A 55,597-nucleotide genomic window follows, 5' to 3' on the forward strand; every position below is an offset into this window, starting at 1 on the left:
GGATCATGGCCGTCACCGTGCCGCGCGATGGCGTGATCCACGCCAAGGACCGCAAATGGCGTGGCGTGTCGGCCGATTGGGGACCGATGCGCAGCCCCGCAAAACGCGCCGACATGCAGGGCTGGCTGAAACGTCAAAGCTATTGCAAGCCGCTGTCGGCGACCCGCCCGCAACCGCGCCCTACGGGTCTGGCAATATCCGCGTCACCATTTCAGTGACATCGCGGCTCAGCCCGTCTTTGGCCAATATGCGCCGAAGGGCGGCCTGCATCTTGGCTTGACGGTCTGCATCCCACATCGGCCAAGTCTCAAAGGCGCTGGTCATCCGCGCGGTTGTCTGCGGGTTGATGCCATCCAGCGTGATCAGCCAGTCTGCCAAAAGGTCATAGCCGCTGCCTGACGCGTGATGGAACGCGGCTGTGTTGGCGGCAAACGATCCCAAGGTCGCGCGGAAACGGTTGGGGTTTTTTGCAGTGAAATCAGCGTGCTGCGTCAGATCACTGGTCACCTGTGCGGCCGTATCGGCAGGCGACAGGCTGGCTTGCAGGCCGAACCATTTATCAATCACCAGACGTTCGTGCTGCCATTGTGTGTAAAACGCATCCAGCGCCGCGTCGCCTTTGCCCGCACGGACCAAGGCGCCCAGTGCGGCAAGCTGCTGCGTCATATTCGTGGCCCCGTCGAACTGTGCTTGGGCTTGCGCGCCGCTGTCCAGCCGCGTGATCAATCCAAGCACGCGGTTGGCCAATGCGCGGTGGCCTGCTTGGGTCGCATCGGGCTGATAGGCGGCTGATACCTGGTGGTCGGCATAAAGGCGCGGCAGGCTGTCCTGGCAGTGTTCGGCCAGCATTTGCGCAAATGTCTCGCAGGCGTCATCAATGGCCGATGGGTCAGGTGTCTGGCCTTGGGTTTTGATGTGGCCGGCAAGCTCCATCACGCTTGGCACCCCCGCACACAGTGCACGGAACGCAGGGTCTGTGTCCTCGTTGCGGATCATCTGACGCCACGCATCAAGGTAGGCGGTGGCGGGCGGTGTGCCGTCCAACGCCATCGCAGATAGGGTCTCCAACGCCAGCTCGCGCGCTGCCTCCCACGCATTGAACGGGTCGCTGTCGTGGGCCATTTGCACAAGGCGCGTGTCGTCCAGCGCGCTGCGGTCCAAGACAACAGGGGCGGAAAAGCCACGCAGGACCGATGGGATTGGCTTGGCGGCTACGCCTTCAAACCGCAGGCTGTCTTGGGTTTTTGTCAGCTCGAATATCTGTTCGGGCGCGATTGTTTTGCCGTGTCTGTCTAGCAGCGCCACTGCGATGGGGATGACCCTTGGGGCTTTGTCCACCTCGCCCGGTGTGGCGGGGGTCTGTTGGTCAAAATGCAAGGTGTAGCTGCCATCTTCATAGCTGTCGTGCACAGTGACATGCGGCGTGCCAGCAGATTGATACCACAGCTTGAATTGCGCCAGATCGCGGCCCGTGCTGTCCTCAAATACCGTTAACCAGTCTTCGATGGTGCAGGCCTGACCGTCGTGGCGCGCGAAATAAAGATCAAGCGACTTTGCATAGGCGTCATCGCCCACCATAAGCTTGAGCATACGGATGACCTCGGCGCCTTTTTCATAGACGGTTGCGGTGTAGAAATTGTTGATCTCGACAAAGCTTTCGGGTCGAACGGGGTGCGCCAAGGGGCCCGCGTCCTCGCGGAACTGCCGCGCGCGCAGGGCCTGCACATCATTGATCCGCGCCACTGCCGCGCTGCGCATATCGGCGGTGAATTGTTGGTCGCGAAACACCGTAAGCCCTTCTTTCAGACACAGCTGGAACCAATCGCGACAGGTGATGCGGTTGCCGGTCCAGTTGTGGAAATACTCATGCGCGATAATGGCCTCGATCCGCTCAAAGTTGGCATCGGTCGCGGTTTCAGGGCTGGCCAGAACCGCCGAAGAGTTGAAAATGTTCAAGCCCTTGTTTTCCATTGCGCCCATATTGAAGTCATCGACAGCCACAATGTTGAAAATATCCAAGTCATAGGCGCGGCCGTAAACCTGCTCGTCCCACGTCATTGACGCCTTAAGCGCTTCCATCCCGAAGGCGCATTTGTCGATGTCGGCGGCGCGCACATAGATATTGAGCGCCACATCGCGGCCGTCCATTGTAGTGAAGCTGTCAGAATGCGCGACCAGATCGCCCGCAACCAAGGCAAACAGATACGCAGGTTTGGGCCAGGGGTCATGCCATTCCGCCCAACCGTCCCCTTGCGCCACGGGGTTGCCGTTGGACAAAAGCACGGGCAGATCGCTTTCAACGCGCACGGTGAACACGCCCATCACATCGGGGCGGTCGGGGTAATAGGTGATGCGGCGAAAGCCTTCGGCCTCGCATTGTGTGCAGAACATGCCGTTCGACAGATAAAGCCCTTCCAGCGCGGTGTTGGCCGCGGGATCAATCTCGACCTCGGCTTCAAAGACAAAAGGCGCGTCTGGCACCTCAAGCGTTAGGCCTTTGTCGGTCACAACTGGCGTTACGGGGGCGCCGTCCAGCTTGGCCCATTTCAAATCAGGCCCTTCGCCATGCAGAAAAAACCGTTTGTCTGTGGCCTCTGGATTGGGCCGAAACGCGATTTTGCTGATGACCCGCGTGGCAGAGGGCGACAGTTTGAATGTCAGATGAACCGTCTCCAACAGATATGCAGGGGGCTGGTAGTCCGCCAGATAGATGGTTTCAGGGGCGGTCGCGGCGCTTGCGTCTTTCATGGGAACTCCGATTTGGTTGGCCAAAGGGTAGGGCGGTGCTTGGCGGGCGTCCAGCACGGTTTATATGCTTTGGCATGGAAGTGATCTGGTTCAAACGCGATCTTCGGGTTGAAGACAACGCAGCCCTTGCAACGGCAGGGGCAGGTGCTGTGCCGCTTTATATTATCGAGCCTGAATACTGGCGCTTGCCTGACACATCCGCACGGCAATACGCATTTTTGGCTGAGGCGTTGAACGGCTTGCGCGATGATCTGGGCCAACTTGGGGCGCCGCTGATTGTGCGGGTGGGTGATGCGGTTGATGTACTTGATGCGCTGCATGCCACCCACGGGCTGACACGACTGATCAGTCATGAAGAAACGGGCAACCGTTGGACATTCGCCCGTGACAGGGCGGTGGCTGCATGGGCAAAAGGCAAGGGTATTCAATGGCTTGAGCTGCCAAACTCTGGTGTTGTGCGGCGGTTGGACAACCGCGATGGATGGGCCAGGCACCGCGACGCGGTGATGCGCCAGCCGCAGATTGCGCCGCCCAACCTGCGCCCGCATGATCTGGATCTTGGTGGTGTGCCGATGCTGCGTGATCTGGGGCTGACGGATGATTGTGCGCACCGTCAACGCGGTGGCCGGGCCGAGGCGCTGTCGCTGCTTGGCGGATTTCTGACAGAGCGGGGCCACAGCTATCGCAGCGCCATGTCATCGCCGCTGGCGGGGGAATGGGCTTGTTCGCGCCTCAGCCCGCATTTCGCCTTTGGTACGTTGTCTATCCGCGAGGCCGTGCAGGCCGGCCAAGCACGTGCAGCCGAGGTGAAAGGCACCCGCAGCAGCTGGATCGGCAGCCTGCGCAGTTTTCAAAGCCGCCTTGCGTGGCGCGATCACTTTATCCAAAAGCTGGAGGACGAGCCGCGCATCGAAACCCGTGCGCTGCACACCGCTTATGAAAACCTGCGCCCCAAGATGCCTGACGCGGACCGCCTGCATGCTTGGGAAAACGGCGAAACGGGTCTGCCATTCGTCGATGCTTGCATGCGGTTTTTGCACGCAACAGGCTGGCTGAATTTCCGTATGCGCAGCATGGTGATGGCCGTGGCGTCCTATCACCTGTGGCTCGATTGGCGGCATACGGGACCGCATCTGGCGCGGATGTTCACTGATTATGAACCAGGTATTCACTGGTCGCAGGTGCAGATGCAATCGGGCACCACGGGGATGAACACAATCCGCATTTATAACCCCGTCAAACAGGGCCAGGATCAGGACCCAGACGGCATTTTTACGCGGCGCTGGTGCCCCGAATTGGCGGATGTCCCTGACAGGTTTTTGCAAGAACCATGGGCGTGGGAAGGGGCCGCGCGCTTGCGCTATCCTGCGCCGATTGTCGATGTGAAGGCCGCCGCCAAAGCCGCGCGCGAAGCCGTTTGGGCCGTGCGCAGGGGTGATGCGTTTTGGAACGAAGCCCAACAAGTAGTGAAAAAGCACGCCAGCCGAAAAAAGGACCGCGGATTTCAACGCGATCCGATCAAGAAACCTGCTGCTGAACAACTGAAGTTTGATCTCTGACATGCCGAAAATGCGCAAGAAATCCGATCTGCCAAGCAAAGACTGCGCCCAATGCGGGCTGCCGTTCACATGGCGCAAGAAATGGGCCAAGGTTTGGGACGAGGTGCGCTATTGTTCCGACCGCTGCAGGGCGGCTTCCAAGAAAAAAGCGAAAGAGCCTCAAACGTGATTGGTCAAAAATTTTGACCAGCGCTGTTGCCTATCGGAAACTTCTTTCCTAATCATCCACCCAACCTAGAATACCATGGAATACAATGAGGGGGCCGAGATGGCGCAACGGATCGACAAACACGGGCTGAAGGTTGATAGCCAACTGGCGGATTTCATCGACACACAGGCGCTGGTTGGCACGGGACTTGATGGTGATGCCTTTTGGAAGGGGTTCTCGGAGCTGCTGCATGAATTCGGCCCGAAGAATCGCGCGCTTTTGGAAAAACGCAGCACCCTTCAGTCACAGATTGACGACTACCACAAAGCCAAACGCAACCAGCCGCATGACCGTGACGATTATGAACGGTTCCTGACCGAGATTGGCTACATGGTGCCGGAGAGTGGTGATTTCGAGATTGATACCGCCAACGTCGATCCCGAAATCGCAAGCGTTGCAGGCCCGCAGCTTGTGGTACCGATCACCAATGCCCGCTTTGCCCTGAATGCAGCCAATGCGCGGTGGGGCAGCCTTTATGACGGGCTCTACGGCACCGATGCCATGGGCGCGCTGCCGCCCAAGGGCGGCTATGATCGTGGTCACGGTGCGCGTGTTGTTGCGCGGGCGCGGGTCTTTTTGGATGCGACCTTCCCGATTGAAGGCAGCAGCCACGCGGATGTGCGCCGCTACTACGTGGACAAGGGCGTATTGCTGATCGACGATATGCCGCTGAAAAACCCCGCGCAGTTTGTGGGATATCGCGGCAATCCCAAAGCGCCAGATGCGGTTATCCTGCGCAACAACGGGTTGCACGTAGAGTTGATTTTCGACCGCGCCCATCCCATTGGCAGCCGCGATCAGGCTTTGTTGGCCGATGTGCGTCTGGAAAGCGCGCTATCAGCAATTATGGACTGCGAAGATTCGGTGGCCTGTGTGGATGCGGAAGACAAGGTTCTCGCCTACTCTAACTGGCTTGGGTTAATGAAAGGTGAACTGAGCGAAACTTTCGTCAAAAACGGCGCGGAAATGACCCGTAAGCTGAATGGCGACCTTGGATTTACGGCCCCCGACGGCACAGCGCAGACGCTCAAAGGACGCGCGTTGTTGTGGGTGCGCAATGTCGGCCATCTGATGACAAACCCCGCGATCCTTGACCGTGACGGCAACGAGGTGTTCGAGGGGTTGATGGACGGCATGATCACCACGCTGATCGCCATGCATGACCTGCAACGCGAGGGGGGCAACAGCGCCCATGGTTCGGTTTATGTGGTGAAACCCAAGATGCACGGCCCCGAAGAAGTTGCCTTTGCCGTGGCCAGTTTCGATCATATCGAAAAGGTGCTTGGTCTGCCGCAAAACACTGTAAAGATTGGGATTATGGATGAGGAACGCCGCACGACGGTGAACCTCAAGGAATGTATTCGCGCGGCGAAATCGCGGGTGGCGTTTATCAATACGGGCTTTCTTGATCGCACAGGTGACGAGATCCACACCAGCATGGAGGCGGGGCCTTTCAGCCGCAAAGACTTTATCAAGCGCAAGGCGTGGATCGGGGCCTATGAGAACCAGAACGTGGACATCGGGCTTGAATGCGGGTTGAGCGGCAAAGCGCAGATCGGCAAAGGCATGTGGGCCATGCCCGATATGATGGCGGCGATGATCGAACAGAAGATCGAACACCCCAAATCGGGTGCGAATTGTGCATGGGTGCCAAGCCCCACAGCGGCCACGCTTCATGCCCTGCACTATCACCAGATTGATGTCTTTGCGGTTCAGGAAAAGCTGAAAAAACAAGGGCGTAGGGCCTATGTTTCAACTGTTTTGGACATTCCGTTGGCCACCTATCGCCGGTGGAGCGAAGATCAGATCATGCGCGAGGTGGAAAACAACGCACAAGGTATCCTTGGATATGTGGTGCGTTGGATTGATCAGGGTGTGGGGTGCTCGAAAGTCCCTGATATCAATGACGTAGGCCTGATGGAGGACCGCGCGACCTGTCGGATCAGCTCGCAAGCCCTGGCAAACTGGCTGCATCACGAGGTGGTCAGTCATGATCAGGTCATTGGGGCGATGCAGAAAATGGCCGAGGTTGTGGACCGTCAGAACGCGGGCGATGCGGCCTATAAACCGATGGCGCCGTCGTTTGACGGGGTGGCGTTTAAAGCGGCCTGCGAGCTGGTGTTTGAAGGGCGCGACCAGCCGTCGGGTTACACCGAGCCTGTGTTGCACCGCCGTCGTTTGGAACTGAAAGCATCACTTTAAGAAAGCGAGATAAATGGCTGAAATATCTATCAGAAAAGCACGTCAGATCATCAAGGGCACCTTCGCAAAGGGCCGCGAGATGGACCTCAAACCCCTGTCGGTCATTGTGCTGGATGCGGGCGGTCACGTCAAAGCGTTCGAGCGTGAAGATGGCGCGGCACCGGGCCGTTTTGCGATTGCGCACGGCAAGGCGTATGGGGCGGTGATGTTGGGGATGGCGGGGACGGCGCAGATGGCGCGGGCCGAGCAACAAGCCTATTTCATGGCGGCTGTGAACGGTGCCTATAATGGCGCCGTGATCCCCGTGCCCGGTGGCGTGCTGGTCAAAGACAAAAAAGGCAGTGTTATCGGGGCTGTAGGGGTCACGGGTGACACGTCTGACAATGACGCTGAGGCCGCTTTGGCAGGGCTGGCGCTGGCCAATCTGGATGGCGAAATCTAGCCAAAACGGGCTGTCCTGCGCCGTCTGCTGGGCGTATGCGCAGCGTCTGCTCCGCGTCTGACGCGATTTTCGAACGCTTCGCCCATTTTTTGGGCGGAGCGTTTGTTTTTGCACAGGCCTGGTGCTCTTTCCCTTTCCTTTCAAGCTGATACATTCAACATCAACGGGAACACAGGATCCAAAGCGCATGACACGACCGATCGTCGGTATTATCGGCAATTCATATCTGATCAATGATGAATACCCCGCTCATGCCGGTGGGACCATGAACTCTGAAGCGATTGCGCAGGTATCGGGGTGTTTGCCGCTGCTAATCCCGTCTGATCCGCGGCTGGTGAGTGTGGCCGAGTTGATGGATGCCTGTGACGGTTTTCTGTTCACGGGCGGACGGCCCAATGTGCACCCCGAAGAATATGGCGAGGCCGAAACGGAAGCCCATGGGGTCTTTGATCGCGCACGCGACGCCGTTGCCTTGCCGCTGATCCGCGCCTGTGTTGAGGCGGGCCAGCCCGTCTTTGGCGTGTGCCGCGGGTTTCAGGAAGTGAATGTGGCGATGGGCGGCACGCTTTATCCCGAAATCCGCGACCTGCCCGGGCGCGACAATCACCGCATGCCCCCCGATGGCACGCTGGAAGAAAAGTTTGCGCTGCGCCACACGGTTCGCTTTACCAAAGGAGGTGTCTTTGCGCGGCTGATGGGCGCTGAAGAGGTGATGACGAACACGCTGCACGGCCAAGGCATCAAAACGGCAGGTGCGGGTGTGGTCATCGACGGCCATGCGCCCGATGGGACGCCAGAGGCGATTTATGTGGAAGGGGCCAAGGGGTTTACCCTGTCGGTGCAATGGCATCCCGAGTGGAATGCCGCCAATGATCCTGTCTCGCGGCCGCTGTTTACGGCCTTTGGCCAAGCGGTGCGGGCGTTTGCGGATGCGCGGCGGGGGCTTCGGGCCTCGGCCTAGCGGTGCAATTCCATCTGAAAATTGGTGATCCACTGGCCGTGGCGTTCGACCTTTTGGGCCGCAACCTCGTGCCAGCCGTGTTTGAGAAAAAACGGGCGTGACAGGTGACTGGCCTCAGTGGTCAGGTGGGGGGCTGTGTTATCTTGCAAGGCCGCTTGGTAGAGCATTGTGGCGATGCCTTGGCGGGCGTGGCTTGGGGCGGTGTAGAGAAAATCCAGATACCCGTGATCGGCCAGCGTGATAAAGCCACATAGGTTTGGGGCATGTGCGGTCAGGGTCATCTGCTGGCCCAGAGTGTCGGGCCAATCGGTGGGCATATCGGGCGAGGGCGCCCAAGCGTGCAAATGCCGTTTGGGGTAATCGCGGGCGGCGGTCTGGTGCACGGCCTGATAAAAGACCCCGTAGCAGGCCGCTGCATCGCAAGGCTGGTAGGGGCGGATCATGTCACGGCGTTGCGCCTGTGAAATTCGGGGGCGTCCCAGGCGCGTGTCGTCATAATGTCTACGATGATTGCGATGGCCGCATCCACATCGCCTTCGTCGATGTAAAGCGGGGTAAAGCCGAAGCGCATGATGTCGGGGGCGCGGAAATCCCCGATCAGGCCGCGGGCGATACAAGCCTGCATGGCGGCGTAGCCGTTCTCGAAATGGAAGCTGACCTGAGAGCCACGCTGCGTCGCATCGCGCGGCGAGGCGAGGGTGAGCATGGGGCAAGCGGCCTCAACCCCCGCGATGAAGCGGTCGCATAAGGTTACAGATTTTGCGCGCAGGGCTGCCATATCCACCGTGTCCCAGATATCAAGCGCGGCATCGAGCGCGGCCATCTGCAGAACGGGCGGCGTGCCCACGCGCATCCGTTCGATGCCGTGGCCTGCGGCGTAAGCGGGGGCAAAGGCGAAGGGGGCTTCGTGGCCAAGCCAGCCCGAAAGCGCGGGCAGGGCGGTGTCTGCGTGCTGCGGGGCCACATAGATGAAAGCGGGCGCGCCCGGGCCTGCGTTGAGGTATTTATAGGTGCAGCCCACGGCGAAATCGGCCCCGGCGGCACTCAGGTCGACCTCGACGGCGCCCGCGGAATGGGCCAGATCCCAGATGGTGAGGATGCCTTGCGCGTGGGCGGCTTTGGTCATGGCTGCCATGTCGTGCATGCGCCCTGTGCGATAGTCGATCTGGGTGAGCATGAGCACGCCGACGTCTTTGGTAAGGTGCTTGGCCACGTCTTGGGGCGGGACGGTTTTGAGCTGGTAGTCAGGGCCGAGCGTGCGCAGCAGCCCTTCGGCCATGTAAAGGTCGGAGGGAAAGTTGCCTGTGTCGGACAGCACCACTTTGCGCCCCGTTTTGGCAAGGGCGGCGGCGAGCGCCTGATAGACTTTGATCGAGAGCGTGTCGCCTGTGGTCACATGGCCTTTGGGCGCGCCGATCAGACGACCGATGCGGTCGCCAAGGGCGGTGGGTTGGTCCATCCAGCCTGCTTTGTTCCAGCCGGTGATCAGCATCTGCCCCCATTCGTCGGTGACTGTCTGCGCGACCCGCGCGGCGGCGGTTTTGGGCAGGGGGCCAAGGGAGTTGCCATCCAGATAGATGATGTCGTCTGGCAGGTGGAACAGGGCTTTGGTGGCGGCGAAATCCATCACACTTGCCCCCCTGCGATTTGCAGCGCCTGCCCGTTGATCGAGCCCGAGTTGGGGCCACAGAGCATGGCGGCGACGTCTGCCACCTCGTCGGCGTCGATCAGGCGTTTGTGGCGGTTGGCGCGGACCATCGTTTGTTGCGCGTCATCTTCGGTCATCCCGCTGGCGCCTGCGATGGCGCGGCTGTTACGGGTCACGATGTCGGTGTCCACATAGCCCGGACAGATCGCGTTGAAGGTGATGCCACTGGGCTGTGCGGGGCGCATGTATTCCTCGGACAGGCCGCGGATCAGCCCGATCAGCCCGTGTTTTGACGCGGTATAGGCGATGGCCCCTTTGAGGCCGCGCACACCGGCGATGGACGACACGGCAATCACGCGGCCCCAGTTGGCTGGCATGGTCTCCATACTGGCCTGAATGGTGGTGAAGGCCCCGTCGAGGTTGGTGGCCATGATCTTGCGCCAATGTTCCATATCCGCTTTGGCAAAGGCACGCCCTTCGGCGATGCCTGCGTTGGCGACACAGATGTCGATGGGGCCAAAGTGATCGGCGGCCCGCGCGATGGCGCTGCGGGTTGCGGCCTCGTCGGTGACGTCCATGGTCAGGGCGTTCATGCCTTGGCCAACGTCCTGAAGCACGTGCAGACGGCGGCCTGTGATGGTGACGGTGGCGCCATCGGCTTGCAGCCGTTTGGCAATGGCCAGTCCGATGCCAGTGCCGCCGCCTGTGACCAATGCGTGTTTGCCTGTCAGATGCATTCGATGTCCTCCCCCAGAAGTCATACCTTGTGCCAAGGGCTGCGGCAGGGCAAGACTGAACCCCATGAAGCTGACCCTACGACAAATGTTTGACATGCCGCCACTTTGGTTGCTGCTGGCCTGCGTCATCGCGTGGTGGCAAGCGCGCAATTTTACCTATGGCACCAGCTTTGGCGGCATGTGGGCCGATTTCGCAGGTGGCTTGCTGGTGGGCGGGGGTATTTTACTGATGTTGCTGGCCTTCATGGAATTTCGCACCCACAAAACCAGCGTTGTTCCGCATCAGGACGCGAACGCGCTGATCACCAGCGGGATTTACAACCGATCACGCAATCCGATTTATCTGGCCGATATGCTGATCCTGACGGGGCTGATCTTGCGGTGGGATGCGGTGCTGTCGCTGCCGCTGATTCCGATCCTGTTTTGGGTCTTGGAAACGCGATTTATCGTGCCGGAAGAGCGCCGTCTTTTGGTATCCTTTGGTATGCAATACCAGCAATATATGGACAAAACGCGACGTTGGGTGTGATTTTGGCGACGGATTGACCTGTTAGCGCCCCAACTATTGGCGCAGGTCTTGCGCAGGGGCCGTTGCCTCGCTAGTGGCGCTGGTATCTGGGCGCGCTATATGCGTGACGACGGACAAAAAAGGGGACAGGACCACCATGATCATTGGGGCACCTAAAGAGACATTCGAAGGCGAACGCCGTGTGGCGATGACGCCAGACAGTGCGCTGCAACTGCAAAAACTTGGTCATACATGCATGATCGAAACGGGCGCTGGCGCTGAGGCCGGTTTTTCCGATGCTGCCTATAAAGACGCAGGCGTTGAGGTTGTCAAAACCGCCGCGGCCCTTTGGAAAGGCGCGGATGTTGTCGCCAAAGTGCGCCCGCCATCGGACGCGGAAAGCAAAAAGCTGCGCGATGGTCAGACGCTGATTTCCTTCTTCTATCCTGCTGCCAATGAAAAGCTGATGGAGGCTGCCGCCAAGAAGGGCAGCACCGTTATCGCCATGGATATGGTGCCGCGCATCAGTCGCGCCCAGAAAATGGACGCGCTGTCGTCGATGGCCAATATCGCGGGCTACCGCGCGGTTATTGAGGCGGGCAACAACTTTGGCCGTTTCTTTACCGGTCAGGTGACAGCTGCGGGTAAGGTTCCGCCTGCGAAGGTTTTGGTTGTGGGGGCTGGCGTTGCGGGTCTGGCCGCGATCGGCACATCCACATCACTTGGCGCGATCACTTACGCCTTTGACGTGCGCCCCGAAGTGGCAGAACAGATTGAATCGATGGGCGCAGAATTTGTGTTCCTTGAGTTCGATGACAGCGAATTGCCAGATGGTGCCGAAACAGGCGGCTACGCGCCGCCCTCCAGCCCTGAATTTCAGGCCAAGCAGCTTGAGAAGTTCCGCGAGATCGCGCCTGATATGGATATCGTGATCACCACGGCGCTGATCCCCAACCGCGCGGCCCCCATCCTTTGGACCAAAGACATGGTCGAGATGATGAAGCCGGGTTCGGTTATCGTAGACCTTGCGGCCGAAAAGGGCGGCAACTGCGAGCTGACCAAGATGGACGAGAAAGTGGTCACCGACAACGGCGTGACCATCATCGGTTATACGGATTTCCCGAGCCAGATGGCCTCGCAATCCTCGACGCTTTATTCGACAAACATCCGTCACATGCTGACCGATCTGACCCCTGAAAAGGACGGTGTGATCGTGCATGACATGGAAGATGATGTGATCCGCGGTGCGACGATCACCCATGAGAAGGCCGTGACCTTCCCGCCGCCGCCCCCCAAGGTGGCTGCGATTGCGGTGCAAAAGAAAGAGCCGATCAAAGAGAAAACACCAGAAGAGATCCGCGCCGAAGAGGTTGCGGCCTTCAAAAAGCAAACCCAGACCCAAGTGGGTCTGATTGCGATTGGCGCGGCTGTGCTGTTGGGCATCGGGTCGATCCCCGGCATGCCTGCCAGCTTTATGCAGCACTTCATCGTGTTTGTGTTGTCGGTGTTCATCGGTTTCCAGGTGATCTGGAATGTGGCCCATTCGCTGCACACACCGCTGATGGCTGTCACCAACGCGATTTCGTCGATCATCATTCTGGGTGCGCTGATCCAGATCGGGTCGACATCGCTGCTGATCACGCTGCTTGCAGCGCTTGGTATTTTCATGGCCTCCGTCAATATTTTCGGTGGTTTCCTCGTGACACGGCGCATGCTCGCCATGTTCCAAAAATCGTAAGGGGCAGGGGATATGGAAAACGCATTCACCATCGCGGCCTATGTGGTCGCCGCTATTCTTTTCATTCTGTCGCTTGGCGGCTTGTCGGGTCAGGAAAGCGCAAAACGCGCGGTCTGGTATGGCATCGCGGGCATGGCGATTGCCGTGCTGGCAACACTCTTTGGTCCGGGATCGGGGATGTGGCTGCTGAGCCTGATCCTGATCGGCGGCGGTGCGGCTGTTGGATACCAACTGGCCACCAAAGTGCAGATGACGCAGATGCCCGAACTGGTGGCCATCATGCACAGTCTGGTCGGTTTGGCCGCCGTCTTTGTGGGCTTTAACGCCGACATTATGATCAACTACATCGGCAACATCTTTGTTGAAAACGGTGGCGTGTTGGGCGCGGGCAGCTTGCCTGCCGCGGCCTATGCCGAGCTGTCCACCTTCGGGCAGTTGATCGCCAAAAAATCGAGCGTCGAGATCGGTATTCTGCGCGTTGAGCTGGTGCTTGGCATCTGGATCGGTGCTGTGACCTTCACGGGCTCGGTCATCGCTTATGCCAAACTGGCAGGTGGGTCGTCGATGTTGCCGTTCAAAGTGGACACGGGCGCAAACAAGCTGCCGGGTGGTCACTATCTGAACGCGGCAGCGGCGGCTTTGTCGGTGCTGTTGTTGGTGCTTTATCTGGGCGGGTCTGGGTCGTGGGCGCTTGTCCTGTTGACCATTGCGGGTCTGTTCATCGGCTATCACCTGATCATGGGGATCGGCGGCGCGGACATGCCTGTGGTTGTGTCGATGCTGAACTCCTATTCGGGGTGGGCTGCGGCGGCAATCGGCTTCTCGCTTGGCAATGATCTGTTGATTGTTGTGGGTGCACTGGTCGGCTCGTCGGGGGCGATCTTGTCCTACATCATGTGTAAAGCGATGAACCGTTCGTTCGTGTCTGTCATCTTGGGCGGCTTTGGTGGCCCTGCAGGTGAGCAGATGGCCGTTGAGGGCGAGCAAGTCGCCATCGAGGCAGACGGTGTGGCCGCGGCGCTGAACGACGCGGACAGCGTTGTCATCATCCCGGGCTACGGCATGGCGGTGGCGCAGGCGCAAACGGGCGTGGCCGAACTGGTGCGCAAACTGCGCGCCAAGGGCAAGACCGTGCGCTTTGCGATCCACCCTGTTGCGGGCCGTTTGCCCGGTCACATGAACGTGCTGCTGGCGGAGGCCAAGGTGCCCTATGACATCGTTCTGGAGATGGATGAGATCAACGATGATTTCCCTGATACAGATGTGGCCATCGTGATCGGGTCGAACGACATCGTGAACCCTGCGGCGCAGGACGATCCCAACAGCCCCATTGCTGGTATGCCCGTTCTGGAATGCTGGAAAGCCAAGCAGGTGTTTGTGTCCAAACGTGGTCAAGGCACAGGCTATTCAGGCATCGAAAACCCGCTGTTCTTTAAAGAGAACACACGGATGTTTTATGGCGATGCAAAAGCCAGCTTGGACAAGTTGTTGCCGATGATTGATTAACGAAGGTGGATTCAAATCCACCTTACCTTTAAGGCCGCGCCACTCTGGCGCGGCCTTTTTTGGTTTTGTCCGTTGAAGATCTGTTTATTTCCGACTATATTTGTCAGGAAATGAAAAATGAAGCAAAAACCCTTTTTGTCATCCGCACCTTAGGACGCCAGCTCTGTCTGCATCCCGTACGGCATGACGAGTCCCCGCTGGCCGTTTTCATGGCGCGTTTGCCCCAAGCCATCGGGCGCCGCATGGTCTTTTTCCGGCTCTGTGACGGAGAGCGGTCGTTTGACGAAACGTGGCTTTTGAACCTGTTTGACGCAATTATGTCAGCGGATGCAGAGCGTTACACCTTTGCTATGCGCAGTCGTATGAGCCGCGCGCAAGCGGGCGCATTGCATGTTCTGGCCTGTCAGGCGGCTTCTCGACTGGACAGTCCACTGCGAGAGCTTAGTTTAAGCCCTAAGCAAGCCATCGCCAGCTGATAATTTTTGATTTGAAGGACCTACGATATGACACAACCTGCAACCGACCTCAGTCCGTCAGCCCGAGAAGCGATTGTAGAAGCGCTGAACCAATCCGTCGCAGAAACAGCCGTGACAACAATGCTGGCCCAGAATTTCCATTGGAACGTGACGGGCATGGCGTTTGGTCCGCTGCACGCGCTGTTCCAAGAGATTTACGAGGATCACTTTGTGGCGCAGGATGATTTGGCCGAGCGGATTAAGGCCTTGGACGGTCACGCTGACGGAATGCTGTCGGGGATGCTGAAGCGCTCGAAAGTGAGTGAGCATGACGGCCATGCGGATGACAAAACCATGGTCGCAGCGATGCAGGCGGCGCAGGAAACGCTTGCCGCCACTTTGGCGGCTGCGGGTGCATTAGCGGCTGAACATGGTGACACGCTGACCGAAGATCTGGCCATTGCGCGGGGGCAGACCCATGAAAAGTTTGCATGGATGCTGCGCGCTCACCTGCGCTGATTATTTGAACGGGTAAGACACGCCTTTTTTGGCGCATTTTTTGGCGTAGGCTGGAGGCCACGCTTTGAATTTGCCCATACTCTCTTGTTGAAGCACCAGCATGTCGACAAAGGCTTGCTGGTGTTTTGCTTTTTTGAGCGATTTGAACAGGGACTTTTGCGCCTTAGTCATGGCGCAGCCGATACAGTGGCCTTGGCGTTTGTATTTGCACACATCAATACAGGGGGACGGGACTTTGGCCATGGCTACTTTGTCAGGATCAGTTTGCCGTTGCGGGTCAGGCGCAGCATATACAACATACCGTCCAACATCAGCCCAACACGGGTCGCGTCTCCAAGCAGCTCGCGCGCGTCGATCAGTTTGATCTGCGGGTCAGGGTCAGGGTGTAACGTAGGTTCGTCCATACCTATAATCTGACAAAAACTGTCAGGATATGCAAGCGTGTTTCCTTATCTTGGTGCAAATGGTTGCCGATAGGTGGAAGCGCATACATTGGCACACTGTAAACCCCTTGAAACATTGCATTTTGTGGATTTACCCAGAGAACGGATGCCCTATGTTACAAATACGCAGGCAAGGAGGGCACCCACGTCATGAGCCCGATTGAAGACCATCCGTTACGCTATCCGCTGGCAAATGAGTTGCACGCGCGTCCGTTTCCATCGCTCGAAGCGCCATGTATGGCGGCTTATCTGGCAGTCAAGCAGCCCAAAGATGCCGTGGCCCGTGACCGTGATGCCGACCGCGCCCATCTGATTGCCCTTTTGGACCGTTACGGCGCACCGCACCCGCAGCCAGATGCGACACATTATTTTGGCAAGTTGGGACGCTACACGCTGAAATGGGAGCAGCATACAGAATTTGTGACCTATACCGCTTTCGAGGACGGGTTGAGCGATAAACCCTTTGATCCCAGTGGGTTCGACGTCTTTCCGAATGATTGGCTGGCGTCCAGCCCCGGAGCGCGGATCACCTCGGCCCTCATCAGGGTGGATCTGCGCAAGCCTGAGAACGGGATCAGTGAGAAGATCAAAGACTGGTTTGTCGCAGAAAGCCTTGCGGTGAGTTCGGTGCTGGACGACACGGCGGTGATTGCGGGGGATTTTCGGATTGATCCTGCGGGTCACATGCGCTTTGCGGCTTTCGTGAACCCCGACACCGGGGCGCGTCGCATTGGACGGATTGTCCAACGGCTGTGCGAAATCGAGACCTACAAAAGCATGTCGATGCTTGGCCTGGCGCGTGTCCGTGACATGAGCGGACGCATGGGCGCCTTGGAGGCGGATTTGTCCAAATTGGTGGGTGAGATGACGTCGCAAGGGATCCGGCCCGATCATACGCTGAATTCATTGCTCGCAATCTCGGCCGAATTGGAAAACCTTATTGCGAAATCGACCTTCCGCTTTGGCGCGACAGGGGCTTATGAGGCGATTGTGAATCAACGAATTGATGTGCTGCGCGAGGATCGCTTTGAGGGGCGCCAGACCTTTGCTGAATTCATGATGCGCCGGTTTGATCCTGCCATGCGGACGGTCAAATCCACAGAAAACCGGTTACAGGCGATGGCGGGGCGCGCGGTACGTGCAGCCGAACTGCTGCGCACTCGCGTCGATGTGGACCGATCCGCACAGAACCAGTCCTTGCTTGAAAGCATGGACGAACGGGCCGATCTGCAGCTGCGCTTGCAAAAAACCGTTGAGGGTTTGTCGGTTGTTGCGATCAGCTATTACGCCGTAAACCTTGTGCTTTATGTGCTTGGGCCGGTGGGCGCGACGGTGGGAGTTTCGAAAATTCTGCTGGCGGCCCTTGCCACGCCTGTTGTGATCCTCGGGGTTTGGTGGATGGTGCGATCTATTCGCAAGCGGATGGAGTGAAGAAAAGTCTTCTGGGAAGACTTTTCGGGTGGCAGATTTTTCTGGAAAAATCTGGCCTGCGGCGCGGATATTTTTGAACAAAAGAAATATGGGGCTTGTGCGTGAAATAACGGGGCTTCATCTTGAGAGGGAGGAGGCGCGTTCTGATGCCGATAAAAAACCGTTTTTCCGAGATGTTGCCAGAGATCACCGCTTGGCGCCGTGATTTGCATGAAAACCCGGAATTGATGTTTGATACCCACCGCACCGCAGGGATTGTGGCTGAAAAGCTGCGGGCCTTTGACTGTGACGAGGTGGTTGAAGGCATCGGACGCACAGGCGTTGTGGGAGTGATCAAGGGGCGTGCGGACACGAAGGGTCGGGTCGTCGGGTTGCGCGCGGATATGGATGCGCTGCCGATTTTGGAAGCGACGGGGTTGGCCTATGCCAGCAAAACAGAGGGCAAGATGCACGCGTGCGGCCATGACGGGCATACGGCCATGCTGCTTGGGGCGGCGAAATATCTGGCCGAGACCCGCAATTTTGATGGCACCGTTGTGGTGATCTTTCAGCCGGCCGAAGAAGGCGGCGGCGGCGGGCGCGAGATGGTCAACGATGGCATGATGGAGCGGTGGAACATTCAAGAAGTGTACGGCATGCACAATTGGCCCGGTGTTGAGGCTGGTACATTTTCGATCCGGTCGGGGCCGTTTTTTGCAGCCGCTGACAACTGGACAATTGAGGTCAAGGGCGCGGGGGGGCATGCCGCCAAACCGCATGAGACGGTCGATACCACTGTGATGGCCAGCCATATTGTGATCGCGTTGCAAACCATCGCGAGCCGCAATGTGGATCCAACCAAGCAGGTGGTTGTCTCAGTGACCAGTTTCGAGACCGAAAGCAAGGCGCATAATGTGATCCCGTCGGCTGTGACGCTGAAAGGCACGGTGCGCACGCTGGATGAGGGCGTGCGCGATCTGGCCGAGGCGCGTTTGGGCGACATTGCCCGCGGGGTTGCAGCGACATTTGGGGGCACCGCCGAGGTGGATTACCTGCGCAACTACCCGGTGATGGCCAATCACGACGCCGAAACCGATCACGCAGCGGCGGCGGCGCGCGCGGTATCGGGGCAATGCGCGGATGCGCCGTTGATCATGGGTGGCGAGGACTTTGCGTTTTTGCTCAATGCGCGCCCTGGGGCGTATATTTTGATGGGCAACGGGGACAGCGCGCCCGTGCATCATCCCGAGTACAACTTTAATGACGAGGCCATCCCTGCGGGCTGTTCGTGGTGGGCCGAAGTGGCCGAGCAACGGATGCCACTAGGGTAAAAGGTCTTTATAAACCTTTGTGATTGCAGTGGATTCCGCCTCAATGGATAATTGATCCACGATAGAGCGGCGCGCTGTTTGATCGGCGCCCGCAGGCTTGGATAGGGCCGATGCAAGCGCCGATCCGAGGGCACCTACGTCGCGCGGATTGACCAACTGGCCCTGACCGCTGGCGGCGATCAATTCGGGGGCGTAGCCTGTTTTGGTGGCGATCACGGGCAGGGCGCAGGCCATCGCTTCGGCCACGGTCAGACCGAACCCTTCTTTCCACGATGGCGCGACATAGAGATCAAGCGCACGGTAATAGGCGGCGATTTGCGTGGCGGGGACTTCTGGAATGAGATGAATGCGGGCCAGCAGCCCGCGTGTTTTGAGGGTTTCAAGTTTGGCTTGGACAAACGCGTCGTGTTTGCCCAAGGCTGCCCCGATCAGCACCACATGGGCCTGCGGGTGATCTGGCAAAACAGCCGCCAGTGCATCGATCAGATCGCCGGTGCCCTTGTCTTCGCGCAGCCGTCCAAAGCAGCCCAAAAGGGTGACACCCTGGGGCAACCCCAGATGCCCCCGCAGGTCGTGCTTTTCTGAGACTGACGCAGGCGTGAATGTGGCCACATTAATGCCGTGCGGAATGACAGTGCAAGGCAGGCCCGCCCGTTCGGCTGCCGCAGGCGAGACCGCGATCAAAGCTGCACAGCGGCGCATCAAAAATCGCGTGATCCAACTGGGCGGGCTTTGCTTGGCGTAGGTGAACACAAGGTTCAGCCGCCGCCGCAAAAGCCATTTATAGGCCAGCCCTGCGATCAATTCATTGTTGCGCCGCGCGTGCCAGATACGCGGCGTGTTGGGCAAGGACACAAGGGCACGGCGATCCAGATGCGGAATACCGTCAAACGAGACGGTGCCATAGCTCGCCAGCGCCACCTGCTGCGCCACAAGGGGCACCACCGCCTTGAAACTGGTGGTCACGCCTGTCTGGCGGCGCTTCATATGGGGGGTAATGACGTCGATACGCGGGCTCATGCCAGCGGCTATATCAGGGCAGAGGCGGGCATCAAAGCTGCAAGTGGATGTGATCGTCATGCCGCGCGGCGCGGCATCCTTGAAACCGTAGTTTTGGGTGGCTGGCGCCAAGTTGGTCGGTCAGATGCGGCTCAAGGAACACCTTGCCGACACGCGCGTCTTGGGTCAGCGCGGTCATCACGGTGCGCATGCGCGGCAGATCAAGCGCATAATCCGCCCAGAGCGGTTGCACCACCCCCATATCCCACCTCAGGCTTGGCCAGACTTTGGGGCAATCGGTGGGGCCGTCTTCAAACGCAAAATACCCGATTGGAGAGCGCATCGCCCCGCGCAGATAGCCAGTTTCATCTGCATAAAAGAACGCCAGATCGACCTTGTCGCCGTCATCATGGCTGAGATGCGGCAACAGGGGAAAGCCGTCGAGGAACGGGAAATTCGCATCCAGAACAAGAGTTTGGGTGTTCGGATGGGCGTCCGTCATCGTGGATGCAAGGTCGCTCAGCAGGTCTTTGACGGGCGGGCTGACGTATTGACGGTTCAAGGCGCAATAGAGCGGGCTCGCGACCTTCAGATCACGATCGCCCAGACACGGCAGGGCGGTGCGGCCAAAGTGCGGGGCCACGATCAAAGCGGTGATCGACAGGGCGGTATATAGAAGCCCAAATGCCAGAAGGCGGCGGCGGAAAAACAGCGAGATCACATAAGCCACGCCGCCCAGTTGTGTCAGGATTGTCAGCAAGACGGCGACGCCGATGCGCCACAAAATCCGCAAAAGCCTAGCCACCTGTATGGCTCATGTGGCGGGCGACCTGGCCTTCGACCGTTTGGCGCGAATAGTCGAAATCATGGCCCTTGGGTTTCAGTCCGATGGCGGCGCGAATGGCGTCATCCAACAGCGTGTCATCGTCGCTGGCCCGCAGGGGCGCGCGCAGATCAGACATGCCGTCTTGGCCAAGGCATGTGTAAATCTCGCCTGTGCAGGTCACGCGCACACGGTTGCAGCTTTCGCAGAAATTATGGCTGAGCGGGGTGATGAACCCGATCTTCTGACCCGTTTCTTGCAGCTGCACATAGCGGGCAGGGCCGCCTGTGCGCTCGGCCAGATCAATCAGCGTGTAGTGTTTGGCCAGTTCGGCCCGCAGATCCTTGAGCGACCAGAACTGTCCGATGCGGTTTTCATTGCCGATGTCGCCCATCGGCATGACCTCGATCCACGTCATATCCATGTCGTGTTCGGCGCAGTATTGGGCCAGCGTCAAAAGCTCGCTTTCGTTGAAGCCTTTGAGCGCGACCGCGTTCAGCTTGACCCGCAGCCCCGCTTTTTGCGCAGCCTCCAGACCGCGCAGCACTTGGGGCAGGCGGCCCCAACGGGTGACTTCGGCAAATTTGGCTTCATCCAGCGTATCAAGGCTGACGTTGATGCGCCGCACCCCGCAATCGGCAAGGGCTTGGGCGTATTTTTCCAGCTGGCTGCCGTTGGTGGTCAGCGTCAGTTCGTCCAGATCACCGCTGGCCAGATGGCGCGACATGGCCTCGAAAAACGTCATGATGCCTTTGCGCACCAAAGGCTCGCCGCCGGTGATGCGCAGTTTGCGCACGCCCATGGCGATAAATCGCGTGCACAGGCGGTCCAGTTCTTCCAGCGTCAGCAGGTCTTTTTTGGGAAGGAACGTCATGTTTTCCGACATGCAATAGACGCAGCGAAAATCGCAACGGTCGGTCACGGACAGGCGCAGATAGGTGATTGCGCGAGCGAACGGATCAATCAAAGGGCTTTCCATATATTCAGGTTATGTGTTGCGAGGTTTCGCCACAAGAGACTTTCGCACCAGATCGGGGATTGCAGCGCCGCAGGTGGGCGCGTAGCGTGGCGCAATGAAATACGCAGTGATGATCATGAGTTTGGGTTTGGCAGGGTGCGCACAACTGGCCCCGCAAACCGCAGTCGACAGCGCACCCAATGTAGAGGACGCAGCCCAAAGCGATAGTACCCGCCCGCAGGCGCGACCCGCGGCGCTGAATACATCCGTGCCAAAGCCACCGCCGCCGCCCACATCGGCCCGCACGGTTGAGCAGTTTGATACATCAACAGCACAGGAACGCGCAGAGGTGGTGCAGGCCGCAGCCAAACCACCCGAAGACACGACCGAACGCGCCTTGGGCAGCACAATCGCCACTCTGGGGTCGCCCACGGACCCCGGGTTCTGGCTGGCGACACCTTTGGTCAGCGAAGTCGCAGAAGGGCGCGTGACCTATCAGGGCAAATCGGTGGTGGTTGAGTTGCGCCCCATCGACGGGCCTGCCACGGCAGGGTCACGCCTGTCGCTTCCTGCGATGCGCCTGATCGGTGCCCCACTGACAGGATTGCCAGAGGTTCAGGTATTCCGCCGTTAGGCTCTATTTGCCTCTGAACAAGCGCGCATAATCCTGCGCGGCCAGTTTGCGCGAGGCTTCCTTGCGGGCAAAGGGCTTCATCTGATCGCCATGCTGCGCCAGAAACGCATGCACACGCGCGCTGTCGTGTTTGCTCAGCTCGCGCAGCCACCAAGCCACGGCCTTTTGCATGAACCAGTCAGGATCGCCCACATAACCCGCGGCCCACCCAAGCACACGGTCGCGGACAGCTTCGTCTTGGGGTTTGGGGTTGTTCTGCTTGGTCCATGGCAGGGTCATCACAAGTGTGGCGCGGCGCGACCACATATGATCAGAGCTGGTCCAGCCGTCGACAGTGTCCAGCCGCGACGGATCCCAAACAAGGCGTTTGGCGCCCGCCCCGCACACCGCATCGGCGATGGCCCAACTGTCAAACTGCGGCACCCACGCGCAGATCAAATCCCACGCGCCTGTGTCATCGGGGCGGATACGCGCCTGCGTCAGCAACTTGGCCGCCGCGATACGCGCTTCAAAGATGTTGGTGTCCCAAAGGCCATTGGCGAGGACCAATCGGCCATCCAGATCACAGGCGCTGCGCCAGTCTTTGCAAAGCGCATCAATCGCGGGGGTCGGCACGCCCAGATAGGGGCGGTCGATCTTGTGATAGGTCTCCAGCCCGATCGCCTTGGCGGGATCAGCGTGCCCTTCCAGCGCGGCAATGGCGGCGTCGGGGGTCATCTATTCCACCGTCACGGATTTGGCCAGATTGCGCGGCTGGTCCACATCGGTGCCTTTGGCAATCGCCGTGTGATAGGCCAGAAGTTGGGCCGGGATCGCATAGAGCATCGGGGCAAAAGCGTCGGCCACCTCGGGCATGATGATCGTCTCCCACACGCCGTTGCCTGCTTCTTCGGCCCCTTTTTCGTCGGTCACCAACAGGACCTTGCCGCCCCGTGCCATGACCTCTTGCATGTTGCTGATGGTTTTTTCGAACAAACTGTCGCGCGGCGCAAAAACGATCACAGGCGTCTTTTTGTCGACCAGCGCGATGGGGCCGTGCTTCAGTTCACCTGATGCATAGCCTTCGGCGTGTATATAGCTGATTTCCTTGAGTTTTAATGCACCCTCAAGGGCCAGTGCAAACATCGGGCCGCGCCCCAAAAACAAGATATCGGTGGCTTGGGCCAGCTTGCGGCTCACCTTTTGTGCGGGCGTCGTATCGGCCAGCGCGTGGTTCATCAGCCCCGGAATTTCGCGCAGATGCATCAGGTTTTGCGCCAGATGTTCATCGTCCAGATGCCCGCGTTGATGGGCGGCTTTCAGTGCCATGACCATCAAAACGGTCAACTGGCAGGTGAAGCCCTTGGTCGATGCCACGCTGATTTCGGTGCCTGCCAGAATGGGCAGCGACACATCGGCCTCGCGGCTGATCGAGCTTTCGGGCACGTTCACCACACTGACGATCTGATCGGCGTGATCTTTGGCGTATCGCAGCGCGGCCAGCGTATCGGCGGTTTCACCGGACTGGCTGACAAAAAGCGCCACAGTGCCTTTGGTCATCGGCGGTTCGCGGTAACGGAATTCAGAGGCGACATCCACTTCGACGGGCAGGCGGGCAATCTGTTCGAACCAGTATTTCGCGGTCAGACAGGCCAGATAGGCCGTGCCGCAGGCGACCATCGTGATGCGGTCAATTTTGGTGAAATCCAGATCTTCTGGCAGGTCGATTTTTCCGCCCCGCAAATAGTGGTTCAGCGCGTTGCCAATGACCGAGGGCTGTTCGGCGATTTCCTTGGCCATGAAGTGTTTGTGACCGCCTTTTTCCACCTGTGCGGTGTCAATCTGGATGGTCTTGACGGCGCGGTTGGCCAACGCCCCATTGGCATCGCGAATTTCAAGCGATGTGCGGGTCAAAACGGCCCAATCGCCCTCTTCAAGATAGGTGATCTGGTTGGTCATGGGGGCCAATGCGATGGCGTCCGAGCCCACAAACATTTCGCCGTCCCCATGGCCGATTGCCAGCGGAGAGCCCTTACGCGCGGCGATCATCAAATCCTCTTCCCCGTGGAACAAAAAGCACAAGGCAAACGCGCCGTGCAATCGCCCGATTGTGGCCTCTGCCGCTTGGGTGGGGGACATGCCCTGGGCCATGTGATGTTCTGTCAGCAGCGCAACGGTTTCGGTGTCGGTATCTGTTTCATAGCCCATGCCAGCGGCGGCCAATTCGGCGCGCAGGTCTTTGAAATTCTCGACGATACCGTTGTGAACGACCGCAACACGGCCTGCCAGATGGGGGTGCGCATTCTTGACCGAAGGCTCGCCGTGCGTGGCCCAACGGGTGTGGCCGATCCCTGACTTGCCAGCCAGCGGTTCATGCACCAAAAGATCGGCAAGGTTGACCAGTTTGCCCACAGCACGGCGGCGATCCAGCACGCCGTCTTTGACCGTGGCAATGCCCGCGCTGTCGTAGCCGCGATATTCCAAACGCCGCAGCGCATCGACCAAAATTGGGGCCGCTTCGTGGTTGCCCAACACACCTACAATACCGCACATATCGACTTACCCTTTATTTTTGCTGGCTTTTTTTGCGCGCAGCTTATCCATCAGGCGTTTGCCAAAGCCTGTTTTGTTGTCCTGTTTGGCCCGTGCAATCGCCAGATCACCGCTTGGCACATCGCTTGTGATCACCGATCCGCTGGCTGTCATCGCATGATCGCCCACGGTGACGGGGGCCACCAGCATGGTGTTGGAGCCGATGAACGCATCCGCCCCAATCACCGTTTGATGTTTGAACACACCGTCATAATTGCAGGTGATGGTGCCTGCGCCGATGTTGGCAGCCTTACCTACCTCGGCATCGCCGATGTAGCTGAGGTGATTGACCTTGGCGCCTTCTGCGATCACGGCATTCTTTGTCTCGACGAAATTGCCGATCTTTGTGTCCTCGGCCAGTTCTGTTCCCGGCCGCAAACGCGCGTAGGGGCCGACCACGGCACCGCGGCTGACGTGGCACCCCTCAAGATGGGAAAACGCGCGAATCCGTGCGCCGCTTTCCACGCTCACACCATTGGCAAAGACCACGTTAGGTTCAATCACCGCGTCGCGGCCGACAAAGGTGTCGTGGGCAAAGATCACCGTTTCGGGCGCTTGCATCGTCACGCCGTTTTCGAAGGCTTCCAGCCGTTTGAAGCGTTGGAAAATTGTCTCGGCGCGGGCCAGCTCTTCGCGAGAGTTGACGCCAAGGGTCTCCGCCTCGTCACAAATCACCACACCTGCGCTCAGCCCGCGGCCGCGCGCGATGCCCACAATGTCGGTCAGATAGTATTCGCCGCTGGCGTTGTCGTTGCCAACAGCATCAATCAGGTCGAACAAAACACTGGCCTTGGCCGCCACCACGCCCGAATTGCACAGGGCAATGCGGCGTTCCTGCGGGGTTGCGTCCTTGAACTCGACAATCCGTTCAAGACTGTCACCATCGGTCACAAGGCGCCCGTATTTTGCAGGGTCGTCGGCCTCGAACCCCAAAACGACCACGTCATTTGTGGCGCGGGCCTGGATCATGCCTTGCAGGGTTTGCTCTGAAATAAATGGTGTGTCGCCGTATAAAACAATCGCATCGCCCTCAAACCCTTCCAGAATATCACGCGCCTGTGCCACGGCATGCGCCGTGCCAAGCTGTTCGTTTTGCAGTGCGATTTGCGCCAATGGGTTCCAGTCCAGCGCACCTGCCTCAACCACATCCGCGCCGTGGCCTGCCACCACCACAATGCGCGACGGCTCAAGACTTTCGCCCGCCTTCATGGCATGTACCAGCATAGGCGCGCCTGCGATCTCATGCATGACCTTTGGAAGCTCGGATTGCATGCGTGTGCCTTTGCCCGCGCCCAAAATGATCAATGCAACCGCCATATCTGTCCCAATTCGCTCTCGTAATTCAGTTTCATGCGTTTTATCCGTTAGCGCACAGGGCGCAAGGGCGCGTGTGGACACATGATTTTACAGCCTCGTCACAATCGGGGCGGAAAGGTGCCGAATGGCCAGAACCGTGATTTTCGACCTAGATGGCACGCTGGCCGACACCAGCGGCGATTTGATTGGGGCGGCCAACGCCTGTTTCCGCGATCTGGGCTTGGGCGATTTGCTGGATCCTGCGCGCGATGCAGGGACGGCCCTGCGCGGGGGGCGGGCCATGTTGAAACTGGGCTTCAGCCGGGTTGATGGCTTTGATGAGGGGCATGTCGATGCCCAATACCAGCGGCTGCTGGATCACTACGCCCGCGACATCGACACGCATACCTATCTCTATGATGGCGCAATGGATGCCGTTGAAACGCTCAAGACCAGCGGTTACCGCGTCGGCATTTGCACCAACAAGCCCGAAGGTTTGGCCCGCACGCTGCTGACACGTTTGCAGGTTCTGGATGCGTTCCACAGTCTGATCGGGGCCGACACGCTGCCCACCCGCAAGCCTGATCCCGCGCCCTTTGTTGCTGCTGTCGAACAGGCCGGCGGCAAGGTGGAAACATCTGTGCTGATCGGTGATACGCAGACCGACCGCTCGACATCTGCCAACGCTGGCGTGCCAAGTGTGCTGGTGACGTTCGGTCCAGGGTCCGAGGACGTGGTGGCCATGCAGCCAGAGGCGCTTTTGGCCGATTACCGCGATCTGCCATCGGTCGTTGCGGCACTTATCGGCTAAGGATGGTTGACGGCTCGGCTTGATTGCGGCCACATATTCAAATGACTGAAATCTTTACAGGCTCTTTCACGCAACAAGAACCCATCCCCGCCGAAGGGATTGAGGCGGCAATGGCTGTGCTGCACCACGGGCGTCTGCACCGCTACAACACTGACGGCAATGAGGTGGCCGAGGCCGCCTTGCTGGAAGAAGAATTTGCCGCGCAGATGGGGGCCAAATACTGTTTGGCTTGCGCCTCTGGCGGGTATGCGATGGCCACGGCCCTGCGGGCCTGCGGTGTCAAACCAGGCGACAGGGTTTTGTCCAACGCCTTCACCCTTGCCCCCGTGCCAGGGGCGATTGCCAGCGTGGGGGCCACGCCTGTGTTTGTGGAAGTGACGGCGGATCTGACGCTGGATTTGGATGATCTGGCGGACAAGCTGGATCAGGCCCGCGTTCTGTTGCTGTCTCACATGCGCGGTCATATCTGCGATATGGATCGCCTGATGGCGATGTGTAATGCCGCAGGGGTGACGGTGATTGAGGATTGCGCGCATACCATGGGCGCCAAATGGAACGGCACATGGTCGGGGCGTCATGGTGCTATGGGGTGTTATTCCACCCAGACCTACAAGCACGTCAATTCGGGCGAGGGCGGTTTGCTGGTCAGCGATGATCCCGATCTGATGGCGCGGGCTGTGATGCTGTCAGGCTCTTATATGCTCTACGGTCGCCACCGCGCGGCCCCGCCGCCAGAGGCATTCGCGGATGTGCGTCTTGAAACCCCCAATATATCGGGGCGGATGGATAATTTGCGTGCCGCCATCCTGCGCCCACAGCTGCATAATCTGGACGCGCAAGCGCGCCGTTGGAATGATCGCTACAAGGTGCTTGAGGACGGGTTGGCCGATACGGCTGGCCTGACGCTGATCCCGCGCCCCGATCACGAAAGCTATGTCGCCTCCAGCTTTCAGTTTTTGTTGCTGGACTGGTCTGATGCGGCCATCACAGATGTGCTGTCGCGCTGTGCGGCCCGCGGGGTAGAGCTTAAGTGGTTCGGCGCCGATGACCCGCAGGCCTTTACCAGCAAATATGACAGCTGGCGCTATGCCAATCCGCAGCCGATGCCACGGACCGACCGTATTCTGAAGGGCGTGATCGACATGCGCTTGCCACTTACCTTCAACCTTGAGGATTGCGCCATGATTGCACGCATCATTCGGGCCGAGGTTGCGGCAGTGTGGCAAGCGCAAGCTGCCTAAAACATCAGGTTGCCCTGATCGCCCACATCAGGCTGCGTGCCCGTGATCTGGGATTTCGCAAATTCGAACAGGGCTTTGCCGTTGCCATCGGTGGTCCATGCTTCACCCGATGAAGGGGTAAAGCGCACCAAGCGGATATCATCATCGCTGCGCCCGTCATCAAACCACACGGCGGCCATCGGCGACCAGATTTCATCCAGTTTTTCGGGCTGTGTCTCAAGGCTCAGGGTGCCTTTGACCCAGGCATAAAGCTGGCCCTTGGCGCAGGCGACTTGATAAAGACCTGTATCACCCACCTTTGCGGCATCCGCCACATCGGTGCCATCGGCGGTGATGAACCAAATCGCATTGTCATCCTTCTTGGCGGTATGGGCCATTGGGCGGGGGGCGGCGGTATTGGGGCTAAGCATGCCTGCGCGAATATTGCTCAGGCGGTCCCAAAAGGTCTCGGTCAGGTCGTGGGCCATCGGGCATTCCTTTCATTTTAACGCTTCCGTGCCCAACGACCTGCGGGCGGCGAAGGTTCCGCTCGGGCATTGACGTGCGGGGGTGTGCGGCTTACAACTGAACAAGTGTTCAATAAACGCAGGCGGGGAGGCACGCGCGATGTTCAACGGGTTCATGCAATTTGACTTGGGCGAAGATGTGAATGCCCTGCGCGAGATGGTCCACAGGTGGGCGCAGGAACGCGTCAAACCGATGGCGCAGCAGATTGACCAGACCAATGATTTCCCGTCCGAGCTTTGGACCGAAATGGGCGAACTTGGGTTGCTTGGAATCACTGTTCCCGAAGAACACGGCGGCAGCGGCATGAATTATCTGGCCCACACCATCGCGATCGAAGAGATCGCCCGCGCCTCTGCCTCGGTCTCGCTGTCCTACGGGGCGCATAGCAACCTGTGCGTCAACCAGATCAAGCTGAACGGCACGGCCGCGCAAAAGGCGAAATACCTGCCCAAGCTGATCAGCGGCGAACATGTAGGCGCGCTTGCGATGTCTGAACCCTCGGCGGGGTCAGATGTGGTGTCGATGAAACTGCGCGCCGAAAAGCGCAACGATCATTACCGGCTGAACGGAAACAAATACTGGATCACCAATGGCCCCGATGCGTCGACTTTGGTGGTCTATGCCAAAACCGATCCCGATGCAGGCAGCAAAGGGATCACCGCCTTTCTGATCGAAAAGGAAATGACGGGTTTCAGCACATCGCCCCATTTCGACAAACTGGGGATGCGGGGGTCCAACACCGCTGAATTGATCTTTGAAGACGTGGAAGTCCCTTTCGAGAACGTGCTTGGCGAAGAAGGCCGCGGCGTTGCCGTTCTGATGAGCGGTCTGGACTACGAGCGCGTGGTGCTGGCAGGGATCGGCACGGGCATCATGGCCGCCTGTCTGGACGAGGTGATGCCCTATGTCTCCGAGCGCAAACAATTCGGTGTCCCCGTGGGGTCGTTCCAATTAATGCAGGGCAAACTGGCCGATATGTATACGGCGATGAATTCGGCGCGCGCTTATGTCTATGAGGTCGCCAAGGCCTGCGACCGCGGCGACGTGACCCGCGCGGATGCCGCTGCCTGCTGTCTTTATGCCTCTGAAGAGGCGATGAAACAGGCGCACCAAGCCGTGCAAGCCCTTGGCGGCGCTGGCTTTTTGTCTGATCATCCCGTCAGCCGTATTTTCCGCGACGCCAAGCTGATGGAGATCGGCGCCGGCACCTCGGAGATCCGTCGCATGCTTGTAGGCCGCGAGATGATGGGGGCGATGGCGTGATCAGGGGGCTGCTCATTGCGGCGCTCTTTGCAGGCGCGGCGCAAGCCAACGGTTTTGAGTTTTCGCCCGAGGCCACCGACAGCTGCACCGTCACGGCGGATGATCCGATGAGCTGTGTTATGGCCTCTGCCAATGACTGCATGTCGGGCAACCCGGGCGGTTCCAGCACAGCCGGCATGATGCGCTGCATATCGCTGGAATACGACTATTGGGACGCGCGGCTGAACGCCGCCTATCAACTGGCCTTGCAAGAGGCGGAGGCCGCCGATGAAGAGGCCAAAACCTACGGCTACACCCCGCCCAAGCTGGCCGAGCCCTTGCGCGCCATGCAACGCGCCTGGATCCCCTTTCGTGACGCGACCTGCGCGTTCGAGCGGGCCAAATGGGGCGGCGGCACGGGCGGCGGACCTGCATCGGCGGCCTGTCTGGTGCAGGAAACGGCGCGCCAAACGTTCGAACTGGAACGCGGTGTGAGGCTGACGCGGTGAGCCTTTTGCGCCGCATAGCAGGGCTGCGCTGCCCGTCATGCCGCGCGCTTGTCCCCGTGGGGATATTCCAGACGTTGCGCTGGCGCGGGGTGCACGCACCTGACAGGCTTTTTGTGATCTGTGATCAGTGCCAAACGGCGTTGCGACTGAAACAAAAGACAGCGCCAAGGCTGCTGGCGGCCATCGGCTTTTTCTTTGCGCTGATGGTTGGCGTGTTTGCGGTGGCGTTTGGATTGGCACAGGTGCCTGTTTTCCTGTCAGCCCAGAACGAATTGAACGGTTTGGGCATGATGCTGTTGCTTGTCGCGTTTGTGGTGGGTGCTTTGCAAATTTACCGGATTTACGGTGTAGAGGAGGCGGTTGATGTCGCGTGACGCACATTTGGAGGCCATCGCGTTGGTGCAAAGCGCGGTTGCCCAAGCCGCCGCAGGGGGCGGTGAAAAATCGCGTGCGCGGCATGTCGGGCGCGGCAAGATGCTGCCGCGTGACCGTGTGGCGGGTTTGCTGGATGTGGGCAGCGATTTTCTGGAAGTGGGTGCCACAGCGGCACATGGCATGTATGATGGCGCCTGTCCCGGCGGGGGCGTGGTGGCCGGTGTCGGCACGGTGCATGGACGCCAAGTGATGGTGGTGTGCAACGATGCCACCGTGAAGGGCGGCACGTATTATCCGATCACTGTCAAAAAGCATTTGCGCGCGCAGGAAATCGCCCAAGCGTGCCATTTGCCGTGTGTTTATCTTGTGGACAGCGGCGGGGCGAACCTGCCCAACCAAGACGAGGTCTTTCCCGACCGCGACCACTTTGGCCGCATCTTTTACAATCAGGCGCAGATGTCAGCGGCGGGTATTGCGCAGATCGCGGTTGTGATGGGATCGTGCACGGCGGGGGGCGCTTATGTGCCTGCGATGTCGGATGTGTCGATCATCGTCAAAGAGCAGGGCACCATTTTTCTGGCAGGTCCACCACTGGTCAAGGCCGCAACGGGCGAGGACGTGAGCGCTGAGGATTTGGGCGGCGGTGATGTGCATACGCGGCTGTCAGGCGTGGCCGATTATCTGGCCGAAGATGACGCCCATGCGCTGGCGCTGGCGCGAGAAGCGGTACGCAATTTGGGCGGGGACACGCTTCGTCCCCGCGGGGACAAAGTTAACGAAAAGTTAAACGTTAACAAAGTGTTGCCGCCAAAAGGGGATGCAGAGGACATCTTTGATATCGTTCCCGCAGACTTGCGCCAGCCTTATGATATCCGCAAGCTGATCGCGACTTTGGTTGACGGATCACAGTTTGACGAATTCAAGGCGCGTTTTGGCGAAACGCTGGTGACAGGTTTTGCCGAGATTGAAGGCATCAAGGTGGGCATCATCGCCAACAACGGGGTTCTGTTCCGTGAAAGCGCCGAAAAGGGCGCGCATTTTGTGCAGCTGTGCAGCCAGCGCAAAATTCCTTTGGTATTTTTGCAAAATATCACGGGCTTTATGGTGGGCCGCAAATACGAAAACGAAGGGATCGCACGAGCAGGGGCCAAGATGGTCACGGCTGTCGCGACCACAAGCGTGCCCAAGATCACGATGATTGTGGGCGGCAGTTACGGCGCGGGCAATTACGGCATGGCGGGGCGGGCCTATAGCCCCGCGTTTATGTGGGCGTGGCCGACATCGCGCACGGGCGTCATGGGGGCCGAACAAGCGGCAGGCGTTCTGGCGACCGTCAAACGCGATGCGGTGGAACGCGCCGGCGGCACCATGAGCGATGACGAGGAAGCAGCGATCAAAGCGCCTGTGCTGGCGCAATTCGAGGAACAGGCCCATCCGCTTTATGCCTCGGCGCGGCTTTGGGATGACGGGATTATTGATCCGCGCGACAGCCGCAAGGTGCTGGCCCTGAGCCTGCGCGCGGCCTTGAACGCGCCTATCACAGACACGCGGTTTGGCGTGTTTCGGATGTGAGGATTTAGGTATTTGGACAATAATGAAGGCAGGGTCATGCGTAAACTTCTGATCGCCAATCGGGGTGAGATCGCGGTGCGGATCATGCGCACGGCCCGCATGATGGGCATTGCCACGGTTGCTGTCTATTCGGATGCGGACGCGGATGCGCTGCATGTCAGGCAGGCCGATGAGGCGGTGCGTTTGGGGCTGGCGGCTGCGGACCAAAGCTATCTTGTGATCGATAAGGTGATTGCGGCGGCCAAGGCAACGGGCGCCGATGCTATTCATCCCGGCTACGGATTTTTGTCGGAAAACCCCGAATTTGTGGAAGCCGTTGAAGCGGCGGGGTTGGTGTTTGTGGGCCCATCGGCTGATGCGATCCGCAAAATGGGGCTGAAGGATGCGGCCAAAGCGCTGATGGAGGCGGCTGACGTCCCTGTTGTGCCGGGCTATCATGGGGCCGATCAGGATGATGCGACTTTGGCCCGTGCGGCGGCTGATATCGGCTATCCCGTTTTGATCAAAGCTGTGGCTGGCGGCGGCGGCAAGGGGATGCGGATTGTTGAGGGTGCAGATGCGTTTGCGGCCGCTTTGGACAGCGCACGCAATGAGGCGCGTGCGGCATTTGGCAACGCGGATGTGTTGATTGAAAAATACCTCAGCCAGTCGCGCCACATTGAGGTGCAGGTCTTTGGCGATGGCACAGACGCCGTGCATTTGTTTGAGCGTGATTGTTCCTTGCAAAGGCGCCATCAGAAGGTGATCGAGGAGGCCCCTGCGCCTGATGTGCCGCAAAAGATGCGCGATGCGATGGGGGCGGCGGCGGTGCGCGCGGCGCAAGCGATTGGCTACAAAGGGGCAGGGACGGTTGAGTTTATCGTCGATGCCAGTGGGCCGCTGCGCGACGATGGTTTTTATTTTATGGAGATGAACACGCGATTGCAGGTCGAACACCCTGTGACCGAAGCGGTGTGCGGTGTTGATCTGGTCGCCTGGCAATTGCGTGTCGCTTCTGGCGCGCCCTTGCCCGCCACGCAAAGCGCATTGTCCCTGAACGGCCATGCCATAGAGGTGCGCGTTTATGCCGAAGATGTGCCTGCGGGTTTTTTGCCTGCCACGGGGCGGCTTGAGCATTTGGTGGTGCCACAAGAGACGCGGTGGGACGCAGGCGTTGAACAGGGCGATGCGGTGGGCGCCTATTATGATCCGATGATTGCCAAACTGGTGGTGCATGGCACAGATCGCGCGGATGCTTTGGCGCGGATGGCGCAGGCGCTGGACGGTCTGCAGATTGCAGGGCTCACCACGAATGTAGGGTTTTTGCGGCGTTTGATTGCGGTGGATGGCTTTCAAAGCGGGCAGGTCCATACGGGGTTGATTGAGGCGCATTTGGAGGCTTTGACCCAAAGGCCTGATCCTTGTTCGCGCTCTATCGCCTTGGCGGCGGTGTCTTTGGCAGGACCACATGGGGACGGGTTTGCGCTGTGGCAGCCTTTGACATGGGATGTGACGCTTGCGGTGAATGGCACGCACCATGTGGTGCGATTGACCCCCGACACTGCAGGCTGGCAGGTGGATGTGGCCGGGCGCGTCCATTTGGTGAATGGGCGCGAGATTGACGGGCAAGTTGTGCCCGCAACAGTGGTGCAACTGGAAAATCGCGTCAGTGTATTTTGGGGCAACGATTATGTGTTCGAGCGTGTGGATCCGCTGGACCGCACGGTGCAGGTAGCGGCAGGCGACAGCGTGGCGGCGCCTATGCCAGGTGTGGTGCGGGCGCTGGACGTGGCCGTGGGCGACCCTGTGAGGGCCGGCGCACGCGTCGCAGTGTTGGAAGCGATGAAGATGGAGCAGGCCTTGGTCGCCCCGCGGGACGGCGTGGTGGCGCAGGTCAATGCCGCGGTCGGCGGGCAGGTGGCGGCGGGCGATGTGCTTGTGGCGCTTGATGTGCCAGAGGCTGCGGAATGATCCGCCTGCATCACTGTGCGCAGACGCGGTCGATGCGCACCTTGTGGGTATTGCATGAACTGGCTGTGCCTTTTGAGGTGGTGCGTCATCCCTTTGGCAAGAACCTGCGCGATCCGGATTTTCTGGCGTTGAACCCTGCAGGGCGCGTGCCTGCTTTGGAGTTGGACGGTGCCGCGATGTTTGAAACGGGCGCCATGACAGAGCTGCTTTGCGAACGCTTTGATCCAGACGGGCTTGGGCGCAGGGCAGGGCATGCCGAACGGGCAGAGTGGCTGCAATGGGTGCATTTTGCCGAAACGATCAGCCAGCATGCCGCGGCACTTACGCAGCAACATGTTGTTTTATATGAAGATTCCATGCGGTCTGCCATCGTGATGAAGCTGGAAGCGGCGCGTATCGGCAAATGCTATGAGGCGTTAGAGAGCGTGCTTGGGACGCGTGACTATTTGCTGGAGGGTGGTTTTTCGGCTGCAGATATCAGTGTGGGCCAAGCGGTGTATATGGCACGGCATTTCAAACGGCTTGAGGACACGCCTGCTGTCGCGGCTTGGTACGCACGGTGCACCGCCCGAGAGGGGTTTCAAAAAAGCCTGCCGCAAGAGGATGAGCCGCGTCTTTATGCGCAGGACTTCTATCCCGCGTGGGAGGGGTGAATGGACGACCGCGTCGAAATTGTTGAGGTGGGGCCACGCGACGGGCTTCAAAACGAGGCGCGCCCCATAGATGTTGCGCAAAAGCTGGCCCTTATTGAGGCCTGCGCTGATGCAGGGTTGCGCCATATCGAGGTTGGGGCATTTGTCAGCCCCAAGTGGGTGCCGCAGATGGCCAATAGTGCCGAGGTGGTGGCCCGATTGCCCAAGCGGGATGTTTTATGGTCTGTTCTGGTACCAAATATGCGTGGCATGGCAGGTCTTGATGCGATTGAAGATCATTTGGTTGGCGAAATTGCCGTCTTTGTTTCCGCCAGTGAAGGATTCAGTCGTTCGAACCTGAATTGTTCGATAGATGAAAGTATTGAGCGATTATTACCTGTCATAGACCAAGTAAAAAATCGTAAATTGAATGTGCGCGGGTATGTCAGCTGTATCACAGATTGCCCTTTTGATGGCCCTGTTGCGCCATCGCAGGTGGCGCAGGTCTCTGACAAGTTGATGGGGGCGGGCTGCGATAGCCTGAGCCTTGGAGATACAATCGGCAAAGGCACGCCAGAGCGGGTGGATGCGGCAGTGGCAGCCGTTTTGGATGTTGCAGAACCGTCCAGAGTTGCGGGCCATTTCCACGATACCAACGGGCGTGCGATTGAAAATGTCGCGGTGTGTCTGGAACGTGGGTTGCGAATTTTTGACAGCGCCGTGGGCGGGTTGGGCGGATGCCCTTATGCGCCGGGTGCGGCGGGCAATTTGGCGACAGAAACGCTGGTCGGCTATCTGCACGGCGCGGGGTTTGACACAGGTGTGGATGAAACGGCGCTGATGAAGGCGGCGAAATTGGCAAAGGGACTGCGTGATGGACACCATTGAGATTGAGCAAAACGCGCGCGGTGTGGCAACGCTTTGGCTGTCGCGTCCTGAAAAACGCAATGCGATGTCCGCGCAAATGATCGCGGAGCTCACGCAAGCCGCGCAAGATTTGAATACAGGCGGTGCGCGGGTGGTTGTCTTGCGCGCGCGCGGTGATGTCTTTTGCGCGGGTGGTGATCTTGGTTGGATGCGCGCGCAGATGGAGGCGGACCGCGCCACGCGTGCGCGCGAGGCACGGAACCTTGCGATGATGCTTAAAGCCTTGAACGAATTGCAAAAACCTTTGATCGGGGCAGTTGAGGGCAACAGCTTTGGGGGCGGGGTTGGCCTGATGTCGGTCTGTGATGTGGTGATCGCGCGGCCATCGGCGAAGTTTGCATTGACCGAGACGAAACTGGGCCTGATCCCTGCAACCATTGGGCCGTATGTGGTGGCCCGCCTTGGCGCGGGGGCTGCGCGACAGGTGTTTATGTCGGGGCGGTTGTTTGATGCGCCAGAGGCGGTGCGCCTTGGGTTGGTGGCGCAGGCGACCGATGATGTGGACGGGGCGATTGACGCGGAAATCACGGCTTATTTATCTTGTGCGCCATCGGCCGTGGCGGCGGCGAAATCCTTGGTTCATCGACTGGACGGCATTGCAGATGCAGCCATCGACGACAGTATCCAAGCCCTTGTTACGCAATGGGAATCGCCCGAGGCGCAACAGGGTATTGCCGCGTTTTTTGATAAACAGGCCGCGCCTTGGGTGCAGACACCGTCCTGAGCGCGGCAAATAGCCCGCGAAATCTGCCACGAAAAACATGCCCGCGCCGTTGACCCTTTGGGGGGAGAGGAGTAGGAGAGCGGTAGCCAAAAGTAGACGTGCGCAGGCATGTCCTTCGTCATGGAGACGCAAACCGTGGATACCCTTTCGACGACTGCTCTTGCCGGGCAGTACCTTCCGATCCTTGTTTTTCTGGGCCTCGCCATTGGCCTGGGCCTTGTTTTGATCCTTGCTGCGGTGATTGTCGCTATCCGCAACCCTGACCCCGAAAAGGTGAGTGCTTATGAATGCGGGTTCAACGCATTCGATGACGCGCGGATGAAATTTGATGTGCGCTTTTATCTGGTGTCGATCCTGTTCATCATTTTTGATCTTGAAGTGGCTTTCCTGTTTCCATGGGCGGTCGCCTTCAAGGATATCAGCATGGTGGGTTTCTGGTCGATGATGGTGTTCTTGGGCGTTTTGACCATCGGGTTTGCCTATGAGTGGAAAAAAGGAGCGTTGGAATGGGAGTGATGACCGGAGCCAATACTGCGGGTCTTGACCGCGAGGTTGCCACGCAAGAGTTGAACGCCGAGTTGCAGGACAAGGGTTTCCTTGTGACCTCCACGGCGGACATCATTAATTGGGCGCGCACAGGATCGCTGCACTGGATGACCTTTGGTCTGGCGTGTTGTGCGGTTGAGATGATGCACACCGCCATGCCGCGCTATGATATGGAGCGGTTCGGGACAGCGCCACGGGCCTCTCCGCGTCAGTCCGATCTGATGATTGTTGCAGGCACATTGACCAATAAAATGGCGCCTGCGCTGCGCAAGGTCTATGACCAGATGCCAGAGCCGCGCTATGTGATCTCGATGGGATCCTGCGCGAATGGTGGTGGTTACTACCATTACAGCTATTCGGTTGTGCGTGGTTGTGACCGCATCGTGCCTGTGGATGTCTATGTGCCGGGGTGCCCACCTACGGCAGAGGCATTGCTTTATGGTATCTTGCAGTTGCAACGCAAAATCCGCCGCACGGGCACGATCGTCCGTTAAGACATTTTTTGGATTTGGAGACTGAATAGATGACAGTCGAAACAATGACCGCCAGTGCCATGAACGAATTGGGCGCGCATATCAGTGCCAAACGCCCTGATTGCGTTCTGTCCTATGAGGTGGTGCGCGACGAGCTGACGGTGAATGTGGCGCTTGGTAGCCTGCATGGTCTGATCGAGTGGCTGAAAACCGACAGCACCTGCCAATTCAATACGCTGGTGGACATCACGGCTGTGGATTATCCGGGTCGCGCGCGTCGGTTTGACGTCGTTTACCATTTTCTAAGCATGTATCAGAACCACCGTATCCGCCTAAAGGCGGAGGTGCGTGAAGAAGATATGGTGCCATCCATCCATGACATTCATCCTGCCGCCAACTGGTTTGAGCGTGAGGTGTTTGACATGTTCGGCATTCTGTTCAGCGGCCATCCTGATTTGCGCCGTTTGCTGACGGATTACGGCTTTCGCGGCTATCCGCTGCGCAAGGATTTTCCGACAACAGGCTATACCGAAGTGCGCTATGACGAGGTGCAAAAACGCGTTGTGTATGAGCCCGTCAGCCTTGTGCAGGAATATCGTCAGTTTGACTTCATGAGCCCATGGGAAGGTGCGAAATACGTGCTGCCGGGTGATGAAAAGGGCGATGAAGAGGGCAAAGCCTGAGCGGGATGCGCGATCTGACGATCATATATGGCATTGGCGCCACCAAGGCGGGAACCAGCTGGCTGCATGACGCGCTGGCCGCACACACGCAGGTGCATGCCCGTGCGATCAAAGAACTGCACTATTGGTCCAGTGAGGGCGAAGACCGCCGCGCTGTGATTGAACGGCAAATGACGAAGGCCGATGGCACACGGCTGGATGACCTGCGTGATCTGGCGGATGTGATGGACGAACCGCGGGACGTGGCCCGTTATGTTGAATATCTGGCCAAGGGGCGCGGTGCGCAATCCGTGCTGATCGATAGCACGCCTGTCTATGGCACCTTGCCTGCCGAAACCCTGACACGCATGGCGGCAGCGGCCCCCGTGACGCGCTTTGTCTATCTGATGCGCGACCCGGTTGCGCGGGCCTGGTCGCATATCCGTATGATGGCGAAACGATCGGGGCGTGAACTGGGGCAGGCGGCGGATGCGCTTTTGGCAAAGTTTTCCCGTGGCGCGGCCAAGGGCATCGAGAGCCGTGGTGATTATGTTGGCACGCTAAAGCGGTTGGACGTCTTGCCGCAAAACAGCGTGTTGGTCATGTTTTACGAAGACCTGATGAGCCAGACGGGCTTTGATAGGGTTTTGGCGTTTTTGGGGCTGGCGCCGATGAAAGCCCCTTTGGACGTGCGCGTGTTGCAAGGGGCGTCGCTGCGCCTGCAAGATGATCAACGCAGCATGCTGCAACAGAAACTGGCCCCGCAATATGCGGGTGTAAACGCGCGTATGGGGCGATTGCCCGATGCGTGGCATGACAACTGGATGAGGACCTGAATCATGGACGGCTCCAAGTTTGACGACGCTCTGACGGGCGAACAGAAAATCCGTAATTTCAACATTAACTTCGGCCCGCAACACCCTGCTGCGCATGGTGTTTTGCGGCTTGTGCTTGAGTTGGATGGCGAGATTGTAGAACGCTGCGACCCACACATCGGCCTGCTGCACCGCGGCACCGAGAAGTTGATGGAAAGCCGCACGTATTTGCAGAACCTGCCGTATTTTGACCGGCTGGATTATGTGGCTCCGATGAATCAGGAGCATGCGTGGTGTCTGGCCATTGAGCGGCTGACCGAAACCGAAGTGCCACGCCGCGCGCAACTAATCCGCGTGCTTTATTCCGAGATCGGCCGCATCCTGAGCCATATCCTGAATGTGACCACGCAAGCGATGGACGTTGGTGCGCTGACGCCGCCGCTGTGGGGGTTTGAAGAGCGCGAAAAGCTGATGGTGTTTTATGAACGCGCCTGTGGTGCACGATTGCACGCAGCCTATTTCCGCCCGGGCGGTGTGCATCAGGATTTGCCAGATGCGTTGATTGACGACATCGAAGAATGGGCCATCGAATTTCCACGCGTGATCGATGACATCGACGGGCTGTTGACGGAAAACCGGATCTTCAAACAGCGTAACGCCGATATCGGCGTGGTGACCGAAAAAGATATTCAGGACTGGGGCTATTCTGGTGTGATGGTGCGGGGCAGTGGCCTTGCATGGGATTTGCGCCGTGCACAGCCCTATGAATGTTATGACGAGTTCGATTTCCAGATCCCTGTTGGCAAGAATGGCGACTGCTATGACCGCTATCTTGTGCGCATGGAAGAAATGCGCCAATCGGTCAGCATTATCCGTCAGGCGATTGTGAAATTGCGCGAGGCCACGGGCGATGTGATGGCACGCGGAAAGATGACGCCGCCGACAAGAGGCGACATGAAAACCAGCATGGAAAGTCTGATCCATCACTTCAAACTGTATACCGAAGGCTTCCACGTGCCCGCCGGCGAGGTTTATGCCGCTGTTGAGGCACCCAAAGGTGAGTTCGGTGTCTATCTTGTGGCGGACGGGACGAATAAACCCTACCGCGCCAAGTTGCGTGCGCCAGGTTTTGCGCATTTGCAATCGATGGATTATGTCGCCAAGGGCCACCAGTTAGCTGATGTTGCCGCGATCATCGGGACGATGGATGTCGTCTTTGGTGAGATCGACCGCTAGGGCAAAAAAGAAAAGAAAGACAGCACGATGCAACGCCGCCTACACGCAGACCAACCCGATCATTTTGCTTTTACTGCCGCCAATCGGGCATGGGCCGAAGCACAGATCAAGAAGTACCCCGACGGGCGTCAGGCCAGCGCGGTCATCCCGCTTTTGTGGCGCGCCCAAGAGCAAGAAGGCTGGCTGACACGCCCCGCGATCGAGGCCGTGGCCGAGATGCTGGATATGGCCTATATGCGGGTGCTGGAGGTTGCGTCTTTCTACTTTATGTTCCAGCTGCAACCTGTTGGAAAGATTGCACATATCCAGATTTGCGGCACCACATCATGCATGATTTGCGGTGCCGAGGATTTGGTGGCTGTGTGCCAAGAGGTCATTGCGCCCAAAGCACATCAGATCAGCGCGGATGGCAACTTCTCGTGGGAAGAGGTCGAATGCCTGGGGGCCTGCGCCAATGCGCCAATGGCACAAATTGGCAAAGACTACTTTGAAGATTTGACCGCCGATAAATTGCGCGGTTTGCTGAGTGATCTGGCCGCTGGCAAGGTTCCGCAAGCCGGACCACAAAATGGGCGGTTCGCGGCAGAGCCTGCAGGCGGTATCACCAGCCTGACAGAGTTTGTGAATGCCAAGATCAAGTTGAACGCCAGCGTGCAACTGGCTGAAGATATCGGCGATAGCGTAAAGCGGATCGACGGCACCGAGGTGCCTTTGTTGACCCCTTGGATCGATAAAGCGGCCAATGGTGCTGCCAACTCGGGCAAGACACCGCCCAAAGCGGCTGTGCGCGGAAAGCCTGCGAATGCCCAAAAGCCCTCCGCCAAAGCGACGGCTGACAAAACGGGCGTGACCAAGGCACAGGCGCAAGCCAGCAGCAAAGCCAAGCCGCCATCCAAACGCAATCCTGTGGGAGAGGCGACTGTGGCACCCGGCAAAAAGCCCCGCACCATGAAAGCACCGCGCAAAGCGGGCGCGGATGATCTGAAGCTGATCAAAGGTGTCGGCCCAAAGCTGGAAACGATTTTGAACACACTGGGCTTTTGGCACTTCGACCAGATCGCCAAATGGGGCGATGACGAAGTGGCATGGGTTGATCAAAATCTTGAGGGGTTCAAAGGCCGTGTCAGCCGCGATAACTGGGTTGATCAGGCCAAACTCCTTGCATCTGGCGGCGAGACAGAGTTTTCTGCCCGTGCAAAGAAGGGGGAGTCCTGAACTGACACTCCCTGAGTAACAATAATACGACGGGAGTTAGAGGGATGGACAATAATTCAGGTGGATTGACCTGTGCAGTCGGGAGTTGGCTGGTTGGCGCTTTGGTAGGGTTTTTGGCCTTTGCGCTTTTGCTGGTCCTAGCGGACTGGATGTTCATGCAAGCCGCCTTTATCGGCGCTGTGATGTTTTTGGTCGGCGGTGCCCTGGTAAGCTGGCTTATGTGCCGCCCGCTCCCTGCGATTGGTGATGTTGATGCAAGCCGTGCAGGGCAGGCCCCAGTTGCTGGCGACGGCAGCGCGGTAAACAAGGCGGCGCCTGCGGCCAGTGCGGCTGCAGTCGGCGCGGGTGCCGCGGTAGCAGCGACGGCAGCACCAACCGCTGCAACGGCAAGCACGCAACCTGCGGGGATTGCGGATATACCGCCAGCCGCAAAAGAAAAACCTGCTCCGAAACCAGCGGCTAAGAAGCCAGCGGCGAAAAAGCCTGCTGCCAAAAAAGCAGCATCTAAGGCAAAAGAAACCAAAGCCGCACCTGCTGCGAAAAAGCCTGCGGCCAAGAAAACGGCCGCGCGCAAACCAGTTGCGCCTGATGGTAAGCCTGAATTGCTCAGCAAACCGCGCGGCGGGGCTGGCGATGACCTGAAACTGATCAAAGGTGTCGGGCCCAAGCTGGAACGCGAGTTGAACACAGCCGGTGTGTGGCATTTCGAGCAGATTGCAGGTTGGCGCAAAAAGGAAGTTGAGTGGGCCGATGAAAACCTGATCAGCTTCAAAGGCCGCATCAGCCGCGATGAATGGGTCAAGCAAGCCAAGATTCTTGCCAAAGGCGGCGAGACCGAGTTTTCGAAGAAGAGCAAATAGAGGCGGCGTTTTCAAAACGACGCATTTACGATCTTTTTGTGATCCCGTATACACGGGGTCACTTATTCACCGCACCGATGGGAGGAGCGGGCGTTCTGGCAGAGTGCTGCGGTTAGCATCTGCTTTCTATTACGGAGCGAAACCATGACCCCATCGATTATTTTTCAAACCCCTTCACAGACATTGCGCATGGGCGCGGCGATGAGCCTGCCTTTTGTTGCGGCCAGCGCCGCCCAGTTGCACGCGTGGCGGATGACCATGGCGGCCCCCTATCTGGCGCTGGTTCCAAAACCTGATGCGGCACCTGTGGCTAAAGTCGTGAAAGCGGCAGACACACCCGCAAAGGCAAAGCCAGCCAATGCGCGAAAGCCTGTTGCCAAGACCGCGGCCCCAAAGACTGCTGACACCAAAGCAAAAGCGGCCCGCAAAACCAAAGCGCCAAAGCCAGCAAGCCCGCCGGCCAAAGCAAAAAGTTCGGCCAAGAAAGCCGATGATGCGGCAAACAAAACGCAGACCTACCAGACAAAAGGCAGCTTGAAGCCTGCCAAGGTGACACTGTCTGCGATGCCAGAGACCCCATCAAAAGAGGTTAAGAGTGACGCCTGAGGAAGATGCAAAACTGGCCCGACAGGGCCGCATTGCCGCGTTGGTGATGGCGGGCGGGGGGCTTTTGGCCATCCTCGCCCCTGCGATTATCCAAAGCCTTGGGCTGACGGTTCGGCACGAAATCCTGCTCTATCTGTTTTCTTTGGCTGCGTTCTTTTGGGCACTGGTGGTGACCTTTCAAATCTGGCAAAAGCGACGTAAATAGTTTTAGACCAGTTTAGCCAAACGGGAACCGCGCCAAATGTTGCAAGACAAAGACCGCATTTTCACAAATATCTACGGTATGCATGACCGCACGTTGAAGGGCGCGCAGATGCGCGGCCATTGGGACGGCACCGATAAAATCATCAAAAAGGGACGTGACTGGATCATTGACCAGATGAAATCGTCGGGCCTGCGCGGTCGCGGCGGGGCGGGTTTCCCCACGGGGTTGAAATGGTCGTTCATGCCCAAGGAAAGTGACGGTCGCCCGTCCTATCTGGTGGTGAATGCCGATGAATCTGAACCCGGCACCTGCAAAGACCGCGAAATCATGCGCCATGATCCGCACACGCTGATCGAAGGCTGTCTGATTGCGTCTTTCGCGATGCAGGCCAATGCCTGTTACATCTATATCCGCGGCGAATATATCCGTGAAAAAGAAGCGCTGCAGGCGGCGATTGACGAAGCTTATGACGCGGGTCTGGTGGGCAAGAATGCTGCCAAATCAGGGTGGGATTTTGACATCTATCTGCACCACGGTGCAGGGGCCTATATCTGCGGCGAAGAGACGGCTTTGCTGGAAAGCCTTGAAGGTAAAAAGGGGATGCCGCGCATGAAGCCGCCATTCCCTGCGGGGGCGGGTCTTTATGGATGCCCGACCACGGTGAACAACGTCGAATCGATTGCCGTTGTGCCGACGATTTTGCGTCGTGGTCCTGAATGGTTTGCAGGCTTTGGTCGCCCGAACAATGCAGGCACCAAGCTGTTTGCGATTTCAGGTCATGTGAACAACCCGTGCGTCGTTGAAGAAGAGATGAGCATCTCTTTTGAAGAGCTGATCGAAAAACACTGCGGCGGTATTCGCGGCGGTTGGGACAATCTCAAAGCGGTCATTCCGGGTGGGTCGTCCGTGCCATGTGTGCGCGGCGAACACATGAAGGACGCGATCATGGATTTCGATTATCTGCGCGGTGAGTTGGGCAGCGGCCTTGGCACGGCTGCTGTAATCGTGATGGATGAAAGCACCGACATCATCAAAGCAATCTGGCGCTTGTCTAAGTTCTACAAGCACGAAAGCTGCGGGCAATGCACACCGTGCCGCGAAGGCACTGGTTGGATGATGCGCGTGATGGACCGTCTTGTGCGCGGAGAGGCCGAGGTCGAAGAAATCGACATGCTGTTTGACGTAACCAAGCAGGTCGAGGGCCACACGATTTGCGCGCTTGGCGATGCGGCTGCGTGGCCCATCCAGGGGTTGATCAAGAATTTCCGCGACGAAATCGAAGATCGCATCAGACATAAACGATCCCCAAGCCCCACGCGGGTTGCGGCAGAATGATCAGAACAGGGCCAGCATTGCTGGCCTTTTTCATGTCTGCAGCACCTGCCTTTGCGAATGGTGCTTTGGTGGATGCCTTTGTGCGCTGCACGGCCAATGAGATTGTGGCGAACGTGCTGTCGCAAACCTGCGATGCCCGTGGCGGCATCGCCTATCCGCTTGCATCGCCGTTCTGCGGGGCAGAGTTTACAGCGCTGGTTTCCGCGGCAGGCGAGGCGGCTGTCAATCGCGGTCGCGCAGCGGGCGATGCAGTGGCAGCCCAACGTCTTGCCCAGATCGAAGGCTGGCAGGACAGATCTTGCGCAATAATTGAAACGGAACGCCGCGCTAAAACAGCATTGGGCGCGGCGCTTGATCATATCAGAAAGGACCGCCGTCCTTGAGTTTTCATCTGGCCCAAGTCAATATCGGTCGCCTGCTGGCCCCTACGGATGATCCGCGCGTGAAGGAATTCATGGATAATCTTGATCGGATCAACGGGCTTGGCAGACGGATGCCGGGGTTTGTGTGGATGTCGGAAGGGTCCGGAGAACCCGGAACAGGCAATACAGAAAACGCCATTGGGGGCGATCCGCTACAGGTTTTTAACCTGACTGTTTGGGAAAATGCCCACGCATTGAAAACCTTTGCATATGACACGCTTCACGCGCGCTTTATGAACCGCGCCAAAGAGTGGTTCGAGGTGCATGAACAACAGCATTTTTGCATGTGGTGGGTGCCAGCGGGGCACCGTCCGACCCAAGATGAGGCGCTTGAGCGTTTGGCCCATCTGCGCGCGCATGGCGATACGGCCAAGGCGTTTGGCTGGAGCGGCATTGCTGCCTTTGGGCAGCCGCCAAATTAACGCTTGCCGCAGCGTCAAGAGCCTGCGAAAACCAATGACCATACAAGCCAATACATAAAGAGGGATATTGTTTTATGCGTGGAGAAATTTTGAGTTTTGATGCGGCCACCGCCACAGGCCAGATCAGTGGAGATGACGGACAGCGCTATGCGTTCAACGGCACGGATGTTGAGAACGGTGTCCAGCTTGCCCGCGCAGGGGCCAAGGTTGATTTTGTGGAAGGCAATGGCGCGGCAAGCAGTGTGCATGTGATGGCCGGTGCCACTGGCGACAAATCCAAGATCGTGGCGGCTTTGCTGGCATTCTTTTTGGGCGCGCTTGGTATTCACAAATTCTACATTGGCAAAAAGAACGCGGGCATCATCATGTTGGTCGTATTTTTCTTGGGTTTTATCGCGCTTGGCATTCCGTCCATGATCATCAGCCTGATCGCGTTTATTGAGGCGATCATTTATTTGTTCAAATCCGATGCCGATTTCGAGGCACAATATATCCAAGGCAACAAAGCCTGGTTCTAAGCAGGGTAGAGAAGGGGGAATTCGGCTGAATTCTCCCTTTGATATTGAATAACAGCGCAGGCATCCTTTTGTTGTGCATCACAAACCGACAGGAGATGTCATGATGAGCCGAACCGCAGCAATCCTTTTGGCGTTGAGCCTGAGCACAACTGGTGCTTTTGCCAAATCGCCTTTGTCACAAGTCGACTATATTAACGACCGCCTGTTTGCGGCAGCTGTGGGCGATGTGATCCGCAAGGAATGCGGCAGCATCAGTGCGCGGTGGGGGCGTGTTCTGTCCGAATACAACAAGATCAAAGGCCACGCCGAAGCGCTTGGATATACAGACGCCGAGATTGACGCCTATACCAAGTCGGACACGGAAAAGGCCAAGCTGAAATCACGCCGCGATGCCTATCTGCGACAGGCCGGTGCAACCCGTGGCAATGAAGCGTCTTACTGTAAAGTAGGCCGCGACGAGATAGCCAAGGGAAGTTTGATCGGAAGCCTGTTAAAAGGCGGTTAAAGACGCGCAGCTAGGGTGGACATCGGAATACCTTTGCGGTAGCGCGTCACGTAACAAACGCGACTGCCAGTCCCCGTTTAGCCATGGGGGCGAAAGAGGGAACCGACATTCATGAGCGACCTGCGTAAAGTCAACATCGACGGCGTTGAGATTGAAGTGGACGGGGCGATGACCCTGATCCAGGCCTGCGAAGAAGCTGGCGTTGAAATTCCACGTTTTTGCTATCACGAGCGGCTGTCCATCGCGGGCAACTGCCGGATGTGTTTGGTCGAAGTTGTTGGTGGCCCGCCCAAACCTGCGGCCTCTTGCGCGATGCAGGTGCGGGATTTGCGCCCCGGTCCCGAAGGGCAGGCGCCGCAAGTGAAAACCAATTCGCCCATGGTCAAAAAAGCCCGTGAAGGGGTGATGGAATTTCTGCTCATCAACCACCCGCTAGATTGCCCGATCTGCGATCAGGGTGGCGAATGTGATTTGCAGGATCAAGCCATGGCCTATGGTGTTGATTTCAGCCGTTTCCGCGAGCCCAAACGCGCAGCGACCGATCTGGACCTTGGCCCACTGGTCGAAACCCACATGACGCGCTGTATTTCGTGCACCCGTTGCGTGCGTTTCACCACCGAGGTCGCAGGCATCACCCAGATGGGTCAGACGGGCCGCGGCGAAGACAGCGAGATCACCAGTTATCTGGGCGAAACGCTGGATAGCAATATGCAGGGCAACATCATTGATTTGTGTCCTGTCGGGGCGCTTGTGAGCAAGCCCTATGCCTTTACCGCCCGTCCTTGGGAACTGACCAAGACCGAGTCGATTGATGTGATGGACGCGCTTGGCAGCAACATCCGTGTTGATACCAAAGGGCGCGAAGTGATGCGCTTTTTGCCGCGCAACCATGACGGCGTGAACGAGGAATGGATTTCCGACAAAACCCGTTTTGTGTGGGATGGTCTGCGCCGCCAGCGGTTGGACACGCCTTATATTCGTGAAAACGGCAAGCTGCGCAAAGCCAGCTGGCCCGAGGCGCTGAGTGCCGCTGCCGCTGCGATGGGTGGCAAGAAGGTGGTTGGTCTGGTCGGTGATCTTGCCAGCACCGAGGCTGCTTATGCGCTCAAGGCGCTGGTCGAAGGGCAGGGCGGTGTTGTGGAATGTCGCACCGATGGTGCGAAGCTGCCTGCTGGTAACCGTGGCGCCTATGTGGGCACGGCTGCGGTTGAAGATATTGATACCGCAGACAAGATCCTGCTGATCGGCACAAACCCCAAGCTGGAAGCGCCAGTGTTGAACGCGCGCATCCGCAAGGCGTGGACGCAAGGCGCTGATGTTGTTGTGGTCGGTGAGGCTGTTGATCTGACCTATGACTACGAACACATGGGTGATGACCGCGCCGCCCTTGAGCATGTTTTGAGCCTGAACATGGATGAATTGCAGGACAAAAACTGCATTGTCATCGTGGGCCAGGGCGCGTTGCGCGAAGCCGATGGTGCCGCTGTGCTGGCCACTGTTCAGGCGATTAACGAAAAGTCAGGCGGCAAGATGCTGGTGCTGCACACGGCTGCGGGTCGCGTGGGTGCCATGGATGTAGGCGCTGTGAATGATGCGGGCATGGCTGCGGTCGATGACGCAGAGGTTGTTTATAACCTTGGTGCAGACGAGGTAGAAATCGCCGCAGGGCCGTTTGTCATCTATCAGGGTTCCCACGGGGATCGCGGGGCGCACCGCGCCGATATCATCCTGCCGGCTGCGGCCTACACCGAAGAAAACGGTCTGTTTGTGAACACCGAAGGACGTCCCCAACTGGCGATGCGCGCGGGCTTTGCACCCGGTGAGGCCAAGGAAAACTGGGCGATTTTGCGTGCTTTGAGCGCCGAAATGGGCAGCGCGCTGCCCTTTGACAGTCTTGCGCAACTGCGTCAGGCGATGGTTGCGGCCCACCCGCATTTGGGTGCTGTTGACGAAGTCGCTGAAAACGACGTGGTCGCACTGCCCAAAGGCAAGCTTGGCAAAGCGACCTTCCGCTATGCGGTGAGTGATTTCTACCTGACCAACCCGATTGCCCGGGCGTCGGAACTGATGGCCGAATTGTCGGCGAATGCGAAGGCCCGCGCCTCTGGCGCAATGGCTGCAGAATAAGGAAGAGGGCGATGCGCGCAGGCGCTGCCTTTGGAATCTTTGCACTGGGGACGCTTGCGGCGTGCCAGCAAACGGTTCCAGACAGCGGTAGAGCGTTTGACCCCGTGTATGAAGGGATTGAGACCGCTTTGTTGGATGGCGATCTGGTCAATTTCAAAGTCAAGATGCGTGGCGCGCGTGGTGCGGGCGACGTGCGATCCTATGCGGAATGCGCTGCGGCACAATACGCTTTGATCCGAGGCTATGGATTTGCGCGACATGTGCGCACAACGACCGATCTTGTGGGTGGCCAATGGCGTGGAGATGCTGTTTACACCATCTCGCCAGCACTGCCCCAAGGTTTCAAGACGATTGACGCTGAAGTGGCAGTTGCGAACTGCAGGGAACTGGGAATACCGACGGTGTGAGGACCAATGGCTGAATTTCTGACCACAGGCGCAGGTGTTGCGCTTATCATCGTTGCACAATGTCTGGCCGTTATCGGCTTTGTCATGGTGTCGCTCCTGTTTCTTGTTTACGGCGACCGTAAAATCTGGGCCGCTGTCCAGATGCGGCGTGGTCCGAACGTTGTGGGTGCCTTCGGGTTGCTTCAGACGGTTGCGGATGCGCTGAAATACGTTGTCAAAGAGGTCGTGGTGCCCGCAGGGGCCGATAAAACGGTCTTTATGTTGGCACCTTTGACCAGCTTTGTGTTGGCGATGATCGCCTGGGCGGTGATCCCGTTCAATGACACATGGGTGCTGGCCGATATCAATGTGGCGATCCTCTATGTCTTTGCTGTGTCCAGTCTAGAGGTTTACGGGGTGATCATGGGCGGATGGGCGTCCAACTCGAAATATCCGTTCCTTGGTTCGTTGCGATCCGCCGCGCAGATGATTTCGTACGAGGTCAGCATCGGCCTGATCATCATTGGTGTGATCCTGTCCACCGGTTCGCTGAACTTTGGCGATATCGTGCAGGCCCAAGAAGGTGATCTGGGCTTTTTCAACTGGTATTGGCTGCCACACTTCCCGATGGTTTTCCTGTTCTTTATCAGCTGTTTGGCGGAAACAAACCGCCCGCCGTTTGATTTGCCCGAAGCGGAATCCGAACTGGTGGCAGGTTATCAGGTAGAATATTCATCAACGCCGTTCCTATTGTTTATGGCGGGCGAATACATTGCAATCTTCCTGATGTGTGCCCTGATTTCGCTGCTGTTCTTCGGCGGCTGGTTGTCACCCATCCCGTTCCTGCCCGATGGGCCGCTGTGGATGGTCGCAAAGATGGCGTTCTTCTTCTTCATGTTTGCAATGGTGAAGGCGATCGTGCCGCGCTACCGCTATGACCAACTGATGCGCTTGGGTTGGAAGGTGTTCCTGCCGTTCTCGCTGGCGTGGGTCGTGTTCGTGGCATTTGCTGCAAAATTTGACTGGTTCTGGGGCATTTACGCCCGTTGGGATTTGATTGGGTAAGGACGACGATATGGCTAACATCGACTACACCCGCCGCGCGAAGTATTTCCTGCTGATGGACTTTTTCAAAGGGTTCCGTCTGGGGTTCCGCTACTTCTTTGCGCCCAAGGCGACGCTGAACTACCCGCATGAAAAGGGGCCTTTGTCGCCCCGTTTCCGCGGCGAACACGCGTTGCGCCGTTATCCCAATGGCGAAGAACGTTGCATTGCCTGTAAGCTGTGCGAGGCCGTGTGCCCCGCCCAAGCGATCACCATTGATGCCGAGCCACGCGATGACGGCAGCCGCCGCACCACGCGCTACGACATCGACATGACCAAATGCATCTACTGTGGCTTCTGTCAGGAAGCCTGCCCTGTGGATGCTATTGTCGAAGGCCCCAATTTCGAATTTTCGACCGAGACCCGCGAAGAGCTGTATTACGACAAGGAAAAATTGTTGGAAAACGGCGATCGTTGGGAAGCGGAGATTGCACGCAACCTCGAACTGGATGCGCCGTACCGATGAGCCGCGAAAAAATGAAATGGGAAAGCCTTCTATGTGAAGAACGCTCCTTTTGGCCCTTAGACTTGGAAGTAGATGAGCGTCCGAAGAACGACGATATTTTGGATGTTTTTCAAATCGACAGTTCCCGAATTACTAATTCTGCACCTTACCATAGACTGCAGCGTAAAACTCAAGTTTTGCCATTTCCGAAAACTGATTATCCTAGATCAAGGCTTACTCATACAAATGAAGTCGCCGACTGTGGTCGGGAACTCGCTCGTATTGTCGGACGCTCAATGGTGGATCGCGCAGTTGTGACTCCCATTCAAGCAATGCAAATGGAAGACATAGTTTCAGCTGCATGTAAGGCGCATGATATTGGAAATCCCCCGTTTGGCCACTCGGGAGAGTATGCTATTCAGCATTGGGTTCAAAAAAATGTTGGTATTGAAAAGACGGCTCATGACTTACGCTTTGAAATATCTGAGAGAAAATATAGAGAGCTGTGTAATTTCGATGGGAATGGTCAAGGTTTTAGGGTGATTACCCAGACTTCTGGCTGGCGGCGTAAGGGCGGTTTGCAATTAACTTTTGCTGTCTTATCTGCATTCTCCAAATATCCTTGGTCCGTTGATCATATTACGTCCAAGAAAAAGTACAGTGTCCCAATCGGATCAGAAGGTATTGCAAAGGAGGCATTTTCTAGAACCGGTCTTAGGTGTATCGAAGAAGATGGCTACAGTTTTAAGTATGTGCGCCATCCGCTAGCCTATCTAGTGGAAGCGGCAGATGATATCTCTTACATCACTTCGGATTTAGAAGACGCAGCTAATGCCGACGTTGCAGATCACGATCAGGTGGTAGTGTTTCTGCAATCAATAGCAGAAGATGCAATTCGGGATAGTTATGATCGTTCGCAATTTTTGCGGCGAGAGACCAAGCTTGCAAAGGATGATAAGAAAGCACTTCGGAGATACCTAAAAGACCACGCTCAGCGCGCATTGAAGATTGCAGCTACCGACTCATTCCTTGAGAATTACGATAAGATTATGGAAGGGAATTTCTCGGGATCACTTTTTGACGAATCCCGCGTTGCAAGTCAGCTGCGAAAAGTAAGCGATTACTTTCGAACTTCAATTTATGACAACGTTGGGAAAATCAAAAATGAAGTCTTCGGAGCAACAGTAGTTTCTGGTTTGCTAGATTTCTATTTTACGGCTCTGTTCGAAGCTAAGCGGCAAATTGTTGAAGGTAAATCGCTCACCCCAGGTAATGATTGTATCGACGAGATTGTTCGTAGAAACCTAATAACGTTTCCATTGGATAATTACATTGGAGATGCTGATCTAAAAATTGTTGCGGGAAGACTAGCATCCTCCGACGCCGATGACCTCGCGCAAATGGCCATTGACTATGTTTCGGGCATGACCGATCCCTATGCGTCGCAGGTATATCAACAGATTTTGGGTTCCGAGAGACCTGCAGTGAATTGGTAGTAATATGAACGTCACACCAAACCCATATGAAGCGATGATGCGTCAGGCGCAGGAGATGGTGAAATCCGTCAATCCTGCGTTGGAATCGTTCATGCCGAAAGGGTTTGAGGATTTATTCACCCCGTCCAAAGACATGCTTGAAGCGACCATGGGCAAAACCTTCAATCCTGATGGGTTGGACGCAAAGACCCGCCTGCTGATCACTCTTGCAGGATTGGTTGCCCAAGGTGCGCAAGCCGAACCGCAGATCACATTGACCGTGAAAAATGCGGCAGAGGCGGGGGCGACCAAACAAGAGATCATCGAAACCATCGCAACAATGTCCCTTCTGGGCGGCGTGCCTGCGATGAGCAATGCCATGCAACTTGCCGAAGCTGCATTAACTCCAAAGGACGCCACGACATGACCGTTCTCGCCGTAGCCTTTTACGCTTTCGCCCTGTCGACGATTGCAGGGGGGCTGTTCACTGTGATCAGCCGCAACCCTGTGCATTCTGTTTTGTGGCTTATCCTTGCCTTCCTGTCGTCCGCGGGGCTGTTTGTGACCCTAGGCGCCGAGTTTGTGGCGATGTTGTTGATCATTGTTTACGTTGGCGCCGTCGCGGTCTTGTTCTTGTTTGTGGTCATGATGCTGGACGTGGACTTCGCCGAGTTAAAGGCGGAAATGGCACGGCACATGCCGATTGCTCTGTTGATCGGGGTGGTGCTGATCATGCAACTGGCGCTGGCCTTTGGCGCGTGGGAGTTCAGCGACGGTGCTGCGGCCCGCGTTGCTGCCGCCCCCGGTGAGGCGCATAACACTGCGGCTTTGGGCCTGCTGATCTATGATAAATATATCCTTCTTTTCCAACTGTCTGGCTTGATCCTGTTGGTCGCCATGATCGGTGCGATTGTGCTGACACTGCGCCACCGTTCGGACGTGAAGCGCCAGAACGTGGTTGCCCAAATGATGCGCGATCCCGCCAAGGCGATGGAATTGAAAGACGTGAAACCAGGGCAAGGCTTGTAAGGCTATGATTGGACTTGAACACTATTTGACCGTTGCAGCCGCACTGTTTGTCATTGGCATTTTCGGGCTGTTTTTGAACCGCAAGAATGTGATTATTCTGCTGATGAGCGTGGAATTGATGCTGCTGGCCGTGAACATCAATCTTGTCGCGTTCAGCGCTTTCCTGAATGATTTGGTCGGGCAGGTTTTTACGCTGTTCGTGCTGACAGTGGCTGCCGCCGAGGCCGCGATTGGTCTGGCGATCCTTGTCTGCTTCTTCCGTAACCGTGGCACCATCGACGTTGAAGACGTCAACGTGATGAAAGGTTAAGACCCGTGGAAACGATACTTCTCTTCTCCCCGCTGATTGGCGCATTGATCGCTGGTTTTGGCTGGAAATTTATAGGCGAAACAGCCGCACAATGGATTGCGACGGGGCTGTTGTTTCTGACTGCGGCCTTATCATGGACAGTGTTCCTGACCTTCGATGGGGTGACCGAAAACATTCAGGTTGTGCGCTGGATTGAATCAGGCACATTCAGCACCGATTGGGCGATCCGCATGGACCGTTTGACCGCCACTATGCTGATCGTGATCACCACGGTGTCGGCGCTGGTTCACCTGTATTCCTTTGGCTACATGGCCCACGACGAAAACTTCCGTGAAGGCGAGCATTACAAGGCGCGTTTCTTTGCCTATCTGTCGTTCTTCACCTTTGCGATGCTGATGCTTGTGACGGCTGACAACCTTGTTCAGCTGTTCTTCGGGTGGGAAGGCGTGGGTGTTGCGTCTTATCTTCTGATCAACTTCTATTTCCGTAAGCCAAGCGCGAATGCCGCGGCGATGAAGGCCTTTATTGTCAACCGTGTGGGCGACTTTGCGTTGATCCTGGGGATTGCAGGGCTGTATCTGCTGGTCGATAGTGTGCGGTTTGAGGATATCTTTGCCGCTGCGCCACAGCTTGCTGAAACCTCGATCCGGTTCTTGTGGACCGATTGGAACGCGGCAAACTTGCTTGGTTTCCTGCTGTTTGTTGGTGCCATGGGGAAATCGGCGCAGCTGTTTTTGCACACATGGCTGCCTGACGCGATGGAGGGGCCAACCCCTGTGTCTGCGCTGATCCACGCGGCTACCATGGTGACGGCGGGGGTGTTCCTTGTCTGCCGCATGTCACCCATCATGGAGTATGCGCCCGCCGCGACGACTTTCATCGTCTATGTTGGCGCGTTCACCGCGTTCTTTGCGGCGACCGTGGGCTTGGTGCAAAACGACATCAAACGCGTCATCGCCTATTCGACCTGTTCGCAGCTTGGTTACATGTTTGTAGCCGCGGGTCTGGGTGTCTATTCGGTCGCGATGTTCCACCTGCTGACGCACGCGTTTTTCAAGGCGATGTTGTTCCTTGGTGCGGGGTCGGTCATCCACGGGATGCACCACGAGCAAGACATGCGCAATTATGGCGGTCTGCGTAAGAAACTGCCCGTGACATTCTGGGCAATGATGATTGGCACGCTGGCCATTACAGGTGTTGGTATTCCGCTGCTTTATGTTGGCTTCCCTGTGGGGTTTGCGGGGTTTGTGTCGAAAGATGCGATTATCGAAAGCGCATTTGTCGGCAATACCTTTGCCTTCTGGATGCTGGTCGTTGCAGCCCTGATGACCAGCTTCTACAGCTGGCGTCTGATGTTTCTGACGTTCTATGGCAAGCCGCGCGGTGACAAGCACACGCATGAGCACGCGCACGAAAGCCCCACTGTGATGCTGGTCCCGCTTGGTGTTCTGGCAATCGGTGCGATCTTCTCGGGTATGGTGTTTTACAAGCCTTATTTCGGCAGCCAGGAGAGCGTTGATAAGTTCTTTGGCATTGGTCAAAAGGGCGAAGCACATGCGTATTTCGAGCCGCCCCAACTGGTGGCCCCCGCATATGCAGCCACGGATACGGATGACCATGGCGATGAACATCACGAGCGCGATCAAAAAGCGGGCGAAGGTGCCATCTTTATCGGTCCGGAAAACCACATGATCCATGAGGCCCATCTGGTGCCCAAATGGGTCAAGGTCAGCCCGTTCATCGCGATGATCCTTGGCTTCCTGCTGGCGTTCCAGATGTACATCCGCCGTCCTGACCTGCCCAAAAAGCTGGCTGAAAACCAATGGCCGCTGTATCAGTTCTTGCTGAACAAGTGGTATTTCGACGAGCTTTATGAGGCTATCTTCGTGCAGCCCGCCAAGGCGCTTGGACGTCTGCTTTGGAAGCGTGGCGACATGGGCACCATCGACGGTGGTATCAACGGTCTGGCAATGGGCATCATCCCGTTCTTCACACGGCTCGCGGGCCGTGCGCAGTCTGGCTACATCTTTACTTACGCGTTCTCTATGGTGATCGGCATTGTTGTGCTGATCACGTGGATGACCCTCGTTTCTGGGAATTGATCCATGGACAACCTTCTTTCCATCGTCACCTTCCTGCCTCTGCTCGGGGCTGTCATCTTGGCGCTGTTCTTGCGCGGCGATGATGAGGCCGCACAACGCAATGCAAAGTGGGTTGCCATGTGGGCAACGCTTGCGACCTTCTTGTTTTCGATCTTCATCCTGACGGGCTTTGATGCCCAGAACACCGGATTCCAGTTTGTCGAAGAACGCACCTGGATCATGGGTCTGACCTACAAGATGGGCGTTGACGGTATTTCAGTGCTTTTCGTCATGCTGACAACCTTCTTGATGCCACTGGTGATTGCGTCTTGTTGGGACGTAAAGCACCGCGTCAAGGAGTACATGATTGCGCTGCTGGTTCTGGAAACACTCATGCTTGGCGTGTTCTGTGCGCTTGATCTGGTGTTGTTCTACCTGTTCTTTGAGGCAGGCCTGATTCCGATGTTCCTGATCATCGGCATCTGGGGCGGGGCGAACCGTATTTACGCATCGTTCAAGTTCTTCCTCTACACCTTCCTTGGCTCGGTGCTGATGCTGGTGGCGATGGTCGCGATGTATGTTGATGCCGGCACCACAGACATTGCGGCTTTGCTGAACCATAGTTTTGACAGCT

General features: G+C 57.7%; 61 protein-coding genes (2 of these 61 only partly in view). 48 read left to right on the forward strand and 13 right to left on the reverse strand.

Translation table 11 applies throughout. The features are described 5' to 3' along the window. Positions 1–218, forward strand: the 3' portion of a protein-coding gene (locus tag L1065_RS10925; RefSeq protein WP_239030035.1) for a transglycosylase SLT domain-containing protein. Its footprint begins 463 nt before the window's first position; 218 of the gene's 681 nt are visible here — the last part of the coding sequence; its start codon lies beyond the left edge, outside the window; it ends in the stop codon at positions 216–218. Here L1065_RS10925 and pepN read toward each other — a convergent pair. After that, positions 181–2,748, reverse strand: coding sequence for an aminopeptidase N (pepN, locus tag L1065_RS10930; RefSeq protein WP_237095507.1), 2,568 nt, complete (start codon positions 2,746–2,748; stop codon positions 181–183). The two genes, L1065_RS10925 and pepN, sit on opposite strands and share 38 nt — an antisense overlap. Positions 2,749–2,822: 74 nt before the next feature. Between pepN and L1065_RS10935 the strand changes: the two genes are divergently transcribed. From L1065_RS10935 to L1065_RS10955, 5 genes are all read left to right on the forward strand, one after another. Further along, positions 2,823–4,307, forward strand: a complete 1,485-nt coding sequence (locus tag L1065_RS10935; RefSeq protein WP_237095508.1) for an FAD-binding domain-containing protein — start codon at positions 2,823–2,825, stop codon at positions 4,305–4,307. A 1-nt stretch (position 4,308) separates the two neighbouring features. Next, a complete protein-coding gene (locus L1065_RS10940) occupies positions 4,309–4,476 on the forward strand; it encodes a DUF2256 domain-containing protein (RefSeq protein WP_237095509.1) in 168 nt (55 codons plus the stop codon). 99 nt (positions 4,477–4,575) lie between these two features. Further along, positions 4,576–6,717 carry a malate synthase G gene (locus tag L1065_RS10945; RefSeq protein ID WP_237095705.1) on the forward strand — a complete coding sequence of 714 codons (2,142 nt, stop codon included), beginning with the start codon at positions 4,576–4,578 and terminating at the stop codon, positions 6,715–6,717. Positions 6,718–6,730: 13 nt separating this feature from the next. Beyond that, positions 6,731–7,159, forward strand: a complete 429-nt coding sequence (locus L1065_RS10950; protein ID WP_237095510.1) for a heme-binding protein — start codon at positions 6,731–6,733, stop codon at positions 7,157–7,159. A gap of 187 nt (positions 7,160–7,346) precedes the next feature. After that, a complete protein-coding gene (locus L1065_RS10955) occupies positions 7,347–8,120 on the forward strand; it encodes a gamma-glutamyl-gamma-aminobutyrate hydrolase family protein (RefSeq protein ID WP_237095511.1) in 774 nt (257 codons plus the stop codon). Here the strand turns inward: L1065_RS10955 and L1065_RS10960 are convergent. From L1065_RS10960 to L1065_RS10970, 3 genes are read right to left on the reverse strand one after another with little or no spacing between them, the layout of a single operon-like run. Further along, the gene (locus L1065_RS10960; RefSeq protein WP_237095512.1) at positions 8,117–8,563 is read right to left on the reverse strand and encodes a GNAT family N-acetyltransferase; all 447 of its coding nucleotides are present in this window, start codon (positions 8,561–8,563) and stop codon (positions 8,117–8,119) included. The genes L1065_RS10955 and L1065_RS10960 overlap by 4 nt on opposite strands. Beyond that, complete coding sequence (gene kynU, locus L1065_RS10965; protein ID WP_237095513.1) at positions 8,560–9,750, reverse strand: kynureninase; 1,191 nt, start codon at positions 9,748–9,750, stop codon at positions 8,560–8,562. Before kynU ends, L1065_RS10960 begins: the two co-directional genes overlap by 4 nt. Continuing rightward, entirely contained in the window at positions 9,747–10,505 is a 759-nt protein-coding gene (locus tag L1065_RS10970; protein WP_237095514.1) for an SDR family NAD(P)-dependent oxidoreductase, read from the reverse strand. The genes kynU and L1065_RS10970 overlap by 4 nt, the downstream gene beginning before the upstream one ends. A 64-nt stretch (positions 10,506–10,569) precedes the next feature. On the opposite strand from L1065_RS10970, the gene L1065_RS10975 reads away from it, so the two are divergent. The 5 genes from L1065_RS10975 (at position 10,570) to L1065_RS10995 (ending at position 15,231) form a co-directional block, all read left to right on the forward strand. After that, complete coding sequence (locus tag L1065_RS10975; protein ID WP_237095515.1) at positions 10,570–11,034, forward strand: isoprenylcysteine carboxylmethyltransferase family protein; 465 nt, start codon at positions 10,570–10,572, stop codon at positions 11,032–11,034. A gap of 136 nt (positions 11,035–11,170) precedes the next feature. Further along, entirely contained in the window at positions 11,171–12,751 is a 1,581-nt protein-coding gene (locus tag L1065_RS10980) for a Re/Si-specific NAD(P)(+) transhydrogenase subunit alpha (RefSeq protein WP_237095516.1), read from the forward strand. Positions 12,752–12,763: 12 nt separating this feature from the next. After that, a complete protein-coding gene (locus tag L1065_RS10985; RefSeq protein ID WP_237095517.1) occupies positions 12,764–14,257 on the forward strand; it encodes an NAD(P)(+) transhydrogenase (Re/Si-specific) subunit beta in 1,494 nt (497 codons plus the stop codon). Between the two features lie 110 nt (positions 14,258–14,367). Then, positions 14,368–14,733: a hypothetical protein gene (locus L1065_RS10990; RefSeq protein ID WP_237095518.1), complete on the forward strand. Its 366-nt coding sequence runs from the start codon at positions 14,368–14,370 to the stop codon at positions 14,731–14,733. Between the two features lie 27 nt (positions 14,734–14,760). Further along, on the forward strand, positions 14,761–15,231 hold the full coding sequence (locus L1065_RS10995; RefSeq protein WP_237095519.1) for a Dps family protein: 471 nt from the start codon (positions 14,761–14,763) through the stop codon (positions 15,229–15,231). On the opposite strand, the gene L1065_RS11000 is transcribed toward L1065_RS10995, so the two are convergent. Next, positions 15,232–15,474 (reverse strand): DUF1289 domain-containing protein, encoded by a 243-nt coding sequence (locus L1065_RS11000; RefSeq protein ID WP_237095520.1) that lies wholly within the window; start codon positions 15,472–15,474, stop codon positions 15,232–15,234. 2 nt (positions 15,475–15,476) lie between these two features. Further along, on the reverse strand, positions 15,477–15,635 hold the full coding sequence (gene hemP, locus L1065_RS11005; protein ID WP_237095521.1) for a hemin uptake protein HemP: 159 nt from the start codon (positions 15,633–15,635) through the stop codon (positions 15,477–15,479). A gap of 189 nt (positions 15,636–15,824) precedes the next feature. Between hemP and L1065_RS11010 the strand changes: the two genes are divergently transcribed. Both L1065_RS11010 and L1065_RS11015 read left to right on the forward strand, forming a co-directional pair. After that, positions 15,825–17,105 (forward strand): DUF3422 family protein, encoded by a 1,281-nt coding sequence (locus tag L1065_RS11010; RefSeq protein ID WP_237095522.1) that lies wholly within the window; start codon positions 15,825–15,827, stop codon positions 17,103–17,105. Positions 17,106–17,251: 146 nt separating this feature from the next. Continuing rightward, positions 17,252–18,415: a M20 aminoacylase family protein gene (locus tag L1065_RS11015; RefSeq protein ID WP_237095523.1), complete on the forward strand. Its 1,164-nt coding sequence runs from the start codon at positions 17,252–17,254 to the stop codon at positions 18,413–18,415. On the opposite strand, the gene L1065_RS11020 is transcribed toward L1065_RS11015, so the two are convergent. Genes L1065_RS11020 through moaA form a run of 3 tightly spaced genes read right to left on the reverse strand, consistent with a single transcriptional unit; the run spans position 18,407 to position 21,216 of the window. After that, positions 18,407–19,495 (reverse strand): glycosyltransferase family 4 protein, encoded by a 1,089-nt coding sequence (locus L1065_RS11020; RefSeq protein ID WP_237095524.1) that lies wholly within the window; start codon positions 19,493–19,495, stop codon positions 18,407–18,409. The two genes, L1065_RS11015 and L1065_RS11020, sit on opposite strands and share 9 nt — an antisense overlap. Then, a complete protein-coding gene (locus L1065_RS11025) occupies positions 19,467–20,219 on the reverse strand; it encodes a hypothetical protein (protein ID WP_237095525.1) in 753 nt (250 codons plus the stop codon). The genes L1065_RS11020 and L1065_RS11025 overlap by 29 nt, the downstream gene beginning before the upstream one ends. Continuing rightward, positions 20,212–21,216, reverse strand: a complete 1,005-nt coding sequence (gene moaA / locus L1065_RS11030; RefSeq protein ID WP_237095526.1) for a GTP 3',8-cyclase MoaA — start codon at positions 21,214–21,216, stop codon at positions 20,212–20,214. Before moaA ends, L1065_RS11025 begins: the two co-directional genes overlap by 8 nt. Positions 21,217–21,310: 94 nt before the next feature. Here moaA and L1065_RS11035 point away from each other — a divergent pair, with 94 nt between their 5' ends. After that, a complete protein-coding gene (locus L1065_RS11035) occupies positions 21,311–21,829 on the forward strand; it encodes a D-galactarate dehydratase (protein ID WP_237095527.1) in 519 nt (172 codons plus the stop codon). 3 nt (positions 21,830–21,832) lie between these two features. On the opposite strand, the gene L1065_RS11040 is transcribed toward L1065_RS11035, so the two are convergent. From L1065_RS11040 to glmU, 3 genes are read right to left on the reverse strand one after another with little or no spacing between them, the layout of a single operon-like run. After that, positions 21,833–22,546: a DNA alkylation repair protein gene (locus L1065_RS11040; protein ID WP_237095528.1), complete on the reverse strand. Its 714-nt coding sequence runs from the start codon at positions 22,544–22,546 to the stop codon at positions 21,833–21,835. After that, positions 22,547–24,361: a glutamine--fructose-6-phosphate transaminase (isomerizing) gene (glmS, locus tag L1065_RS11045; protein WP_237095529.1), complete on the reverse strand. Its 1,815-nt coding sequence runs from the start codon at positions 24,359–24,361 to the stop codon at positions 22,547–22,549. 6 nt (positions 24,362–24,367) lie between these two features. Beyond that, complete coding sequence (glmU, locus tag L1065_RS11050) at positions 24,368–25,717, reverse strand: bifunctional UDP-N-acetylglucosamine diphosphorylase/glucosamine-1-phosphate N-acetyltransferase GlmU (protein ID WP_237095530.1); 1,350 nt, start codon at positions 25,715–25,717, stop codon at positions 24,368–24,370. A gap of 124 nt (positions 25,718–25,841) precedes the next feature. Here glmU and L1065_RS11055 point away from each other — a divergent pair, with 124 nt between their 5' ends. Continuing rightward, a complete protein-coding gene (locus tag L1065_RS11055; RefSeq protein ID WP_237095531.1) occupies positions 25,842–26,507 on the forward strand; it encodes an HAD-IA family hydrolase in 666 nt (221 codons plus the stop codon). Between the two features lie 41 nt (positions 26,508–26,548). Beyond that, positions 26,549–27,748, forward strand: coding sequence for a DegT/DnrJ/EryC1/StrS aminotransferase family protein (locus L1065_RS11060; RefSeq protein WP_237095532.1), 1,200 nt, complete (start codon positions 26,549–26,551; stop codon positions 27,746–27,748). Here the strand turns inward: L1065_RS11060 and L1065_RS11065 are convergent. Continuing rightward, positions 27,745–28,215: a pyridoxamine 5'-phosphate oxidase family protein gene (locus L1065_RS11065; RefSeq protein ID WP_237095533.1), complete on the reverse strand. Its 471-nt coding sequence runs from the start codon at positions 28,213–28,215 to the stop codon at positions 27,745–27,747. The two genes, L1065_RS11060 and L1065_RS11065, sit on opposite strands and share 4 nt — an antisense overlap. A 139-nt stretch (positions 28,216–28,354) precedes the next feature. On the opposite strand from L1065_RS11065, the gene L1065_RS11070 reads away from it, so the two are divergent. The 32 genes from L1065_RS11070 to L1065_RS11225 all read left to right on the forward strand — a co-directional run. Next, positions 28,355–29,518 (forward strand): isovaleryl-CoA dehydrogenase, encoded by a 1,164-nt coding sequence (locus tag L1065_RS11070; protein ID WP_237095534.1) that lies wholly within the window; start codon positions 28,355–28,357, stop codon positions 29,516–29,518. After that, entirely contained in the window at positions 29,515–30,006 is a 492-nt protein-coding gene (locus tag L1065_RS11075) for a lysozyme inhibitor LprI family protein (protein ID WP_237095535.1), read from the forward strand. Before L1065_RS11070 ends, L1065_RS11075 begins: the two co-directional genes overlap by 4 nt. Further along, complete coding sequence (locus L1065_RS11080) at positions 30,003–30,380, forward strand: hypothetical protein (protein WP_237095536.1); 378 nt, start codon at positions 30,003–30,005, stop codon at positions 30,378–30,380. The genes L1065_RS11075 and L1065_RS11080 overlap by 4 nt, the downstream gene beginning before the upstream one ends. Further along, complete coding sequence (locus L1065_RS11085; protein ID WP_237095537.1) at positions 30,370–31,953, forward strand: carboxyl transferase domain-containing protein; 1,584 nt, start codon at positions 30,370–30,372, stop codon at positions 31,951–31,953. Before L1065_RS11080 ends, L1065_RS11085 begins: the two co-directional genes overlap by 11 nt. A 36-nt stretch (positions 31,954–31,989) precedes the next feature. Beyond that, a complete protein-coding gene (locus L1065_RS11090; RefSeq protein ID WP_237095538.1) occupies positions 31,990–33,903 on the forward strand; it encodes a biotin carboxylase N-terminal domain-containing protein in 1,914 nt (637 codons plus the stop codon). Further along, positions 33,900–34,556, forward strand: coding sequence for a glutathione S-transferase family protein (locus L1065_RS11095; protein ID WP_237095539.1), 657 nt, complete (start codon positions 33,900–33,902; stop codon positions 34,554–34,556). Before L1065_RS11090 ends, L1065_RS11095 begins: the two co-directional genes overlap by 4 nt. Next, entirely contained in the window at positions 34,557–35,423 is an 867-nt protein-coding gene (locus tag L1065_RS11100; protein WP_237095540.1) for a hydroxymethylglutaryl-CoA lyase, read from the forward strand. Then, positions 35,407–36,186 (forward strand): crotonase/enoyl-CoA hydratase family protein, encoded by a 780-nt coding sequence (locus L1065_RS11105; RefSeq protein ID WP_237095541.1) that lies wholly within the window; start codon positions 35,407–35,409, stop codon positions 36,184–36,186. The genes L1065_RS11100 and L1065_RS11105 overlap by 17 nt, the downstream gene beginning before the upstream one ends. Positions 36,187–36,306: 120 nt before the next feature. After that, on the forward strand, positions 36,307–36,702 hold the full coding sequence (locus L1065_RS11110; protein ID WP_237095542.1) for an NADH-quinone oxidoreductase subunit A: 396 nt from the start codon (positions 36,307–36,309) through the stop codon (positions 36,700–36,702). Further along, complete coding sequence (locus L1065_RS11115; protein ID WP_237095543.1) at positions 36,693–37,226, forward strand: NADH-quinone oxidoreductase subunit B family protein; 534 nt, start codon at positions 36,693–36,695, stop codon at positions 37,224–37,226. Before L1065_RS11110 ends, L1065_RS11115 begins: the two co-directional genes overlap by 10 nt. A 29-nt stretch (positions 37,227–37,255) precedes the next feature. Next, positions 37,256–37,888 (forward strand): NADH-quinone oxidoreductase subunit C, encoded by a 633-nt coding sequence (locus L1065_RS11120; protein ID WP_237095544.1) that lies wholly within the window; start codon positions 37,256–37,258, stop codon positions 37,886–37,888. A gap of 5 nt (positions 37,889–37,893) precedes the next feature. Continuing rightward, the gene (locus L1065_RS11125) at positions 37,894–38,703 is read left to right on the forward strand and encodes a sulfotransferase (RefSeq protein WP_237095545.1); all 810 of its coding nucleotides are present in this window, start codon (positions 37,894–37,896) and stop codon (positions 38,701–38,703) included. Between the two features lie 3 nt (positions 38,704–38,706). Beyond that, complete coding sequence (locus L1065_RS11130) at positions 38,707–39,918, forward strand: NADH-quinone oxidoreductase subunit D (protein ID WP_237095546.1); 1,212 nt, start codon at positions 38,707–38,709, stop codon at positions 39,916–39,918. A gap of 27 nt (positions 39,919–39,945) precedes the next feature. Next, positions 39,946–41,133: an NADH-quinone oxidoreductase subunit E gene (locus L1065_RS11135; RefSeq protein WP_237095547.1), complete on the forward strand. Its 1,188-nt coding sequence runs from the start codon at positions 39,946–39,948 to the stop codon at positions 41,131–41,133. Positions 41,134–41,177: 44 nt separating this feature from the next. Beyond that, the gene (locus tag L1065_RS11140; RefSeq protein ID WP_237095548.1) at positions 41,178–41,993 is read left to right on the forward strand and encodes a hypothetical protein; all 816 of its coding nucleotides are present in this window, start codon (positions 41,178–41,180) and stop codon (positions 41,991–41,993) included. Between the two features lie 144 nt (positions 41,994–42,137). Then, positions 42,138–42,599: a hypothetical protein gene (locus L1065_RS11145; RefSeq protein ID WP_237095549.1), complete on the forward strand. Its 462-nt coding sequence runs from the start codon at positions 42,138–42,140 to the stop codon at positions 42,597–42,599. Then, the gene (locus tag L1065_RS15845) at positions 42,589–42,804 is read left to right on the forward strand and encodes a DUF5337 family protein (protein WP_237095550.1); all 216 of its coding nucleotides are present in this window, start codon (positions 42,589–42,591) and stop codon (positions 42,802–42,804) included. Before L1065_RS11145 ends, L1065_RS15845 begins: the two co-directional genes overlap by 11 nt. 36 nt (positions 42,805–42,840) lie before the next feature. Then, positions 42,841–44,139: an NADH-quinone oxidoreductase subunit NuoF gene (gene nuoF / locus L1065_RS11155; protein WP_237095551.1), complete on the forward strand. Its 1,299-nt coding sequence runs from the start codon at positions 42,841–42,843 to the stop codon at positions 44,137–44,139. A gap of 32 nt (positions 44,140–44,171) precedes the next feature. Next, positions 44,172–44,522: a hypothetical protein gene (locus L1065_RS11160; protein WP_237095552.1), complete on the forward strand. Its 351-nt coding sequence runs from the start codon at positions 44,172–44,174 to the stop codon at positions 44,520–44,522. After that, positions 44,519–44,983 (forward strand): DUF3291 domain-containing protein, encoded by a 465-nt coding sequence (locus L1065_RS11165; RefSeq protein WP_237095553.1) that lies wholly within the window; start codon positions 44,519–44,521, stop codon positions 44,981–44,983. Before L1065_RS11160 ends, L1065_RS11165 begins: the two co-directional genes overlap by 4 nt. A 74-nt stretch (positions 44,984–45,057) precedes the next feature. After that, a complete protein-coding gene (locus L1065_RS11170; protein WP_237095554.1) occupies positions 45,058–45,501 on the forward strand; it encodes a TM2 domain-containing protein in 444 nt (147 codons plus the stop codon). Positions 45,502–45,604: 103 nt separating this feature from the next. Then, positions 45,605–46,006 carry a DUF5333 domain-containing protein gene (locus tag L1065_RS11175; protein WP_237095555.1) on the forward strand — a complete coding sequence of 134 codons (402 nt, stop codon included), beginning with the start codon at positions 45,605–45,607 and terminating at the stop codon, positions 46,004–46,006. A gap of 111 nt (positions 46,007–46,117) precedes the next feature. Then, entirely contained in the window at positions 46,118–48,133 is a 2,016-nt protein-coding gene (gene nuoG, locus L1065_RS11180; RefSeq protein WP_237095556.1) for an NADH-quinone oxidoreductase subunit NuoG, read from the forward strand. A gap of 11 nt (positions 48,134–48,144) precedes the next feature. Continuing rightward, the gene (locus L1065_RS11185; RefSeq protein WP_237095557.1) at positions 48,145–48,540 is read left to right on the forward strand and encodes a hypothetical protein; all 396 of its coding nucleotides are present in this window, start codon (positions 48,145–48,147) and stop codon (positions 48,538–48,540) included. Between the two features lie 6 nt (positions 48,541–48,546). Beyond that, complete coding sequence (gene nuoH, locus L1065_RS11190; RefSeq protein WP_237095558.1) at positions 48,547–49,584, forward strand: NADH-quinone oxidoreductase subunit NuoH; 1,038 nt, start codon at positions 48,547–48,549, stop codon at positions 49,582–49,584. 10 nt (positions 49,585–49,594) lie between these two features. Beyond that, entirely contained in the window at positions 49,595–50,089 is a 495-nt protein-coding gene (gene nuoI / locus L1065_RS11195; RefSeq protein WP_237095559.1) for an NADH-quinone oxidoreductase subunit NuoI, read from the forward strand. Then, complete coding sequence (gene dgt, locus L1065_RS11200) at positions 50,086–51,564, forward strand: dGTP triphosphohydrolase (RefSeq protein WP_237095560.1); 1,479 nt, start codon at positions 50,086–50,088, stop codon at positions 51,562–51,564. The genes nuoI and dgt overlap by 4 nt, the downstream gene beginning before the upstream one ends. Before the next feature lie 4 nt (positions 51,565–51,568). Further along, a complete protein-coding gene (locus tag L1065_RS11205; protein ID WP_237095561.1) occupies positions 51,569–51,970 on the forward strand; it encodes a carboxymuconolactone decarboxylase family protein in 402 nt (133 codons plus the stop codon). Then, positions 51,967–52,572 carry an NADH-quinone oxidoreductase subunit J gene (locus L1065_RS11210; RefSeq protein WP_237095562.1) on the forward strand — a complete coding sequence of 202 codons (606 nt, stop codon included), beginning with the start codon at positions 51,967–51,969 and terminating at the stop codon, positions 52,570–52,572. Before L1065_RS11205 ends, L1065_RS11210 begins: the two co-directional genes overlap by 4 nt. A 4-nt stretch (positions 52,573–52,576) precedes the next feature. Next, positions 52,577–52,882, forward strand: a complete 306-nt coding sequence (nuoK, locus tag L1065_RS11215; RefSeq protein ID WP_237095563.1) for an NADH-quinone oxidoreductase subunit NuoK — start codon at positions 52,577–52,579, stop codon at positions 52,880–52,882. A 5-nt stretch (positions 52,883–52,887) separates the two neighbouring features. Continuing rightward, positions 52,888–54,984, forward strand: a complete 2,097-nt coding sequence (gene nuoL, locus L1065_RS11220) for an NADH-quinone oxidoreductase subunit L (RefSeq protein ID WP_237095564.1) — start codon at positions 52,888–52,890, stop codon at positions 54,982–54,984. A gap of 3 nt (positions 54,985–54,987) precedes the next feature. Then, positions 54,988–55,597 carry the 5' portion of an NADH-quinone oxidoreductase subunit M gene (locus L1065_RS11225; protein ID WP_237095565.1) on the forward strand. The gene runs 932 nt beyond the window's last position, so the window shows 610 of its 1,542 coding nt (coding positions 1–610); the start codon lies at positions 54,988–54,990; its stop codon lies off the right edge, out of view.

It is taken from the genome of Nereida sp. MMG025 (genome assembly GCF_021654165.1).
Classification (GTDB): Bacteria; Pseudomonadota; Alphaproteobacteria; order Rhodobacterales; family Rhodobacteraceae; genus Nereida.

Bases quoted from the DNA above. Each gene is read 5' to 3' on its own strand.
- pepN (WP_237095507.1), bottom strand. From the start codon at position 2,748: ATGAAAGACGCAAGCGCCGCGACCGCCCCTGAAACCATCTATCTGGCG.
- L1065_RS10935 (WP_237095508.1), top strand. From the start codon at position 2,823: ATGGAAGTGATCTGGTTCAAACGCGATCTTCGGGTTGAAGACAACGCA.
- L1065_RS10940 (WP_237095509.1), top strand. From the start codon at position 4,309: ATGCCGAAAATGCGCAAGAAATCCGATCTGCCAAGCAAAGACTGCGCC.
- L1065_RS10945 (WP_237095705.1), top strand. From the start codon at position 4,576: ATGGCGCAACGGATCGACAAACACGGGCTGAAGGTTGATAGCCAACTG.
- L1065_RS10950 (WP_237095510.1), top strand. From the start codon at position 6,731: ATGGCTGAAATATCTATCAGAAAAGCACGTCAGATCATCAAGGGCACC.
- L1065_RS10955 (WP_237095511.1), top strand. From the start codon at position 7,347: ATGACACGACCGATCGTCGGTATTATCGGCAATTCATATCTGATCAAT.
- L1065_RS10960 (WP_237095512.1), bottom strand. From the start codon at position 8,563: ATGATCCGCCCCTACCAGCCTTGCGATGCAGCGGCCTGCTACGGGGTC.
- L1065_RS10970 (WP_237095514.1), bottom strand. From the start codon at position 10,505: ATGCATCTGACAGGCAAACACGCATTGGTCACAGGCGGCGGCACTGGC.
- L1065_RS10975 (WP_237095515.1), top strand. From the start codon at position 10,570: ATGAAGCTGACCCTACGACAAATGTTTGACATGCCGCCACTTTGGTTG.
- L1065_RS10980 (WP_237095516.1), top strand. From the start codon at position 11,171: ATGATCATTGGGGCACCTAAAGAGACATTCGAAGGCGAACGCCGTGTG.
- L1065_RS10985 (WP_237095517.1), top strand. From the start codon at position 12,764: ATGGAAAACGCATTCACCATCGCGGCCTATGTGGTCGCCGCTATTCTT.
- L1065_RS10990 (WP_237095518.1), top strand. From the start codon at position 14,368: ATGAAAAATGAAGCAAAAACCCTTTTTGTCATCCGCACCTTAGGACGC.
- L1065_RS10995 (WP_237095519.1), top strand. From the start codon at position 14,761: ATGACACAACCTGCAACCGACCTCAGTCCGTCAGCCCGAGAAGCGATT.
- L1065_RS11000 (WP_237095520.1), bottom strand. From the start codon at position 15,474: ATGGCCAAAGTCCCGTCCCCCTGTATTGATGTGTGCAAATACAAACGC.
- hemP (WP_237095521.1), bottom strand. From the start codon at position 15,635: ATGGACGAACCTACGTTACACCCTGACCCTGACCCGCAGATCAAACTG.
- L1065_RS11010 (WP_237095522.1), top strand. From the start codon at position 15,825: ATGAGCCCGATTGAAGACCATCCGTTACGCTATCCGCTGGCAAATGAG.
- L1065_RS11015 (WP_237095523.1), top strand. From the start codon at position 17,252: ATGCCGATAAAAAACCGTTTTTCCGAGATGTTGCCAGAGATCACCGCT.
- L1065_RS11020 (WP_237095524.1), bottom strand. From the start codon at position 19,495: ATGACGATCACATCCACTTGCAGCTTTGATGCCCGCCTCTGCCCTGAT.
- moaA (WP_237095526.1), bottom strand. From the start codon at position 21,216: ATGGAAAGCCCTTTGATTGATCCGTTCGCTCGCGCAATCACCTATCTG.
- L1065_RS11035 (WP_237095527.1), top strand. From the start codon at position 21,311: ATGAAATACGCAGTGATGATCATGAGTTTGGGTTTGGCAGGGTGCGCA.
- L1065_RS11040 (WP_237095528.1), bottom strand. From the start codon at position 22,546: ATGACCCCCGACGCCGCCATTGCCGCGCTGGAAGGGCACGCTGATCCC.
- glmS (WP_237095529.1), bottom strand. From the start codon at position 24,361: ATGTGCGGTATTGTAGGTGTGTTGGGCAACCACGAAGCGGCCCCAATT.
- glmU (WP_237095530.1), bottom strand. From the start codon at position 25,717: ATGGCGGTTGCATTGATCATTTTGGGCGCGGGCAAAGGCACACGCATG.
- L1065_RS11055 (WP_237095531.1), top strand. From the start codon at position 25,842: ATGGCCAGAACCGTGATTTTCGACCTAGATGGCACGCTGGCCGACACC.
- L1065_RS11060 (WP_237095532.1), top strand. From the start codon at position 26,549: ATGACTGAAATCTTTACAGGCTCTTTCACGCAACAAGAACCCATCCCC.
- L1065_RS11065 (WP_237095533.1), bottom strand. From the start codon at position 28,215: ATGGCCCACGACCTGACCGAGACCTTTTGGGACCGCCTGAGCAATATT.
- L1065_RS11070 (WP_237095534.1), top strand. From the start codon at position 28,355: ATGTTCAACGGGTTCATGCAATTTGACTTGGGCGAAGATGTGAATGCC.
- L1065_RS11085 (WP_237095537.1), top strand. From the start codon at position 30,370: ATGTCGCGTGACGCACATTTGGAGGCCATCGCGTTGGTGCAAAGCGCG.
- L1065_RS11090 (WP_237095538.1), top strand. From the start codon at position 31,990: ATGCGTAAACTTCTGATCGCCAATCGGGGTGAGATCGCGGTGCGGATC.
- L1065_RS11095 (WP_237095539.1), top strand. From the start codon at position 33,900: ATGATCCGCCTGCATCACTGTGCGCAGACGCGGTCGATGCGCACCTTG.
- L1065_RS11100 (WP_237095540.1), top strand. From the start codon at position 34,557: ATGGACGACCGCGTCGAAATTGTTGAGGTGGGGCCACGCGACGGGCTT.
- L1065_RS11110 (WP_237095542.1), top strand. From the start codon at position 36,307: ATGGAGACGCAAACCGTGGATACCCTTTCGACGACTGCTCTTGCCGGG.
- L1065_RS11115 (WP_237095543.1), top strand. From the start codon at position 36,693: ATGGGAGTGATGACCGGAGCCAATACTGCGGGTCTTGACCGCGAGGTT.
- L1065_RS11120 (WP_237095544.1), top strand. From the start codon at position 37,256: ATGACAGTCGAAACAATGACCGCCAGTGCCATGAACGAATTGGGCGCG.
- L1065_RS11125 (WP_237095545.1), top strand. From the start codon at position 37,894: ATGCGCGATCTGACGATCATATATGGCATTGGCGCCACCAAGGCGGGA.
- L1065_RS11130 (WP_237095546.1), top strand. From the start codon at position 38,707: ATGGACGGCTCCAAGTTTGACGACGCTCTGACGGGCGAACAGAAAATC.
- L1065_RS11135 (WP_237095547.1), top strand. From the start codon at position 39,946: ATGCAACGCCGCCTACACGCAGACCAACCCGATCATTTTGCTTTTACT.
- L1065_RS11140 (WP_237095548.1), top strand. From the start codon at position 41,178: ATGGACAATAATTCAGGTGGATTGACCTGTGCAGTCGGGAGTTGGCTG.
- L1065_RS11145 (WP_237095549.1), top strand. From the start codon at position 42,138: ATGACCCCATCGATTATTTTTCAAACCCCTTCACAGACATTGCGCATG.
- nuoF (WP_237095551.1), top strand. From the start codon at position 42,841: ATGTTGCAAGACAAAGACCGCATTTTCACAAATATCTACGGTATGCAT.
- L1065_RS11160 (WP_237095552.1), top strand. From the start codon at position 44,172: ATGTCTGCAGCACCTGCCTTTGCGAATGGTGCTTTGGTGGATGCCTTT.
- L1065_RS11170 (WP_237095554.1), top strand. From the start codon at position 45,058: ATGCGTGGAGAAATTTTGAGTTTTGATGCGGCCACCGCCACAGGCCAG.
- L1065_RS11175 (WP_237095555.1), top strand. From the start codon at position 45,605: ATGAGCCGAACCGCAGCAATCCTTTTGGCGTTGAGCCTGAGCACAACT.
- nuoG (WP_237095556.1), top strand. From the start codon at position 46,118: ATGAGCGACCTGCGTAAAGTCAACATCGACGGCGTTGAGATTGAAGTG.
- L1065_RS11185 (WP_237095557.1), top strand. From the start codon at position 48,145: ATGCGCGCAGGCGCTGCCTTTGGAATCTTTGCACTGGGGACGCTTGCG.
- nuoH (WP_237095558.1), top strand. From the start codon at position 48,547: ATGGCTGAATTTCTGACCACAGGCGCAGGTGTTGCGCTTATCATCGTT.
- nuoI (WP_237095559.1), top strand. From the start codon at position 49,595: ATGGCTAACATCGACTACACCCGCCGCGCGAAGTATTTCCTGCTGATG.
- dgt (WP_237095560.1), top strand. From the start codon at position 50,086: ATGAGCCGCGAAAAAATGAAATGGGAAAGCCTTCTATGTGAAGAACGC.
- L1065_RS11205 (WP_237095561.1), top strand. From the start codon at position 51,569: ATGAACGTCACACCAAACCCATATGAAGCGATGATGCGTCAGGCGCAG.
- L1065_RS11210 (WP_237095562.1), top strand. From the start codon at position 51,967: ATGACCGTTCTCGCCGTAGCCTTTTACGCTTTCGCCCTGTCGACGATT.
- nuoK (WP_237095563.1), top strand. From the start codon at position 52,577: ATGATTGGACTTGAACACTATTTGACCGTTGCAGCCGCACTGTTTGTC.